We start from the raw sequence: 57,512 nt of genomic DNA, 5'->3' as shown, positions 1-57,512 counted from the left end.
AGCGCGTCCAGAGTGGACTCCAGGCTCATCACCTCGGGGTCCGGGCGGGTCCAGAACCCGGTCGCCTTGGTCTCCATCGACCGCAGCGCCTTGCCCAGCGCCTCGACGAAGTTGCGGCCGATCGACATGGCCTCGCCGACGCTCTTCATCGTCGTGGTGAGCGTCGGGTCGGCGCCGGGGAACTTCTCGAAGGCGAACCGGGGCACCTTGACGACCACGTAGTCCAGGGTCGGCTCGAACGAGGCCGGGGTCTCGCCGGTGATGTCGTTGCGGATCTCGTCCAGGGTGTAGCCGATGGCGAGCTTCGCGGCGATCTTGGCGATCGGGAACCCGGTGGCCTTCGACGCCAGCGCGCTGGACCGCGAGACCCGGGGGTTCATCTCGATGACGACCATGCGGCCGGTCTTCGGGTGGATCGCGAACTGGATGTTGCAGCCGCCGGTGTCGACGCCGACCGCGCGCAGCACGTCGATGCCGACGTCGCGCATGTGCTGGAACTCGCGGTCGGTCAGGGTCATCGCCGGGGCGACGGTCACCGAGTCGCCGGTGTGCACGCCCATCGGGTCGATGTTCTCGATGGAGCAGATGACCACCACGTTGTCGTGCCGGTCGCGCATCAGCTCAAGCTCGTACTCCTTCCAGCCGAGCACGCTCTCCTCGATGAGCACCTCGGTTACCGGGCTCTCGGTGAGCCCGGTGGAGGCCAGCCGCTCCAACTGCTCGTGGGTGTAGGCCAGGCCGGAGCCGAGGCCGCCCATGGTGAACGACGGCCGGATGACGACCGGCAGCCCCAACTCGGCGACGGTCTCGCGCACCTCAGCCATCGAGTGGCACACCCGGCTGCGCGGGGTCTCGGCGCCGATCTCGGCGACGATGTCCTTGAACTTCTGCCGGTCCTCGCCGCGCTGGATCGCCTCGATGTCCGCGCCGATCAGCTCGACCCCGTACTTCTCCAGCACCCCGCGCTCGTGCAGCGCCACGGCGGTGTTCAGCGCCGTCTGCCCGCCCAGCGTCGCCAGAATCGAGTCGATCGGATGCCCGGCGTCCCGCTCCGCGGCGATGACCTTCTCCACGAACTCGGCCGTGATCGGCTCGATGTAGGTGGCGTCGGCGAACTCCGGGTCGGTCATGATCGTCGCCGGGTTGGAGTTGACCAGGCTGACCCGCAGCCCCTCCTCCCGCAGCACCCGGCACGCCTGCGTGCCGGAATAGTCGAACTCGCAGGCCTGGCCGATCACGATCGGGCCGGACCCGATCACCAGCACGTGCTGGATGTCGTCGCGCTTGGGCATCAGCGACCGCCCTCCATCAGGGTCACGAACTGGTCGAACAGGTTTGCGGCGTCGTGCGGGCCCGCCGCGGCCTCGGGGTGGTACTGCACGGAGAAGGCGGGGACGTCGAGGGCGCGGACGCCTTCGACGGTGCCGTCGTTGGGGCAGTAGTGGCTGATCGTGGCGGCGCCGTACGGGGTGTCGAAGTCGGCGCCGGGCTCGCCTTCGATGACGAAGCCGTGGTTCTGGGAGGTGATCGCGACCGAGCCGGTGGCGACGTCGATCACCGGGATGTTGATGCCGCGGTGGCCGTAGCGCATCTTGTAGGTGCCCAGGCCCAGCGCGCGGCCGAGGATCTGGTTGCCGAAGCAGATGCCGAACAGCGGGATGCGCCGTTCCAGCACCGCCTTGGTCAGCTCGACCGGGTGGTCGGCGGTGGCCGGGTCGCCGGGGCCGTTGGACAGGAAGACGCCGTCGGCCTCGACGGCGAGCAGTTCGTCCAGGGTGGTGGTTGCGGGCAGCACGTGCGTCTCGATGCCGCGGGCCGCCATCATGCGCGGGGTGTTGGACTTGATGCCCAGGTCGAGCGCGGCGACCCGGAAGCGGCGCTCGCCCTGCGCGGGCACCACGTACGGCTGCGCCGCGGTGACCTCGCCCGCGAGGTCGGCGCCGAGCATCCTCGGGCTTTCCAGCACGCGGCCGACCATCGCCTCGGTGCCGGTCAGCGCGTCACCGGAGAACACCCCGGCGCGCATGGCGCCGCGCTCGCGCAGGTGGCGGGTCAGCGAACGGGTGTCGACCCCGCTGATCCCGACGACGCCCTGGGAGACCAGCGCGTCGTCCAGGGACCGGGTGGAGCGCCAGTTCGAGGCGATCCGGGCGGGGTCGCGGACCACGTAGCCGGAGACCCAGACGCGGCTGGACTCGTCGTCCTCGTCGTTCCAGCCGGTGTTGCCGATCTGCGGGGCCGTGGCCACCACGATCTGCCGGTGGTAAGAGGGGTCGGTCAGCGTTTCCTGGTAGCCGGTCATGGCGGTGCAGAACACCACCTCGCCGAAGGTCTCGCCGGTGGCGCCGAACGCCTCGCCGCGAAAGACCCGGCCGTCTTCGAGGACCAGCGCCGCGGCTGTCCGTGTGCTCGTCTTACTCACCGTCTCGTACCTCCGGCGTGAGAGCGCGCAGCGCGGGCACCCACGAGTCGTAGTCGTCCTTGTCGTCGGCGCGGAAGCCGGTGTCGAACTCGTGGCCGCCGACCGCCCAGCGCACCACCAGCAGCCCGTCGCGGCCCATCACCTTCCCGGCGATCCCGGCCTCGGTGCGCGCAGCGCGCACCGACTCCGCCGGAATCCACACCGGACTCGCTCCCGCGCGGTCGAACAGCAGCCCCTCGGGCAGCAGGTGCGCGGTCGCGTCCGCGCGGAAACCCATATCGCCCACCGCCACCCGGTCCTGCCAACTCGCGTCGGTGACCGTGCTGGCGTAGACGCCCGTGCTGGGCGGCAGCAGCGTTTCCGCGGTGCCCTCGCGAACCCCGGCGAGCACCGTCTCCGGCGCGGCGGGGAACGCGGGCAGCACCGCGGCCTGGCGGCGGGCGCGGTTGCGGTAGCCCCACCACATCAGCAGGACCAGCAGCACGAACACCGCCGCGAACAGCGCGGTAAGACCAAGCCGGTTCACGCGGTCACCTTCCCGTCCCGTGCCGTGACCGCGCCGCGCAGCAGCGTCGCCACGACCACCCCGGGCAGCTCCATGCCCTCGTACGGGGTGTTGGCCGCGATGCTGGCCAGGTCGGCGCCGCGCACCGTCCAGCGGCCCGCCGGGTCGACCAGGGTCAGGGTGGCGGGCTCGCCCACCGCGATGGGGCGGCCCTGGTCGGGCAGGCCCGCGATCTCGGCTGGCCGCTCGCTCATCACCCGCGCCACCCCGCGCCAGTCGAGCAGGCCGGGGTTGACCATGGTCTCGACCACGATCGGCAGCGCTGTCTGCAACCCGAGCATCCCAGGCCGGGCCGCGGACCACTCGCAGTCCTTGTCCTGGCTGGCGTGCGGGGCGTGGTCGGTGGCCACGCAGTCGACCGTTCCCTCCGCCAGCGCGGCGCGCAGCGCCTTGGCGTCGGTCGAGGTGCGCAGCGGCGGGTTGACCTTGTTGACCGGGTCGTAGGTGGTCAGGCGCTCGTCGTCGAGCAGCAGGTGGTGCGGGGTGACCTCGGCCGACACCCGGGTGCCCCGGCCCTTGGCCCAGCGCAGCACCTCAGCGGTGCCCTCGGTGGACACGTGGCACACGTGCAGCCGGGCGCCGACATGCAGCGCCAGCAGGCAGTCGCGGGCCACGATCGACTCCTCGGCCACCGCGGGCCAGCCCGCCAGCCCCAGCCGCGCGGCCAGTTCGCCCTCGTGGGCCTGAGCGCCGACGGTCAGCCGGGGCTCCTCCGCGTGCTGGGCGATCACCGCGTCCAGCGCCTTGGTGTACTCCAGCGCGCGGCGCATGATCAGCGGGTCGGCGACGCAGAGGCCGTCGTCGGAGAACACCCGGACCCGGGCCGCCGAGCGCGCCATCGTGCCAAGCTCGGCCAGCTTCTCGCCCTTGAGCCCGACGGTCACCGCGCCGACCGGGTGCACGTCGACCAGGCCGACCTCCCGGCCGCGCCGCCACACGTGCTCCACGATCACCGCGTTGTCGGCCACCGGGTCGGTGTTGGCCATGGCGAACACGGCGGTGTAGCCGCCCAGCGCAGCCGCCCGCGACCCGGACTCGATGGTCTCGGTGTCCTCCCGGCCCGGCTCGCGCAGGTGGGTGTGCAGGTCGACGAAACCGGGCAGCGCCACCAGTCCCCCGGCGTCGATCACCTCGGCCCCGTCGGCGTCGAGCCGGGCGCCGATCTCGGCGATCACACCGTCGCGGACCGCGATGTCGACCGGCTCGCCCTCCCCGTAGGGCTGCGCCCCGCGGATGACCAGCGAACTCATGAATTGTCCTCTTCTCCGGCCAACAGGTGGTACAGCACGGCCATCCGCACGTGGACCCCGTTCGCGACCTGGTCGGTGATCGCCGCCCTCGGCGAGTCGGCGACCGCGGCGGCGATCTCCATCCCGCGCAGCATCGGGCCGGGGTGCAGCACGACCGCGTGCTTGGGCAGCATCCGCGCGCGCGCCTCGCCGAGCCCGTAGGCGATCGCGTACTCCCGCGCGGACGGGAAGAACCCGCCGTGCATCCGCTCGGCCTGCACGCGCAGCATCATCACCGCGTCCAGCGTCGGCAACTCGGGGTCAAGCTCGTGCGAGACCCGCAGCGACCCGGCCGCGCCCACCGGCCAGTCCGCGACGCCCACCGGCAGCAGCGTGGGCGGCGCGACGAGCACCACCTCCGCGCCCAGCGAGGTGAGCAGGTGCACGTTGGAGCGGGCGACCCGGCTGTGCAGCACGTCGCCGACGATGGCCACGCGCCTGCCGTCGATCCGGCCGAGCCGGTCGCGCAGGGTCGCCGCGTCGAGCAGCGCCTGGGTGGGGTGCTCGTGGGTGCCGTCACCGGCGTTGACCACGCTGGTCCCCGCCGCGGCGAGCCAGCCCGCGATCCGGTGAGCGGCTCCGGAGGCCGGGTGCCGCACGATCACGCAGTCCGCGCCAGCGGCGGCCAGGGTCAGCGCGGTGTCGCGAAGGGACTCGCCCTTGCTCACCGACGACCCGCCCGCGGAGACGTTGACCACGTCGGCGCTCATCCACTTTCCGGCGATCTCGAAGGAGACCCGGGTGCGGGTGGAGTTCTCGTAGAACATCGTGATCACCGTGCGGCCGCGCAGGGTGGGCAGCTTGCGCACCTCGCGGCCGAGCAGTGTCCGCTTGAGACCGTCGGCGGTGTCCAGAATGGCCAGTGCGGTGGCCGGGTCGAGCCCGTCGGTGCTGAGCAGGTGTCTCATGCCCGCTCCCCCGCCCGGCGCAGCAGGACGGCGTCGCGGCCGTCGGTCTCCTCGAACAGGACGTTGACCTCCTCGGCGCGCGCGGTGGGCACGTTCTTGCCCACGTAGTCGGCGCGGATGGGCAGTTCGCGGTGGCCCCGGTCGACCAGCACCGCCAGCTGCACTGCCCGGGGGCGGCCAGCGTCGCGCAGGGCGTCGAGGGCGGCGCGGATGGTGCGGCCGGAGAACAGCACGTCGTCGACCAGGATGACCAGGGCGTCCTCGATGCCGCCGGGCGGCAGGGCGGTCGCGCCGAGCGGCCGGGTGGGCTTGCGGCGCAGGTCGTCGCGGTAAAGCGTCACATCGAGGGTCCCGACGGGAACACCGATGTCGCTGAACTCGGCGATCCTGGCCGCGAGGCGGGCCGCGAGCGGCGCCCCCCGGGTGGGGATGCCGAGCAACACGACCGGGCTCGCGCCGGACGCGCCGAGCGAAGTTTTCTCAATGACCTGATGGGCCATTCGGGCGATGGTGCGCGCGACGTCACCAGCCGAGAGCAGCTCCCGCTGCCCCGCCGGTTCCGGCGCGCCACGATCTCGGGGCGGCACGGCAGACTCCTTCCCCGCCTCACTGGACGGGCCTTAAAGGTGTCGATCGACCCTCTGACCTGGGGTCGACCCGACGTTATCAGGCCGGGGAGACCCACCGACCGGGTGGTCTGGCAGGTTTCCCCCGGGTGCCGCAGTCGAACCAGCTTGACCTGGTGACAACTCTGGGTAACCATTACTCTGCGTGTTGATTTGAAGCTACCCGCGGCAGTCCTTAGCGCCGTCGGGGCGAACGAACGGAGAACCGCCGCATGGGCGACTACGCCAAGGCGCTAGGGGCCAAGCTCCGCGCCATCCGCCAGCAGCAGGGGCTGTCGCTGCACGGCGTCGAGCAGAAGTCCGGTGGCCGCTGGAAGGCCGTCGTGGTCGGCTCTTACGAGCGCGGCGACCGCGCCGTCACGGTCCAGAAACTGGCCGAACTCGCGGACTTCTACGGCGTGCCGGTGGTGGAACTCCTGCCCGAGGGCCGTGTTCCATCCGGAGCAGAACCCGCCACGAAGATCGTGATCAATCTGGAGCGGCTGCAACAGCTGCCAGCGGAGAAGGTCGGTCCGCTGGCCCGCTACGCGGCCACCATCCAGAGCCAGCGCGGTGACTACAACGGCAAGGTCCTGTCGATCCGCACGGAGGACCTGCGCTCGCTGGCGATCATCTACGACATGACTCCGGGGGAGTTGACAGAGCAGCTCATCGACTGGGGTGTGCTGCCCCCGGAGGCGCGGCCGTCCAAGGAAGACTAGGTTGGCCAGCGAGACACCCGACCGCGCAGACGGGGATGCTGCGCAGTCGGGTGTTCGTGCTGTCCGGCTGCTTCTGGCTGTGTTGGCTTGCTCGATGGGGGGGTGGAGTGGTTTCTTCAGGGCCCCTACGAAGGAAGATCCCGTCGCGGGGAAAGACGGGTGGGGAGCCTTCGGCCCCACGACCACGGCGAGTTCAGGGATCTTCCTTCACCCCCGAAGAAACCACTCCACCCCATCGAGCACCTGGCAGGGTTGGCGCTGCCTGGCAGGAGGGTGGGTGTGCTGTCCCGCCTCGCCGAGCACCTGGCAGGGCTGAATGCGGTGACGGGAGGGCAGGTTTGCGAACAAGCCCTACAAGAGCACTCGACCCGCGCCGACCGAGTCCTCAACGACGCACTGCGGCTGTTTTCACCGCCCCAAACCCCCCACAACAAAGCCCCACCCACCCTGGGGGCTGACCCCGCTCCAGTCTATCGCCGCAGGTCAGCGCGGGGAAGAGAGCGGGCCGCGCCTGTGGATAACTTGCGATCATGGAACGCGTCGGGCCGGCGGTGGGGGCTCGCCTTTGCGGCCTTGTCCCCCGCAGGGGTGAAGTTCGGGAGGTCAGAGGGTCGCTCGTAGGCGGTCGGCGATGCCGCCGATGCGGCCAAGGACGCCGTTGACGAAGCGGGGGGAGTCGTCGGTGGAGAGGGACTTGGCTAGTTGGACTGCCTCGTCGATCGCGACGGCGTCGGGGACGTCTTGGGCCCACAGGAGCTCGTAGAGGCCCAAGCGGAGGACCGCCAAGTCCACGGCGGGCATCCGGGCCAGGGACCAGCCCTCGGCGTGTTCGGTTAGTAGCTCGTCTATCCGGTTCCGGTGCGCGGTCACGCCTTCCACCAGGGTGATGGTGTAGTCGTTGACCGGTGGGACGTCCGGGGACCCGACCCGGTCGGCCAGGAGGGTGACCGGGTCGGCGCCGCGGACGGCGGCCTCGAAGAGGAGGTCCACCGCGCGCTTGCGGGCCTTGCTGCGAGCGCCCACGTCAGCTGCTGACCCGGCCGAGGTAGCGCCCGTCGCGGGTGTCGACCTTGACCTTTTCGCCGGTGGTGACGAACAGGGGGACCTGGATCTCGGCGCCGGTCTCCAGCTCGGCGGGCTTGGTGCCGCCGGTGGAGCGGTCGCCCTGCAGGCCGGGGTCGGTGTGCTTGATGATCAGCTCGACCGAGGTGGGCAGTTCGATGAACAGGGGCACTCCCTCGTGCGAGGAGACGATCGCGGTGCCGTTCTCCAGCAGGAACCGGGACTGCTCGCCGACGACCTCGGCGGCGATCGAGATCTGCTCGAAGGTGTCGCCGTCCATGAAGACGTACTCGGAGCCGTCGTTGTAGAGGTAGGTCATCTCGCGGCGGTCCACGGTGGCCGTGTCGACCTTGACACCAGCGTTGAACGTCTTGTCGACGACCTTGCCCGTCAGCACGTGCTTGAGCTTGGTCCGCACGAAGGCCGGGCCCTTGCCGGGCTTGACGTGCTGGAACTCGGTGACGGTCCAGAGCTGGCCTTCGAGGTTGAGCACCAGGCCGTTCTTCAGGTCGTTGGTCGAGGCCACTGGCTGGATCTCCTGTTTTTCGCGCGCATGGGTGATCGTCGTCAGACGACCATGAGCTGCTTGGTGGTCAGCGTGAGGAGCTCGGGACCATCGTCCCGCACGACAAGCGTGTCCTCGATGCGGACCCCGCCCCTGCCGGACAGGTACACACCCGGCTCGACGGTGACCGCCATTCCGGCGGAAAGTGTACCTTCGCCGGTTTTCGCCAGGCTGGGTGCCTCGTGGATCTCCAGGCCGACGCCGTGGCCGAGGCCGTGGGTGAACTCGGCTCCCCGGCCAGCCCGCTCGATGACGTCGCGGGCCGCCGCGTCGACGTCGCGGACCGCCGCTCCCGGGCGCAGCGCGGCCCGGCCCGCGGCCTGCGCGGCGGCGACGAGGTCGTAGATCTCGCACTGCCAGTCGGCTGGCTCGCCGAGGACCACGGTGCGGGTCATGTCGGAGTGGTAGCCATCGACCAGGGCGCCGAAGTCGAGCTTCACGAAGTCACCGGCGGCCAGCACGGCGTCGGTGGGCCGGTGGTGCGGGATGGCCGAGTTGGCGCCAGCGGCGACGATCGACTCGAACGCGCGGCCCGTCGCGCCGTGGTCGAGCATCCGGCTCTCCAGCTCGCGGGCAACCTCGCGCTCGGTGCGGCCGGGGCGCAGGCCGCCGTGCTCGATGAGGTTCGCCAGCGCGCGGTCCGCCGCCGCGCACGCCATGCGCAGCGCCTCGATCTCGGTGTCGTCCTTGACCAGCCGAAGCCGCTCGACCAGGTTCGGCGCGCGGGTCAGCTCGACGCTCCCCGCGGCGTCGGCGAGCGCGTCGAGGCCGTCGACAGTGACGTGCTGGCTCTCGTACCCGACCCGGCGCAGCCCGTCCTTGGCGGCGCGGGCGGCGAGCGCGAGGGCGCTGGCCCGCTCGATGACCCGCTCCAGCTCGGGCACCTGGACCGCGGACTGCCGCAGGTAGCGGCCGTCAGTGCAGAAGACGCTGTGCTCGTCGCCGTCGGCGTGGACGAGCAGCGCGCCGTTGGAGCCGGTGAACCCGGTCAGGTAGCGCACGTTGAGCAGGTCGACGACGAGCAGCGCGTCGAGCCCCGCGTCCCGGAGGCTGGTGCGCAGCGCCGCACGGCGGCGCGGGTGCGAGTCGGACATGTCCGCGAGCTTACGACCGGCCGCGCTCGCCGCGCCGCACTCGCCAGAACTACGCTGCGGCAATGCGAACGTGGCTGCTGCGCGGCGCCGTCCTGGCTGTGGTGCACGCCGCGGTGGCCGTGGTGGTGGCGGCCCTCAAGGCGAGTGACCCGACCGGGCGAACCACGATCGAGGGACTGGCCCTGGGTGTGCTGGTCGGCGTGGCCGCGGTCTGGGCGGCGGTCGACGGCTGGCTCGGCGTGCCGGACCGGGGCCGGGCCTGGGTGCTGGCGGCGCTCGTCGCGGGCTGGGGCGCCGCGGTGCTCGGCGTGGTCGGGCAGGCGGCGCTGGTGGACCAGACCGGCGTGAGCGCGCTGGGGCAGGCATTGACCGGCGGCGCGGCGTTCACCGCGCTGCTGGTGCTGGTCCCCGCCGGGCTGGGTCTTGTGGTCGGTCCCCGGCTGGACGGCAACCGCGGCGCGGACGACAAAGACGAGACCGCGGACCGCTGAGCCACGCGAATTGAAGCTCAGTGCGGTGTATGGGAGCGACGTGTCCGGGTAGGACGGTCAGCGGGCGGCCAGGTCGGGGCCGCGGCGGTAGGAGTCGAACACGCTCGGGGAGACCGGGGTCATCGGGGACGAGTTGAGCGTGGCGACGGCCGGGTCGGTGATCGGCCACAGTCTGCCGTCGTCCAGGACGAAGCCCAGGCGGGAGTCGGCTCGGACCACGGCGGCCGACGCGGTCAGGCGGGCCGCGACCGGGACACTGTCCAGCGCGGGGACCCGGTGGTCCAGGACGCGGACCGCCAGCTTCTCGGCCACCGAGCGACGCTCGACGCGGACCAGGGCGCCGTCGCGGACCAGGTCGATGGTGCGCTGCGGCGACGGCATCGCGAAGCCCTCCAAGGCTTTGAGCGCGCGGGCGGGCTCGGCGCAGGCTCCGCTGCCGGTGACGTCGGCGCCGAACATCATCAGGTCGGTCGGGGCGGCGCCGATGCGAGTGGCGCGCACCAGGTCGATCGGCACCCGGTCGCAGGGGGCGTCCACCGACAGCGGGGCGTGGCCCTCGGGGCCGCGGACGAGGCCGGGGCCCTCCTCCCAGGGGCCGGGGATCAGCACCGGCTTGTACGGCGCGCGGCGGAAGTCGCGGTCCCAGAACGTGATCGTCGTGCCGTCCTGGGTCTCGTGGGCGATGGCGAACGCGTCGAGCGCGGCGACCCACATGAAGTCGACGCTGAACGCGTCGACGACCGAGCGGAGCCTGCCCGCGGTGCTGGACGCCTTGCGGAACCCGCCCGGGCTCAGGATCTCCACGCCGCTGGCGAAGGTGGGGTCCTTGGCGCGCAGCACGAACTGGCCCGCGCCGTTCCAGCCCGCGTCGCGGCCGGTGGTGTCGGTGAACATCAGGTGGAACCAGCCGTCGAGGTAGACCGCGGCGGGCTGGCCCGCGCCGTAGACGTTGTCGCGCGAGACGTCGTGGGCGGCGGTCACGACCGGCTTGCCGCCGTTGGCCCGGGTCCACGTCCGCCCGTCGCGGCTGGTGGCGAGCCCGATGGCGTTGCCGTGGGCGTGGTCGCCCGCCGCGCCGGTGTAGTACAGGTAGTAGGTGCCGCCCACGCGGATCACCGAGGGATCGCAGGTGTGCATGGCGTCGAACCCGCCGCCGCCGCTGAACACCGCCAGCGCGGGCGAGCCGTCCGGGCCGGTGTACGGGCCGCCGGGCGCGGGGGCCTCGGCGAGCAGGATGTCGTCGCCCGGCGGGACGGCCGCGCCGAGCTGGCTGCACCACCACATGCGGTACTTGCCGTCCTCGACCATGAGCGTCGGGCCGTAGTTGTAGACCGAGTCGGCGCCACCGGCGGCGACCACGCCCTGGCTCTGCCGGGGCCGGTCGGTGCCCAGGGTCACCTGGTCGGGGGTCGGCTCCTGGCTCGGCGCGGCGGCGGGCACGGGCGACGCCTGCGCCGGGCGCGGCATCTCGCCCTCGGCGACCGTGGTGCAAGCCGAGGCGACGAGCCCGACGAGGGTCGCGAACACCGCGGCGACGCGGTGGAATCGCCATGGCCGGGTGGACATGCTGGGTGGAGACCTCCGTGCCGGCAACGAGGGTGGTTCAGTGTAAAGATCACCCAACCGGGGGTACCCCGGGTCGACGCGGGTGAGGCATGGACCACACTCCGCGCCGACGTCACCAGCGATAACTCACCCGACCGGGGGGTATCGGCGGTTTTTCAGCGGGCGTTGGCGGCGAGCCAGCGCAGCGCGAGCGCGTAGCCGTCGACGCCGAGGCCGACGATCACGCCCGCCGCGATCTCGGAGATGTAGCTCTTGTGCCGGAACTCCTCGCGCTTGTGCACGTTCGAGATGTGCACCTCCACCAGCGGGGCGGTGAGCTGGGCGGCGGCGTCGCGGACGGCGATCGAGTAGTGGGTCCACGCGCCCGCGTTGAGGACGACCGGGGTGTCGGTGTCGGCGGCCTCGTGCAGCCAGCCGAGCATCTCGCCCTCGTGGTCGGTCTGCCGCACCTCGACGTCGAGCCCCAGCTCACGGCCGGTGTCCACGCACAGCCGCACGAGGTCGGCGTGGGTGGTGCTGCCGTAGATCACCGGTTCGCGGGCGCCGAGCCTGCCGAGGTTCGGGCCGTTGAGCACAAGCGTCCTCACAGCAGCATCCCGCCCTTGCCGGTGGATTCGGCCGCCACCGCCGAGTAAGCGGCGGCGAGCAGCGCCGGGTCCGGGCCCTCCAGCCGCGCGGGCTTGGCGAGGCCGTCGAGGACGACGAAGCGCAGCACCCCGGACTTGGTCTTCTTGTCGGCCAACATGCCCTCGATGAGCTGGGGCAGCGCGTCGGCGTCGTAGCTGACCGGCAGGCCGATCGAGGTGAGGATCGAGCGGTGGCGGTCGGCGGTGGCGTCGTCGAGCCTGCCCGCGAGCCGCGCGAGTTCCGCGGCGAAGACCAGGCCGACGCTCACCGCGGCGCCGTGGCGCCAGCGGTAGCGCTCGCGGCGCTCGATGGCGTGCGCGAGGGTGTGGCCGTAGTTCAGGATCTCGCGCAGGCTCGACTCGCGCAGGTCCGAGGCGACGACGTCGGCCTTCACCTGGATCTTGCGGCGGATCAGCTCGGCGATGACCTCGCCCTCGGGGTCGAGGGCGGCGGCCGGGTCGGCCTCGACCAGGTCGAGGATCACCGGGTCGGCGATGAACCCGCCCTTGATGACCTCGGCCATGCCCGAGATCAGCTCGTTGCGCGGCAGGGTGGTCAGGGTGGCCAGGTCGACCAGGACCGCGGAGGGCTCGTGGAAGACGCCGACGAGGTTCTTGCCCGCGTCGGTGTTGATGCCGGTCTTGCCGCCGACGGCGGCGTCGACCATGCCCAGCAGCGTGGTCGGCACGTTCACCAGCCGCACACCGCGCATCCAGGTGGCGGCGACGAACCCGGCGAGGTCGGTGACCGCGCCGCCACCGATCGCGACGACCGTGCCGTCCCGGTCGAGGCCGATGCGGCCGAGGACTTCCCAGCAGAACGCGGCCACTGAGAGCGCCTTGCCGTCCTCGGCGTCGGGGATCTCGACGCGGTGCGCGTCGATCCCGGCGGCGGCCAGCTCGTCGCGGGTGGCCTCGGCGGTCGCCGCGAGGGTCGGCTGGTGGATGATGGCGACCTTGGACGAGTCGCGGACGGCCTCGATCAGCTCGTCGAGCAGGCCCGTGCCGATGACGACGTCGTAGGGCTTGCCGGTGGCGACCCGGATGCGCGCGGGTTGCACGATCACACTCTCCTCAGCGGCCGCTCGGCGGCCTCTCGGTGGCGTCTCGATGGTCTGTCTCGATGGTCTCTGGGTGGCCGCTACGGGCGCAGCTCGCCGACCAGTCGGGTGACGATCTCCTCGGGCGACGAGGAGTCGGTGGACACCTCGACGGTGGCGACCTCCCGGTAGAGCGGGAGGCGCGCGTCGAGGAGTTCCTTGAACTTGGCCCGCGGGTTGATCCCGGCGAGCAGGGGCCGCGCGGTGGACAACCCGGTGCGGCGGACCCCTTCGGCGAGGCTGACGTTGAGGAAGACCACGGTGTGGCCCGCCAGCAACGCCCGGGTGGCCCGCGACAGGATCGCGCCGCCCCCGAGGGAGAGGACGCCGGGGTGCTCGGCCAGCGCGGTGGCCACGGCGCGTTCCTCGGCGGCGCGGAAAGCAGGCTCGCCGTCCTGGGTGAAGATGTCGCTGATCGGTTTGCCCGCCGCGGCGACGATGTCGTCGTCGGTGTCGCGGAACGCCACCCCGAGCGCGGCGGCCAGCGCCTCGCCGACGGTGGTCTTCCCCGCCCCCGGCGGCCCCACGACGACCGCGGCGGGCTTCACCAGCGGTTCCGCAGCGCGTCGAGGTACCCTTCGACGTTGCGCTTGGTCTCGGCCAGCGAGTCGCCGCCGAACTTCTCCAGCGCGGCCTCGGCCAGCACCAGCGCGACCACCGACTCCAGCACCACGCCCGCGCGCGGCACTGCGCACACGTCGGACCGCTGGTGGATCGCGACGGCGGGCTCGCCGGTGACGACGTCGACGGTGGACAGCGCGCGCGGCACGGTGGAGATCGGCTTCATCGCCACCCGGGCGCGCAGCGGCTCGCCGTTGGTGATGCCGCCTTCCAGGCCGCCCGCCCGGTTGGACCGCCTGCTGACCCCGGCGACGGAGTCCTGGTCGCGGTCGATCTCGTCGTGCGCCTGGCTGCCCCAGCGGCGCGCGGTCGTGAAGCCGTCGCCGATCTCGACGCCCTTCATGGCCTGCACGCCCATGAGCGCCCCCGCGAGCCGCGCGTCGAGGCGGCGGTCCCAGTGCACGTGGGACCCCAGGCCCGGCGGCAGACCGTAGGCGATGACCTCGATGACCCCGCCGACGGTGTCACCCGCCTTCTTGACGGCGTCGACCTCGGCGACCATGGCGTCGGTGGCCTCCTGGCTGAAGGCGCGCACCGGGCTCTCGTCAATGGCGGCGAGGTCACCGGGCCCCGGGGTGGGGCCGTCGGGGGCAACGGCGCCGCCGATGGACACGACGTGGCTGACGACCTCGACGCCGAGCAGTTGCCGCAGGAAGGCGCGGGCCACGGTCCCGAGCGCGGTGCGGCCCGCGGTTTCCCGGGCGCTGGCGCGTTCGAGGACGGGCCGGGCCTCGTCGAAGCCGTACTTCTGCATCCCGGGCAGGTCGGCGTGCCCCGGCCGGGGGCGGGTCAGCGGCTCGTTGCGGCTCAACTCGGCGAGTTCGGCCGGGTCCACCGGGTCGGCGGACATGACCTTCTCCCACTTGGGCCACTCGGCGTTGTCGATGTGCACCGCGATCGGCCCGCCCTGGGTCACCCCGTGCCGGACACCGCCGAGAAACTCCACCTTGTCGGTCTCGAAGCCCATCCGGGGACTGCGGCCGAACCCGAGCCTGCGGCGGGCCAACTGCTCGCCGAGATCGGTGGTGGTGACCTCGACACCGGCGACCATGCCCTCCAGCACGGCGACCAGCGCGGGTCCGTGTGACTCTCCAGCGGTAATCCAACGCAGCACAGCACAGATCCTGTCATGTCGCCCCCACTCCCCCGCGCCCGGCCGCTACCGCGAACCCGCAGGTGAGACGGGGCGCACTCGCCTTTGTCCGATCACCGGACGTGATTCGCCGGGTGGCGAACAGCTTTCAGGGTCGGCATCAAAGTCGGGGAGTTCAGTCGACTCCGACAGGTCAGACCTGAGTCCTGTCCACCTGGGAGGAACTGCGCTCGGGTGGAGGAAGGTCTACTCAGGCCTAGGGGTACCGATCGAGCAAAGGGGAACTGGCCAGACTGCGGAACAACCCCCTCTACGACAACCGTGGCCGAGTAGCCACCCGCCACGCCGCGAACAAAGCGTCCGGTTCTGAAACTTCAACCCGCTATGCGACACCTTGACAGGCTAGAGCAAGACATAAAGTCGCATACCTCTACTTACACCGCGTTGGAGCGCCCAGCGCGTTGACCTCTGCCGATCAGCCCAATCCGCCGGTTGCTTTCTTGATATCGCCGATAAGTTGCCGAAGTCGGAACTGTACGGATACCGCGAAGCTGAGAGGCGGTTTCGACTTCGCCTGCACGCTTCACCGTGATCACAGTCGAGCACTAGTCGGCCAAACACTGACCCGTCATGCCGAAGGTATCAAGAAGGACCTCAATTGGCTTATTTTCTCAGACGACGCGGAACTTCCCATCTATCTATTCGCAAGTTCGACACGGAACGAAGCCCGCATTAACGAAGTCTTCATCGCGCGCAGCGCACACTTCCAAACCGCACTGCGCTTCTTCGACCGTTCAGATACCCAGCAGATTTCGACGCAGACAAAGATGACCGCAGGTCCGCAGTGGAGAACATTCTCCGCGGTCAGGTCGAGACTCCAGGGACTCGCCACTGCCCACATGCTCGAGATGATGGACGGCGCATCTCTCTACAGAGCTACGACACGCGCCCGAGCATTCCTCAAAGCCTGCAATATTCCTGCCACGCGGAAGTCGACGTGGCAACGATGGAGGAAATTATTCAACTTGACAGCGACCCAATGGGAGCACTTCGCCGCCTTGCATTCGAGGTCCACCATGCGCGAAGCCAGTTTGGAGCATCAATATCCGGCGGCCCGTACCACCCGAAAGAGTTGGACGGCCCTGGCGCGGCTCACAACCGCCAACCGGATACATCTTCATAGAAGCCGGGAGGATGAATCTTTTAGACACTAGAAATTGGCGGGGAACATCGCCAGGAGGCAGGTGGCGGCGAGTAAGCCCGGTCCGTGTGGGATGCCGGTGCGCCACTGGGGGCGGCGGCAGGACACGTGCAGCAGGAGGGTGGTCGCGGACGCGAGGAGTGGGGCCAGGATCAGAGCCTCGGGGCCCAGCGCGCCCAGGACGGCGCCGAGGCTTGGGGCGAGTTTGACGTCGCCTTGACCCAGTGCGGTGGGGCGGCACAGGTGGACGATGGCGTGGAAGGAGCCGAAGACCAGGCTGCCGATCAGCGCGGCGTGGACGAGGGCAGCGCCAGGGCCGGTGATGGCAGCGACGCCCAGGACCGCCAAGGCGATGGGGATCGCGGGGACGGTCAGGGCATCGGGTAGGCGCCGGTGGCGTAGGTCGACGACGGCGAGGGTGACGGCGAACCAGGTCAGCAGCGCGAGGGTCGGCAGCCACCACGCGGGCACAGCGCCTGCCTGCCACCGGGCGGCCGCGTACGCCCACAGGGCGGCAGTGGGTAGCTCGCAGGAGCCCGGCGGGGCGGTGGCGCCTCTGGCGAGTCGCTTGAGCAGGAAACGGGCGCCTGCTCCGGCCAGGAGCCCGCCGAGCGCGCCGATTCCGATGGTTGTGAGGCTATCGGGAAAAAGGAGAACGCCAGCGAGGGCCAGGGCTGTTCCCAAAGCCAGGGGAATGGCGTAAGAGGACGCCGCGTAAACGGGTATGGGGAGTCGGGCAACAGTTCTCAGCGGGGCCGAACCCCCCGGATGGCCTGCTGTCGCGGATGCGCGAACGCGAGTCCCGGAATGGCCGGGAGTGGGCTTACCAGCGAGCGGGTAAGGGGTTCGGTGAGAGGTGGGCTGGATGGTCTGCGGGGTGGTGAGGGTCATGGCTGCTCCTTTGTTCGCTTTCCACGTTAGCGAACTGGTGTTCGAGGGGCAGTCGCACGATTGGGTGGGGATGGTTGTTTGACGAGTGGGCGGAAATGTGCTTCAGAGGGGGAGCGGGAGGATTCCGCCGGTTTTCTCGTGGAGGGCTGCGCGCATGGCCTCGCGGGGGGCGGGGTGGCCGGTGAACTGCTCTACCTGGCCGAAGGCCTGGTGTAGGAGCATGTCCAGGCCGGTGGCCAGGTGGCCGCCTGCGGTGGCGACGGCTTCCGCGAGGAGGGTCGGCCAGGGGTGGTAGATCACGTCGAGGATGACGGGTGCCAGGGCCAGGGCTTGGGCTATGGGGGCGGTGGCGGTCGTGGGGGCCGTGTTGACCAGAACGTCGGTGGACTTGGCCAGGGTGGCGAAGTCGGTGTCCGACCAGCGTTCTACGCGTAGCGGGAGGGAGAGGCGGGCGGCGCACTCGATGGCTTCGGTGGCCCGGCTCGGGTCTCGGACTACGACTGTGGCGGAGTGCAGCCCTAGGTCCGCGAAGGCAGCCAGGGCCGCGCAGGCGGTGCCGCCCGCACCCAGGATCACCCCGGAGTCTCCAGAGGGGAAGCCGTTGGCTCGGAGAGCCCCGGTGACGCCGTCGATGTCTGTGCAGTCGGCGTGCCAGCCGTCTGGGCGGTGGACCAGGGTGTTCGCGGCCCCTACCGCGGTGGCTCTTGGGGTTACTACCGTTGCGATGGATAGCGCGGCCCGTTTGCCGGGCATGGTGACGGAGAGGCCTGCCCATTCTGGGCCTAGCTCGGCTACCAAGCCGGGGAGGCGCTTCTCGTCGCACTCGATGCGGTCGTAGGACCACGGCAGGCCCAACGCCTTGTAGGCGGCGCCGTGGAGGACGGGTGAGAGGGAGTGGGCTACCGGGGAGCCCAGGACACCCGCGCGGCGGATCTCAGTAGGCATCGTTGTCTTGGGCCAGCTTCACGTTGGCGTTGTGCTGGGGCAGGGTGTCGGCGAAGCACGACGTGCCGTCCTTCTGGCAGCGGACGAAGAACAGCCAGGTGCCGGGGGCGGGGTTGGCCGCTGCCTCCAAGGCCTCGCGGCTGACCGCGGCGATGGGCGTCGGGGGGAGGCCGGTGACCTTGTAGGTGTTGTAGGGGCCTACTTTTTCGCGGTCTTCGGACTTCGTGGTGATGGTGGGGCGGTCCAGGACGTAGTTGACCGTGGAGTCGTATTCCAACTGCATACCCTGGGCTAGGCGGTTGTACGTGACCCGTGCGACCTTGCCGAAGTCGGAGGCGATGGCCTCGCGTTGCACCAGCGAGCCCATGATCAGGACCTGGTACGGGGTGAAGCCGCTGTTGGCGGCCAGGTTGGGCATTCCGAAGCTCTGCAACCGGGCCGAGGAGTCCGCGATGATCTTCTTCCACAGCTCCTCGGCCGTGGAGCCGGGACGGACCTCGTAGACGTCCGGCATGATCAGGCCCTCAAGCCTGCGCTTGGCCTCGGGGGCCCGGGACGCGTCGGGAACGGCCCAGTCCGGGACGCCTAGAGCGGCAAGGTCGGCGGTCTCGGAGACCTTGCGCAGCTCTTCGACCGGCACGCAGGTGCTCTTGCCGTTCAACTGCGTGCAAGAGGCCTTGGAGAGCAGCGACAAGATACCCGGGGTGACGTTGTTGCCGTTGGTGATGTCATCGAACTGGGTGCCCGCGCGGATCTGCAGGTTCCCGACCCGCGACGCCGGGTTGATGATCTTGGCGACGGCGTCCTGGCCGGAGACCTTGGTGCGCATCACGTAGTAGCCGGGCTGCACCGAGCGGACCTTCGACTCGGACTCGGCCGCCGCGATGAACGCCTTGGCGCTGGCGACGACGCCGTCGTCCTTGAGCCGGTTGGCGATGGTGGCGGTGCTGTCGCCGCCCTTGACCTCGACCACGATGTCGGTCTCGCCCGGGCCGGAGAAGTCGTCGTAGTCGCCGATGCCCGCGAGCTGCCCGAGCCCGTACCAGACACCGCCCGCGATGAGCAGGACGAAGACCAGGCCGAACACGGCCAGCTTCACCCGCTTGCGGTCAGGCTTGCCCTCCTGCGACCCCTTGCCGCGGCGTTCCTGCTCTTCGAACAGGCCGAGATCGTCGCTCATGAGTCCGCCTCCGCAGATCGGGCGAGCGCCGCCGACCGGGCGTCGAGCCACGCTTGAAGGATCTCCACAGCGGCCGCCTGGTCCACGACGGCGCGCTGCCGCTTGCCGCGGACGCCGCGTTGGCTGAGCATCCGGGAGGCCGAGACCGTGGTCAGCCGCTCGTCGGCGAGCCGCACGGGGATCGGGGCCACCCGCTTGGCGAGTTCGGTGGCGTAGGCGTGCGCGCCCTGGGCTGCGACGCCGTGGCGCGCGGCGAGGGTCCTGGGCAATCCGACCACCACTTCGACCACCTCGTGCTCGGCGACGAGTTCGGCGAGCCGGTCGAGGTCGCGGCCGGACCGCTCGTCGCGATCCAGCGTAACGAGCGGAGTCGCCAGGATGGGAGCCGGATCGCTCAGGGCGACCCCGACCCGCACGGAGCCGACGTCCACGGCGAGCCTGCGGCCGCGCCCCGGGTCGTCGGCTCCTGGCCGGTCCAGCTTGGGGTTCACGAGCCGTCCAACGCCCTGCGCAGGGCGTTCACCGCCTCACCGATGCCGCCCGCGTTCGCACCGCCGCCCTGGGCCAGGTCGGGCTTACCACCGCCGCGGGCCTCGATGGCGGCGGCGAAGGACGGGACGAGCTTGCCCGCGGCGATGCCGTTGTCGCGGGCGGCCGAGGTGGTGGCCACGACGAAGGCGACCTTGTCGCCGTCGGCGGAGAACAGGGCGACCACGCCGGGGCGCGAGCCGAGGCGGTTGCGCACCTCGACGGCCAGGGAGCGCAGGTCGCCGCCGCCGACGCCGTCGGGCACCTGCAGCGCCACGAGCGAGGTGCCGTTGACGTCTTCCGCCTTGTCGGCGAGGGTGCCCGCGGACGAGAGCAGCTGTCCGGCGCGGAGCTTCTCCAGCTCCTTCTCCGCGGTGCGCAGCCGCTCGATCAGGGCCTCGACCCGGCCGGGCACCTCGACGTCGGGCACCTTGAGCATGGCGGCGAGGTTCTGCACGAGAGCGCGTTCCTTGGCCAGGTAGCGCATGGCGTCCATGCCTACGTAGGCCTCTAGGCGGCGGCTACCGGAGCCGACAGAGGACTCTCCGAGCAGGGTGATCGGGCCGATCTGCGAGGAGTGCTCGACGTGCGTGCCACCGCACAGCTCGCGCGACCAGGGGCCGCCGATCTCCACGACGCGGACCGTCTCGTCGTAGGTCTCGCCGAAGAGGGCGACCGCGCCGAGTTCCTGGGCGCCGCCCATGTCGGTGTAGACGACCCGGACGGGCAGGTCTTTGCGCACGGCGAGGTTGGAGACCTCTTCGATCTCGCTGCGGGTCTCCGGCGACAGGGCGCTGGACCAGGCGAAGTCGAGCCGCAGGTAGCCCGGCTTGTTGTAAGAGCCGCTTTGCAGCGCTGTCGGGCCGAGCACTTCGCGGAGGGCGGCGTGCACGACGTGGGTGCCGGAGTGGCCCTGGCGGGCGCCGACGCGCCACTCGGGGTCGACGTTGGCCTCGACGTGCTGGCCCTCGGTGATCTCGCCGCCGCGGACGCGCACCTGGTGCACCCACAGCTTGCGGGCGACCTTCTGCACGTCGAGGACTTCGAGTTCGACGCCGAGGCCGGTGATGGTGCCCGCGTCGCTTTCCTGGCCGCCGGACTCGGCGTAGAGGGGTGTGCGGTCGAGGACGACCTCCACGATGTCGCCCTCGGCGGCCCCGGAGATCCGCTGTCCGTCGCGGATGAGGCCGCGCACGGTGGCCTCGGCGGACAGCGACTCGTAGCCGACGAACTCTGTCGGCCCCTGGGCAAGAAGCTCGCGGTAGACCGACTGGTCGCCGTGACCGGTCTTGCGGGAAGCGGCGTCGGCCTTGGCGCGGGCGCGCTGCTCGGCCATGAGGGCGCGGAAGCCGTCCTCGTCCACCGAGAGGCCCTTCTCGGCGGCCATCTCCAGCGTCAGGTCGATCGGGAAGCCGTAGGTGTCGTGCAGCTGGAAAGCCTTGTCGCCGGGCAGGAGAGCGCGGCCGTCGGCCTTGATCTGCTCCGCGGCGAGGTCGAAGATCTTGGACCCGCTGGCCAGGGTGGCGAGGAAGGTCTCTTCCTCCTTGCGCATCACGGACTCGATGCGCGGGAAGTCGGTGGCCAGTTCTGGGTAAGAGGGCGACATGGTGTCGCGGACGACAGCGGCGAACTCGCCCAAGACCGGCTCGGTGACGCCAAGAAGGCGGACAGAGCGGACGATGCGGCGCAAGAGGCGGCGCAGCACGTAGCCACGAGCCTCGTTGCCGGGGGTGACGCCGTCGGCGATGAGCATCATGCCGCTGCGGGCGTGGTCGGCGATGACCCGGAAGCGGACGTCGTCCACCTGGTTGCCGCTGCCGTAGCGGCGGCCGGACATCTCCTCGGCCTTGCCGATGACCGGGCGGACCAGGTCGGTCTCGTAGACGTTGTCGACGCCCTGGAGCAGGGTGGCGACCCGCTCGATGCCCATGCCGGTGTCGATGCTCTTCGCGGGAAGCTCACCGAGGATCGGGAAGTCGGTCTTACCGTGGCCCTCACCGCGCAGGTGCTGCATGAAGACCAGGTTCCAGATCTCCAGGTACCGGCTCTCGTCGGCGACCGGGCCGCCTTCGGCGCCGTGCTCGGGCCCCCGGTCGAAGTAGATCTCCGAGCACGGGCCGGACGGGCCGGGCACGCCCATCGACCAGTAGTTGTCGACCATGTCGCGGCGCTGGATGCGCTCGGCGGGCAGCCCGGCGATCTCCTGCCACAGGGCCAGGGCCTCGTCGTCGTCCTCGTAGACGGTGGCCCACAGGCGGTCGGGGTCGAGGCCGTAGCCGCCGTCGGCCTGGCTGGAGGTGATCAGCGTCCAGGCGTGCTTGATGGCGTCGGCCTTGAAGTAGTCGCCGAAGGAGAAGTTGCCCGCCATCTGGAAGAACGTGTTGTGCCGGGTCGTCTTGCCGACCTCGTCGATGTCGCCGGTGCGCACGCACTTCTGCACGCTGGTGGCGCGCGGGTACGGCGGCGGGACGTCACCGAGGAAGTACGGCTTGAACTGCACCATGCCCGCGTTGACGAACAGCAGGTTGGGGTCTTCCAGGATGAGGGAAGCGCTGGCGACCTGGGTGTGGCCGGTGCTCTTGAAGTAATTCAGGAAGCGGTGGGAAATCTCGTGGGTCTGCACGGTCTCGGGTCCTCAACTGATCAGGGTTCGACGGGCTGCGGCGCGGCGAACGGCGAAGGCTGGCTCAGCCGTTCGCCCGGCGCGCTCGCGCGTCCGCGGAGCGGCGGGGCCGGTCCGCGCCGAGGGAGTGCCGCGCCCCGGGGGTGACGCCGGAGCGGCGCTCGACCGCGTCGGTGAGCTCTTCTTCCCGTTCCACCATGCCCGCGCGCACGTCGGCGCCGAACGCGCCGACGGCTCCGGCGAGTTCGCGCACGGCGTCGCCGAGGTTGCCCGCGATGCCCGCGGGCGTCACGGCGTGGGCGGTGTCGCGGGCCTTGCGGGACAGGGCGATGCCGGTGGCGACGCCGACCCCGAGCCAGAACATGCGCTTCACGACCGGGCTCCGCGTCGCTTGGCGCCCCGCTTGGCGGGCCGCGAGTGCTTGCCCTCGATCTCGCCCTTGGCCTTCTTGCGGCGGGCGCGCAGGGCCTTGCTCACGCCGTAAGACAGCGCGGCGGCCTTGACCAGCGGACCGCCAAGCGTGGCGGTGAACACCGAGGTAAGCGCGGAGACGTTGCCGGTGACGGTCTGGGCGTTGGAAGTGATGCCGTCGACCCGCTCAAGCTGGGTGTTGACGTGCGTCAGCGTGGTGTTGGCCCCGGTGAACAGCGGGTCGCTGTTCTGGTGGGCCTTGCGGATCGCGATGGTGGCCTCGTCGAGGGTGCGGCCGAGCTTGAACAGCATGATGCCCAGCAGCACGACCAGCAGGACGAACGCGCCCGCGGCCACCAGCGCGGCGATCTGGCCTGCTGTCACTAGCCCTCCTCATCGCTGACGCCGCCCGAGGGCGACGTGTGATCGGCGACAGGTTACCGCCTCGTATCCGGGCGGGCTTTCCGGACCTTGCGTTCAGAGTGTGCGCCTCGGCCGCGCGAGCGCGCGACCGGTTTGCCGTGCGCGCGGTCACCCGCCGCGGATGAGCCTGCGGAGCTTGGGGACGCGTTCGGCGAGGTGGCGTTCCGCGCCGCGCTGGGTGGGTTCGTAGTAGTCGCGGCCGCGCAGCTCGTCGGGCGGGTACTGCTGGGCGAGGACGCCTTCTGGGACGTCGTGCGGGTAGCGGTAGCCGGTGGCGTTGCCGAGTTTCTTCGCGCCCGCGTAGTGGCCGTCGCGCAGGTGGGCGGGGACCAGGCCCGCCGCGCCCGCCCGGACGTCGGCCATGGCGCTGTCGATGGCGGTGATGACGGCGTTGGACTTGGGCGCGGTGGCCAGGTGGACGGTCGCCTGGGCCAGGGCGAGCCTGCCCTCGGGCATCCCGATGAGCTGCACGGCCTGGGCGGCGGCGACGGCGGTCTGCAGCGCGGTGGGGTCGGCCATGCCGATGTCCTCGCTGGCGTGCACGACGAGCCGCCGCGCGATGAAGCGCGGGTCCTCCCCCGCCTCGATCATGCGGGCCAGGTAGTGCAGCGCCGCGTCGACGTCGGAGCCGCGGATGGACTTGATGAACGCGCTGATCACGTCGTAGTGCTGGTCGCCGGAGCGGTCGTAGCGGACGGCGGCCTTGTCCACGGTGGCCTCGACGGTGGCCAGGTCGATCTCGCCGCCACGGGTGGCCAGGGCGGAGTCGGCGGCGGCCTCCAGGGCGGTGAGGGCGCGGCGGGCGTCGCCGCCCGCGAGCCGGACGATGTGCGCCTCGGCGTCGGCGTCGAGGGTGACCGAGCCCGCGAGGCCGCGTTCGTCGGCGACGGCGCGGCGGACGAGGGCCTGGATGTCGGTGTCGGTCAGCGGGTGCAGCTGGAGCACCAGCGAGCGGGACAGCAGCGGGGAGACCACGGAGAAGAACGGGTTTTCCGTGGTCGCGGCGACGAGCAGGACTATGCGGTCTTCGACAGCGCCGAGCAGGGCGTCTTGCTGGGTGCGGGAGAAGCGGTGGACCTCGTCGATGAACAGGACCGTGGACTCGCCGGAGTGGGTGCGGCGCTTGCGGGCCTCTTCGATGACAGCGCGGACCTCTTTCACGCCTGCCGAGAGGGCGGAAAGCGCGACAAACCGCCTGCCGATAGCGGAAGAGACCAGGGTGGCGAGAGTCGTCTTACCGGTTCCCGGTGGGCCGTAGAGCAGAATCGACGCGGGGGCGGCGCCCTCGACCAGGCGGCGCAGGGGCGCGCCGGGGCCGAGAAGGTGGTCCTGGCCGAGGACTTCGTCCAGGGTGGCGGGGCGCATCCGGACGGGGAGCGGCGCGCTCGGGGCCACCCGGTCGCCGGTGGGCGTGTCGAAAAGGTCGAACTCCTGTTCCACAGGGTTCGACGCTACTCGCTCAGAACGACAGGTCGAACCGGCCGCTCTTGGCGCGCGGCACATCGAGGTCACCGGCGCGGGCGTGGCGCTGCACCCGGACGCGGACGGGCCGCTGCGGTCGGTGGTCGACACGTTCGCGGCCGTGCCGCACGGCCCGGCGGTCCGCTCACATGGCGCGGCGTAGCGCGGCGAGAATCAGCTCCACGCGGTCCGGGCGGGCGTTGTGGCCCATGAGGCCGATGCGCCACACGGAACTGGCGAACGCGCCGGCGCCCGCGCCGATCTCGATGCCGTACTCGGTCAGCAGGATCTGCCGGACCTTCGCCGAGTCGACGCCATCGGGGACGCGGACCGTGGTCAGCTCCGGCAGCCGGTGGCCCTCGGCTGCGAACAGCTCCAGGCCGAGATCGGCCAACCCGGCCCGCAGCCGCTCCCCCGCCGCCCGGTGGCGCTCGTGGACGGCGTCGAGCCCTTCTTCCAAGATCCGGCCGAGAGCGGCGTGCAGGGACGCGATCAGGGCGACCGGCGCGGTGTGGTGGTAGGTGCGCCCACCGGTGCCGTCCACGTAGGCGCCGATGAGGTTGAGGTCCAGGTACCACGTCGGCGGGCGCTTGACGCGGCGGTCCCAGGCGCGCTCGGAGACGGTGAACGGGGACAGTCCCGGCGAGACGCCCAGGCACTTCTGGGTGCCCGAGTACGCGATGTCGACACCCCAGGCGTCGATCTCGACCGGGATGCCCGCCAGCGACGTCACGCAGTCGGCCAGCACCAGCGCCCGCTGGTCGCGCTGGTGGACGGCCGCGGCGAGCGCCTTGATGTCGCTGCGCACCCCGGTGGAGGTCTCCGCGTGGACGGCTGCGACCAGGGACGGCTCCGGGTGCGCGGCCAGCATCCGCTCGACGTCGACCGGCTGCCCCCAGTCGTGGTCGACGCGCACGACGTCGGCCCCGTATCGGCCAGCGACGTCGACCATGCGCTCGCCGAAGAGCCCGTTGACGCCGACGACGACCACGTCCCCTGGCCGGGCGAAGTTCGCGAACGCGGCCTCCATGCCGATCGACCCGGTGCCGGAAAGCGGCAGCGTGCGGGCGTTCTCGGTGCCCCACACCCGGCGCAGGCGCGCGCAGGTCTCGTCCAGCACGCGCAGGAACTCCGGGTCGAGGTGCCCCAGCAGCGGCGCGCAGAGCGCCGCGGTGGCCTCCGGATACGGGTTGGACGGCCCGGGTCCGAGCAGCACTCGTTCGATCGTCGCCATGCCCCGAACTCTACGGACGCGGCGCGGGCTCCGCGGACAGCGTGCCGCTGGGCGGGGTCGAGCGCAGCATGATGCCGATGGCGTAGGGCACCAGGTCGCGGCCGCGCCGCCACAGCCACGGGATGCCCTTCACGATCAGCCAGGCGACGTGCGCGAGCGGGCCCGCGCGCAGGCCGCCCTCGCAGACCAGGCTGACCGGGCGCGGGATCTCGCAGCCCGCGTCGGCCAGCAGTCCGGCCAGGCCGTCGGCCAAGATCCGGTGGCCGTACTCGGACGGGTGCAGCCGGTCGACGCTCCACGTGGGCGGCTCGTACGCGCCGGGGAGGCGGTCCAGGTCCAGGCAGGGCGCGCCGGTCGCGGCGACCACCGCGTCGATCACCTCGTTGAGCCGGTCGATCCGGAACCGCAGCGCGCGGCGCAGCGAACCGGGCAGCCGGAAAACCCGGCCGTGGTCGTGGTAGCGGACCAGCACGACGACCGAGCCCGCCTGGTTCAGCGCGGTGACCACATGGGTCAGGTCCGCGCACATCTTGTCCGGGTCGAAGTCCGAACGCAGCGTGTCGTTCATGCCCGCGATCACGATCGCCGCGTCCGGGCGGGCACGCAGCGCCTCGGGCAGTTGCCGTTCCCGGACACAGGCCAACCGCGCGCCGGTGAACGAGACGTTGTGGACTCGCGCGCCGAGCGCGGCGCCGAGGAACGGGCCGACGCCGCGCCACCCGCCGCCGGGCAGCGGGTCGCCGACGCCCACTGTGGTCGAGTCCCCGAGAACGGCCAGCGTGCGCGCCGACCAAGCCGGAGACGTGGATGTGGTGCGTTGTATCCCCACCGCTGTCACGGCACAACCATGGCGGGCGCGGACTCATGGGCGGTGAGTTCGCGGTGTCCGGACAGAGTCAGACCGGAGAAAATCCGGTGCTACCACATGTGCTAGTCGAACGCAGGGTAGAGCGAGAGCGAACGACTACCGAAGCGGGCGGTGAGCGCGGCGACGACCGTGTCGGCGTGGTCGGCGACCGCGGCCGCGCCCGCGCGCCGCGCGGACTTGGCCAGGCCCGCCCACCGCTCCACGAGCACGTCGGCCTGGTGCGGCCGGGCCACCGAGCCACCCGAGCCCAACTGCTCGACGTCGGGGACGGTGAGGAACTGCCACGTGGTCAGCCACACCCAGAAGATCTGCGCGTCGAGCAGCTTGGGCAGCAGCACCGCGTCGTCGGCGAGGTCGGGCCACATGGTCCGCACCTCGGCGCGCCACGCGGCGAGCATCGCGTCGGTCATCCCCGGGGGCAGCGCGTAGGCGCACCAGCAGGACGGGAACGGCACGGTCAGGTAGGCGGCGTCGAACATCATGTTGCGCACGCAGCCGCCCTCGAAGTCGAGGAACCGCACGCCCCGGTTGGTGATGAGGTTGTTGTCCGGGCAGGAGTCGGACGGGCTGAACGCGCGGTGGCGGACGGCGTCGAGCAGTTTCAGCGTCGCCTGGGCCGAGTCGACCACGTCGTCCGGGGTCTCGACGTCGTAGACGGCGCGCAGCAAGCCGGGCAGCGCCGCCATGGCTGCGGGGCCGTCGACGGTCAGCGGGTCCTTGGAGGTGGGCGGGCTGAGCCTGCGCAGCAGCGCGTCGAAGTCGGCCTCGCGGCCCGCGGTGCTCGCGTGCAGCTTGCCCAGCGAACGCGCCCAGGACAGCAGCGCGCCCTCCGCGGCGCGCGCGTCGGAGCCGTGCAGCTTCTCGGCCAGCGTGGGGGCGCGGCCGAGGTCTTCCATGACGAGCAGGTTGGTCCCGCTGTCGTGGGCGAACAGCTCCGGGCACATCCGGTCTTCCGCCGCGAGCGCGGTGAAGAGTTGGTAGCTGACGGCCTCGCGGACCCAGCTGTCGCGCGGGCTCGTGCCTGGCGGCTGCACGTAGCGCTTCACCGCGAGGGTGCGCGGGAGCGAGAAGGGACTGGCGGCGACCTTGACTCTGAGCACGATCGATCGCTCACTGCCGCCGAGGTCTTCCGGCTCGGCGAGGCTGATGCGCGCCCCGAAGCGCTTGCTGAGCACGGACTCCGCGGCCACGACCGTCGCCAGCACCTCTGCCCGCGCGGCGTGGTCGGCGTCGCCGGTGCCGTCCGGATCGCCGGTTTCCGGCGGATCGGCGGCGATCTCCACACTCATCTCCTCTGACCCTACTCCCGATCGTAGGTGGCCCAACCGGGCCCGGTCAGCACTTCGCCCATATGACCGTAGTGCTGTCAGTCGAAACGACGCGACACACCTGGCAAAAACTCACGAGGTCAATCCTGTTTCAGGTGTGACCCACCGGAGAGCTCCACTTGGCAGGGCGGAGTCATCCCTGGCGGCAATCACCCCTCCGACAACGGTTTTCTCGTGTCGCCGGAGACCATTCCGCGACGGCGCAGCAGCAGCACGACGGCCGCGGCCAGCACGATACCCGTCAAGTTGACCGCCAACTGCCCCGCTGAGCCAAGCACTTTCGCCCATTCGCCCAAGATGGCCGCCACGCCGATGTACCCGGCCGCGGGCACGGTGGTGACCGAGATGAACACCCCGACCAGCGCCGCGGACTTCGCCGAGGTCATCGACAGCATCCCCGCCGCGCCCGCCAGCACCGCGACGATCAGCGACCAGGGGCCGACCTCGTAGACGAAATCGACCTGGTGGCCGACGGCGAGCGCGGCGAGCGGGCCGAACTCCGGGCCGACGACCATGGCGCCGACGATCGTGACCGGCGAGTCGGTGATCACGCCGACCGCGGCGAGCAGGCAGGCGACGGTCAGGAACGACAGATAGGTGACGTTGAGCCGGGACTCCTCGCCGGTACGCGCGAGCAGGTCCTCCCACACCACCGCGTCGGCCGCCTCGCCGGGCGCGGCTTCCTCGGCGCGGTCGGCGGCGTCGGACAGGGCGGTGTCGATCTGCTCCAGGGTGATGCCGCCCGCGTGGTCGATTCCCAGCCCGCAGAGCTTGCCCAGGATCTCGTCGGCCGCCTCGCGGGCGAGGTCGGCCTCGAGCACGTCGCCCGCCGGGTCGACGGCCGCGCCGGGGAACGCCACCAGGTGCGTCGCGCCCGCGTGGCCGCGCAGCACGGCTAACGCGTCCTCGGTGAGCGGGGTCGGGCAGACGACTCTGAGGTGCAGCACCTATCGCTCCCGGGTCAGGACACTGTGCGCCGGTCAGGCTAGTCACCCGTGCAAGAGGGGATTGGTCAGACCTGTCCGCGACGCCGGTAGGCCCGCACCGTCCGAACACCCTTTCGGCCGTCTCTCCTGGATCAAAAGGGGGTATAGCACTGCGCCTGATCGGGTTATCTTGTGACTGCAAGCAGTGAAGTGGTTACCCTTGAATTAACACTATGGCTACCCAGCGGCGTTCTCAGGACGTAATGTGCACGTCAGGGCGTATGGGGTTAGCCAGGGAGTGAACATGGGTAGCGGTATCACCCGCGAGCCAGTTCGTGAACTTCACCAGAACGGGAGTGTTCGCCAGGCGATGACGGCCGCCGGGTCGGAGTCGGCGGCGGCCGACGCGTTCCCCGCCGCGCTGCGGTCCGCGATCCAGGCCAGCGGCCTGAGCCTGGACCGCATCCAGTACCGGCTGCGGGCCCGCGGGGTCTCGATCAGCGTGACGGCGCTGAGCTACTGGCAGTCCGGCAGGCGCAGGCCAGAGCGCGCCGAGTCCCTCGCCGCGCTCGGCCACCTCGAAGACGTCCTCGGCGTGGCCACCGGGTCGCTGATAGCCCTGCTCGGGCCGCCGCGCCCCCGCGGCAGGGTCAACCGGGAGTCGTCCCGGCTGACCGTCGAGGCGCTGTGGGGCAACAGCGAGCCGGTCTCGCACCTGCTGCGCCGCATCGACTACACCACCGACACCGCGCTGGCCAAGCTCAGCCAGCACGACAAGATCGAGATCGCGGGCAACCGGGGCGAGAAGGCCATCTCCATCCGGCAGGTCTTCCGCGCCGAGCGCGACGGGGCCGACCGGACGCTGATGGTCTACGACCTCGAACTGCCGGGCAGGCCGTTCCCCGAGATCACCGCTGGCGACACCTGCCGAATCGGCCGAGTGGCCCAAGACCCCAGCGCGGGCCTGATGGCCGCGGAGATCCTGCTCGACCAGCCGCTCAACCGGGGCGAGACGACGATCGTCGACTACGTCCTGCGCCACCCCGGGCCGCCCTACTCCCGCGGCGACGACAGCTACTGCCGCAAGTTCACCAGCCCGGTCCGCGAGTTCGTGCTCGAACTGCGCTTCGACCCCGCCGCGCTGCCGGTCTACCTGGAGCAGTACACCGTCGACACCGACGAGCAGGTCACCAACCGGCGCAAGCTGGAGCCGCGGGCGGACGGGCGGGCGCACGCGATCGCCCTCGACTTCGGCCCCGGCATCCAGTGCGTGCGCTGGGAGTGGCCGGACTAGCCCGCCCGCGAGCAGTCCGGCCCAGCCCTCAGCCCAGTTCGGCCGCCAGCCCGGCGACCGGGCCGATGATCGTGACCGCGGGCGGGCGGATGCCCTCGGCGGCGACGTCCGCGGCGACCGAGGCCAGCGTGGAACGCAGGACGCGCTGGTTGCGGGTGGTGCCCTCCTGCACGACCGCGACCGGGGTCGCGGCGTCCCGGCCGCCCGCGACGAGGGCCGCGGCGAACTGGTCGAGCTTGTCCACGCCCATCATCAGCACGATCGTCCCGCTCAGTTTGGCCAGCGCCGACCAGTCGGTGAGCGAGGTCGGGTCGTCCGGGCCGACATGCCCGGACACGACGACCACCTCGTGCGCCACGCCCCGGTGCGTCACCGGCACGTCGGCGACCGCGGGCACGGCGAAGGCCGAGGTGATGCCCGGCACCACGGTGACCGGGATCCCGGCCTGGGCGCAGGCGATCAGCTCCTCGAAGCCGCGGCCGAACAGGTACGGGTCGCCGCCCTTGAGCCGCACCACGAACTTGCCCGCCTTGGCGTGCTCGATCAGGGCGTCGTTGATGGCGTCCTGGCTCGCCGAGCGGCCGTAGGGGATCTTCGCCGCGTCGATGACGGTCACGTTCGCGGGCAGCTCGTCGAGCAGTTCGCGCGGGCCGAGGCGGTCGGCGACCACGACGTCGGCGCGGGCCAGCAGCCGCCTGCCGCGCACGGTGATCAGCTCCGGGTCGCCGGGGCCGCCGCCCACCAGCGCCACACCGGGCAGCTCCGGGCCGCGCGCCTGGTCGGCGACCCGGCCCTCGCGCAGCGCGTCGAGCAGCCCGTCGCGGACCGCGGCCGAGCGCTGGTGGTGGCCGCCCGCCAGGACGCCGACCAGCAGGCCCTCGTACTCGCCGCTGGCCGGGGTCACGGCGCTGCCCGCGCTGCCCGCGTCGGCGCGCACGCAGAACACCCGCAGCCGCTCGGCCTCTTCCGCGACGGCGGCGTTGACCTCGGTGACCGAGGTGCAGCACAGCACGTACCAGGCGTCGGCGAGGTCGCCGGACCGGTAGGGCCGCCGGTGCCAGGTGATCTCGCCCGCCTCGGCCATGGCCTGCACGGACGGGGTGACCTCGGGCGAGACGACCTCGATCGACGCGCCGGAGCTGACCAGTCGGGGCAGGCGCCGCTGCGCCACGGTTCCGCCGCCGACCACGACGACGCGGCGGCCCGCGAGATCGAGGCCGACCAGGTAATGCTGCTCTGCTGCCATGGGAGACAGCATGCCGGGTCACCGCCGCCGATCAAGTCAGCGGCGCTCGTCAGTGTGACGGAAGTGGCACCTCGCCGACGGTCAGGCGGTAGCCGACCCCGCGCACCGATTCCACCCGCACCTCGGACGCGACCTCCCGCAACTGGCGGCGCAACCGCTTCACCGCCGACCCGACCGCCTGGGTGTCGCCCACGTACGGCCGCCCCCAGACGTGCGTGGTCAGCTCGGCGAACGACCACACCCGCCCCGGATCGGCGGCGAGGGCGAACAACAGGTCGAACTCGCGGGAGGACAGCGGGACCGCGCCGCCGCGCCAGGTGGCCTCGCGCAGGTCCGCGTCCAGCCGCAGCTTGCCGTGCTCGACCACGCGGTGCGCGGCGGCCCGCGGCGACGGCATCGCGGCCAGAGCGGTGCGCAGCGCACCGGTGTCGGGCAGGTAGAGCACCGCGGCGCGGCCGCCGGTCGCGGCGGCGACGGCGGCCAGTTCGTCCGCGCTGGTCCCGACGCAGAGGATCAGTGGCGGGTCGAACCGCCCGAACACGTCCACGGCATCCACCGAACGCCCACCCCCACCAGATCCGGCGATCGTCATCACTATCCGGAACGTCCGAGATCAGGGTTGGGGCGTTACAAGAACCGGGGCCGACGCAGCGCGAAATCTGTGCCTTGCCCGCCAAAAGCCCCGATACCGCCCGGTGGAACTCCTTCACGCGGCACGCGTGATCCGGCAGCGTCAATGGGAACCGGGAGTCATCGATCGACTACCGAAGGTCACCCGTGCGACACCCTGCCGCGCGAGATCGGAGCAATAGCCTTGCGTCCCCACCTGCCACATCCCCATCGGCGTGCCGCCCGGCAGACCTGGCTCGCCCTGGTCGCCGCCGTGCTCGGCCTGCTGACCACGCTCACCGTTCCGGCCGCGGCAGCACCCCCGGCCGGGGACCCGAACGCCAAGATCGACGTCTCGGTCGCGCGGACCCTCGACACCAAGGGCAGCGGTGACTTCTGGGTCTTGTTCGGCGAACAGGCAGACCTGTCCGGCCCCTCCCGGCTTACCGACTGGGCGGCAAGGGGCCAAGCCGTGCTCGACGCGCTTCGCGCGACCGCCGACCGCAGCCAGGCGGCGGTGCGCGCCGACCTGGACGCGGCGAAGGTTGACTACGAGCCGTACTTCATCGCCAACGCGCTGCGCGTGCACAACGGGACAGAAGAGCTCGCCCAGGCGCTGGCCGCGCGCGGCGAGGTCGCCGCGCTCTTGGCCCCGCAGACCTACCAGCTGCCCACGCCCGCCCCCGGCAAGGAGGAAGCCGAGGTCGACGCGGTGGAGTGGGGGCTCGCGGCGATCGACGCCGACGACGTCTGGTCGGGCTTCGGCGTGCGCGGCGAGGGCGTCGTCGTCGGCAACATCGACTCCGGCGTGCAGTTCGACCACCCGGCGCTGGTCGGCAAGTACCGCGGCAACGCGGGCGGCGGGACGTTCGACCACGCCTACAACTGGTTCGACCCGTCGCGGGTGTGCCCGACCGCGGCGCCCTGCGACAACAACGGCCACGGCACCCACACGATGGGCACGATGGTCGGCGACGACGGCGCGGCCAACCAGATCGGCGTCGCGCCCGGCGCCAGGTGGATCGCGGCCAAGGGCTGCGAGTCCAACAGCTGCTCGGACACCGCGCTGATGGCCGCGGGGCAGTGGATGCTGGCCCCGACCGACGCCGCGGGCGCGAACCCGCGCCCGGACCTGCGCCCGCACGTGGTCAACAACTCCTGGGGCTCGTCCAACGGCTCCGTGGTCGACCCGTGGTACCGGGCGACGGTGACCGCGTGGCGCGCGGCGGGCATGTTCCCGTCCTTCTCCACCGGCAACTCCGGGCCGGGCTGCAACAGCGCGGGCTCGCCGGGCGACAACGCCGAGGCCTACGCCACCGGCGCGTTCGACGTCAACGGCGCCATCGCGTCGTTCTCCAGCCGGGGCCCCGGCGAGAACGGCGACGTGAAGCCGAACCTGGCCGCGCCCGGGGTGAACATCCGCTCGTCGGTCCCCGGGGGCGCGTACGCGCCGAACAACGGCACGTCCATGGCCACACCGCACACCTCGGGCACGGTCGCGCTGATGTGGTCGGCAGCGCCGTCGCTGGTCGGCGACGTGGCGCGTACCGCGGAACTGTTAGACCTGTCCGCGGTCGACGTGGACAACCTGACGTGCGGTGGGACAGTGGCGGACAACCACGTCTTCGGTGAGGGAAAGCTCAACGCGTTGGCCGCCGTGGAGCAGTCCCCGCGCGGCCCGGTGGGCACGCTCAACGGCACCGTCACCGACGTGGTCCTCGGAGTGCCGCTGGCGGGAGCGCGGGTCACGATCACCGGCCCGAACAACCGGACCACCACGACGGGCCTGGAGGGCACGTTCGCCACGACGCTGCCGGTGGGGGACTACAGCGTGGCGGTGGCGGCGTTCGGGTACGGCGGCGCGACGACGTCGGCGACGGTCACCGAGAACACGACCGTCACCAGGGACCTCGCGCTGCGGGCGGTCCCCCGGCACACGGTGACCGGCGTGGTCCGCGATTCGGGGGGCGCGGCGATCCCGAACGCGACCGTGCAGGTGGTGGGGACGCCGGTTCCGCCCGCGCGCACCGGGGCGGACGGGGCGTACACGATCCCGGGCGTGCCTTTGGGCGCTTACCGGATCACCGCGTCGGCGGGCGGGTGCACTGACCCGCAGACGGTAGACCTCACCGTTGACGCGGATAAGACTCTCGGTTTCACCTTGCCCACCCGCCGGGATTCCTTCGGGCACCACTGCGCGGTGGAGACTTCGTCCTATGTGGAGGGTGACACCCCGGTCACGCTGACCGGGGACGACGCGGCGACCGGCATCACCCTGCCGTTCGGGTTCTTCTTCTACGGCCGCACTTACCACTCCGCGTTCGTCACCACCAACGGGCACATCAACTTCCTGGCGCGCAGCACGGCGTTCACCAACGTCGCGCTACCGGCGTTGAACGCCCCGAACGCGGCGATCTACCCGTTCTGGGACGACCTGTTCCTGGACGCGAACAGCCGGGTCTACACCAAGACCACCGGTGTCGCGCCGAACCGGGAGTTCGTCGTGGAGTGGCGCGACGCGACCTTCTACCAGGCCACGTCGACCCGCGTGGACTTCGAGGCAGTGCTGTCGGAGAACGGTGAGATCTCGCTGCGGTATCGCGGACTGGACCCGGCGGTCCCCCGCGAGACCGGCGTCTCGGCGACGGTCGGCATCGAGAACCACACCGGCACGGTGGGGTTGCAGTACTCGCTGAACTCGCCGGTGCTGTCCGACGCCGACTCGGTCCGGTTCAAGCTGCCGCCGAGCGGGCTCGTCGCGGGCGTGGTCACCGACGCCAACGACGGCCTCCCCGTCGAGGACGCCACCGTGCGGGCGCTGCGCGGCGACACCGAGATCGCCCAGGCCACCACGGGCCCGGACGGCGCATACCGGCTGCGACTGCTCGCGGGCGACTACACAATCGAGGTGGCGAAGGAAAACTACGTCGACGCCAGCAAGACAGTGACCGTCACGCAAGACCTGTCCGAGAACGTGGCGCTCAAGACGCCACGGGCGGAGTTGAACACGACAACGCTGACGTTCCTCGGACAGCCCGGCCAACTGAGGACCTCTACTGTCGCGTTGGCGAGCACGAGCGACCTCGCATTGACTTACCAGCTAACGGATAACGCGCCCTGGTTGTGGGCGGTTCCAGGGTCGTCGACGCTGAAACCGGGGCAGCGCCAGAACATCACCGTCCGCGTCGACCCGGTCGGACTGCTGCCGGGCGTGCACGAGGCGGCGGTGACGCTGACGACCAACGCGGGCCGCACACCGACGCTGACAATCCCCGTGCGGCTGGTCGTTCCGGCTTACCGCACCGGCGTTAACGCGGGCGGCGGCGGATTCACCGACCGCGACGCCGACGGATGGTCGACCGACCAGGCTTGGGCTCCGGGCGGATTCGGCTATCTCAGCGGCGGTCCGGTAGTCACTGCCAAGAAGGAGATAACGGGCACTGACGACGACGTCTTGTACCAGTCCCAACGGGAAAGCGCGGGCGGCTACCGGTTCGACGCGTTGCCTGGCGGCACTTACCAGGTCGAGTTGAGCTTCGCGGAGTTGAGGGCGGGTCTTGTTCCCGGCAGGCGCGTCTTCGACGTCTCGCTGAACGGGGCGAAGGTGCTCCCGAACCACGACATCGCCGCCCGCGTCGGCACGATGGCGGCCGACCGGCGCGAGTTCTGGGTGACGGTCCCGGAAGGCGGCTCGATCGCGGTGGAACTGGCCGCGCTGCGCGGCAAACTGCCACCGGTGCTGAACGCGGTGCGCGTCACCCACCGGCCGGACAGAACCGAGTAGCCCCAGAGAACCCGGATGCCCCCTGCGCCTGGCGCGGGGGGCATCCGGCTGTAACAGGTCGTTCCCGGCGCGCGGTACTTCCGGTGTCGCCGTCCGCCTCGACCTCGGGAACCAGATGCGCCGCTTCGACCCCGACCGCTCCCGAGCCGTGCTGATCGGCATCGGCGACTACGCCCGGTTCCCCGCGCTGCCCGCGGTGGCGAACAACCTGGCGGGCATGACCGAGGCGCTGACCTCCCCCGACCTCGGCGGGATGCCGCGCGAGCACTGCGCCGTGCTCGATTCGACCGCTGACGTCCCGGCGATCGGGCGGGCACTCGCCGCGGCGGCGGACGCGGCCGAGGACATGCTGCTGGTCTACTTCGCGGGGCACGGGACGCGCGGAATGAAGCGCGGGGAACTGTTCCTCACCCTCGCAGACACCGACCCGGCGATTCCGGCGTTCACCGCGCTCGACTTCGACTCGGTGCGCGATCTCGTCGTCAAGTCCGCGACGGTGACCGTGGTCATCCTCGACTGCTGCTTCTCCGGCCGTGCGACAGCGCCGTTCATGTCCGGCGAAGAGAGTCTGTTGAGCGAATTGGAAATCGACGGGACGTGCGTGCTTACCGCGTCCCCGGCTAACAAGGTCGCGCTCTCCGGCCCGAAGTACAGCGAGTTCACCGGCGAACTCCTTGCCATCCTGCGGGATGGCATTCCCGGTGGGGACCCGCTGCTGAGCCTGGAGGCGATCTACACGAGCCTGGCCAGGCGCATGGCGGCCCGCGGTTTGCCTACGCCGCAATGGCTGCGCACCGCCACCGCGGACCTGCTGGCGCTCGCGCCCAACCGCGCCCACGCGCCGCTGCCTCCCGAGCGCTGGAACCCGCGACCGCTGCCGAAGACCGCGCGGATCATCGCCCTCGGCTCGGTCGCCGGGGCGCGGCCGGGGCCGGTCACGCCGCATTTCACCCACATGCAGCCCGAGGGCACGCTGGCGGCGATCAAAGAAGCCGAAACCCCCGCCGCACGGGCGCTCTTGGAACAACGGGCCGAAGAGGACGTGCGGAAAGCGGGCGCGGCGCGCTTCGCCGACTTCGTCACCCAGGTCGCGCGCCACTGCCTGGGCGAGAACGTTCCGAAACCGGCGAGATCCGCCGCGCTGATCGCCCAGCACGGCGGATGGGCAGCGCTGACCGAACGCATAGAGTCCGCCAGGGAGATCGCGGATTTCCGCTCGGTCAGCGCTGACATCACATCGTTTGTCGACAAGCACTACCGGGGGTTCCCACAGAAGCCCAAGCTGCGCAACCGGCCGCCGGTGCTGTCGGTGAACCGGTTGTCGTACTGGTGGGGCGGGTTTGACACGTACCTGACCCGAATCGCGGCGTTCTGCGAACCACCGCACCCTGACAGCGAAGACCTCGCCACTCGGCTGCCACTGCTCGCGGAGCCGCTGGCGGCGGCGGACGCGTTGCGCGCGCGAGTCACAGAGCTGTTCCGCCTGCGCAGGCAGGACCCCGAGTTCCGCGACAAAGTCACCTTCGAGATGGCCGCGCTCCACCCGATCGTCGACGAGATCGACGTGACCCTGCGCCGCATGGTGACGGCGGGCCAACTCTGACCCGACGCCGGGGACCTCGGCGCGGAGGTCCCCGGGCAGGAGGTCAGCGGCGCCTGCGGCCCGCGCTGGAGCCCGCGGAGAAGGCGGCTGCGCCGCGCGTGGGCTCGGCCGCGGAAGCAGCGGCGGCGCGCGGAGCGGACGCCGCGGAACCCCGCGGGGCAGCCGCGGCCGTGCGGGACGCGGAGGTGTGCGACGCCGAGGACGTGCGCTTGCCCTCGGCCTTGGCGCCCGCCCGGCCGGTGGACTTGCCGCGGCCCTGGCCGCGCGCCGGGCGCGGCTCGGTGGCCGGGCGGACCGGTGGCGTGACCAGGACGCGCTCGCCCGGGGCCAGTTCGGTCAGCACGGGGTGGCCGGGGCGGGCCTTGGTGGTGATCGGGGTGATGCCCGCCTTGCGGGTCAGGTCGCGCACGTCGGCGACCTGCTCGTCGGTCATCAGGGTGACCACGGTGCCGGACGCGCCCGCGCGGGCCGTGCGGCCGGAGCGGTGCAGGTAGGCCTTGTGCTCGACCGGCGGATCGGCGTGGATGACCAGCGCCACGTCGTCGACGTGGATGCCGCGGGCGGCGATGTCGGTGGCCACCAGGGTCGGGGCGCTGCCGTCGGAGAAGGCGAGCAGGTTGCGGGTGCGAGCCTGTTGCCCGAGGTCGCCGTGCAGTTCCACCGCGCGCACGCCCGCGGCGACCAGCTGCCGGGTGAGCCGGGTGGCGCCGCGGCGGGTGCGGGTGAACACCATGCAGCGGCCAGGGGCCGAGGTCAGGTCGACCAGGACCGGGAGGCGGGCGTCGCCGCCGACGTGCAGGACGTGGTGGGTCATCGCCGCGACCGGCGACTGGGCCGAGTCGACGCTGTGCGTGACCGGGTCGACCAGGTAGCGGCGGACCAGCACATCGATGCCGCCGTCGAGGGTCGCGGAGAACAGCAGGCGCTGGCCGGTGCGCGGGGTCTGGTCGAGCAGGCGGCGGACGACCGGCAGGAAGCCGAGGTCGGCCATGTGGTCGGCCTCGTCCAGGACGGTGGTCTCCACCGCGTCCAGGCGGACGTGGCCGGACTTCATGTGGTCCTCCAGCCTGCCCGGGCAGGCCACGAGCAGGTCGACGCCCGCCTGGAGCGCGGTGACCTGCGGGCCGGGGCGGACACCGCCGAACACCGTGGTGGCGCGCAGGCCCAGGGCCTTGGCCAGCGGCGCTGCCGCGTCGTGGATCTGGGTCGCGAGCTCCCGGGTCGGGGCCAGGATCAGCGCGCGGGGGCGGCCAGGAGCCCGGCGGCCAGCGCCCTGGACCAGCCGGGCGAGCAGCGGGATGAGGAACGCGTAGGTCTTGCCGGAGCCGGTGCGGCCCCGGCCGAGGACGTCGCGCCCGGCGAGCGAGTCGGGCAGGGTCGCGGCCTGGATGGGGAACGGCGCGGTGACCCCGGCCTCGGCGAGCGCGGCGACCAGCGACGCGGGCACCCCGAGTTCGTCGAACGACCTGGCCACGGGCCGCGCGGCCTCGGGCGGTGCGATCGGCGGGGTTTCCCGCCGCTCCGCGGCGCGGCGCGGGGCCTGGCGCTGATCGGTCGTGGACTGCGGGGCCGCGCGTCGCGAAGTCTGGCGCTGCGCGGTCTCGCGCTGCGCGGTCTCGCGCTCCGAGGTCTGGCGCTGTCCGGCGGCGCGCCGCCCGGTCCCGGACCGCGGGGCCTCGCGCCGCGCCGTCTCACGCCGCGCCATCTCACGCTGCGCGGTCTCGCCCCGCGGGGTCGCCGACCGGGTGGTCTCGCGCTGAGCGGTCGATGAGTGCGGGGTCTCGCGCTGGGAAGGCTCGCGGCGCGGGGTGTCCGACCGCGGGGCTACGAACTGGGGGGTGTCGGGCAGGGTCGTGCTGGGGCGGCCAACCGCCATGGGGTGTCTCCGAACGTCACAGGGTCGTCCTGCCCGGCGCGGTACCAGCCGCGGCGCGTGGGTGGTCGACGAGAAACGGGTCCGAGGCAGAACTGAGCGGACCCTCGCGCCACTGATCCTACCCGGTCCGGTCGACCGCGTCCGCGTCCGCGCCCGGTGAGGTACTGTCGTGTGGTCGAGCACACGCAGACGACCGGCAGAGGAGCCGGTCCAGCCCCTCGGCCGAGCCGGGCCCCGCGAGACCGACACGGATGCGCTCCGCCTCCCCAACCACCGTGTCAGCCCGGCCATCCTCCCCCGGTGACGCCTGCCCGAGATGACCCCGGGCGGCCGCCGAACACGCTCTACCCCGAAGGAGTTCCTGACGATGTCGAGCGGAATCCGGCCCCTGTCCGGCGCGGCCAACGAGTTCACCCAGGCCCGCTTGGACGCTCTGGACAACCTGACAACGCAGCGCACCCGTGCCGCCCGCACGGTCGCCGGGCACTCGGTCGACGCCGACGACTGCCGCAACCTGCTCACGATGCTCGGTTTGGACGCCACCGCCGAGGCGTCCGACGCGCGCCCGGTCTACGTCGCCCCGGTGATGTAGACCCCGGTGATGTAGACCCGGGGCTCAGGCGTAGCGGCTGAGCCGCTTGGCGAGCGCCCAGCGGTCGCCCGCGGACTTGACGACGGGCCGGTTCTCTTCGGGGGACCGGCCCGCTCGCGTCCTGGCGACGAACTCGGCGACGGCGTCGGGCGGGGGCACCTGGTCGGGGCCGAAGCGGCCGAGGATCTCCGGCTCGGCCGACGGCGCGTGCTCCACGGCCAGGGTCCAGCCGGTTCGCTCGTCCCAGATCAGCATCAGGTCGTCGCCGCCGTGGCCGGGCAGCGCGACGTAGGCGGTGGCGGTGTCGCTGATCTCACAGGAGACGCCTTCACCGGGCAGCCGCAGCGCGACGGCGACCGCGCGCAGGTACCCCTCCAGACCGCGACGCAGTGCGTGTGTGCTGTCCGATCCGCTGTTCACCCCGCAGACCGTACGCCACGGCGAGCGCCCCGCGTCGTCAACCGCGCGCGGGTGCGGGACAATCCACTGATTAGTCCAGAGTGGACAGTCAGCCTGCCTTGCGCCACAACCCTTCGATGCCCTCGACGCGGGACCGGTGGTCCACGTACAGCAGCGACTGGAGCACCAGCGTCGCGGGTGAGATCAGCGTCCCGGACAGCACAGCGGCCAATGCCTCGGCCAGGGCGCCGCCGCCGCTGATCCGGCCGAAGACGGCGCTGACGATCATGCCGAGCAGGCCGAACACGACCCCGGCCAGCAGCAGGATGCCCAGCACCCGCCACCAGCCGACCGCGGCCACCAGCCTGCGGGAGCGCTCCAGCGCGGCCACCGGGTTGCCGCCCTCGACCACGACGATCGACTGCGCGAAGGTGAACGCGATCACCAGGTAGAACATCGCCGCCACCGCGGGCAGGGCCAGCAGCAGACCGGCCGAGCCACCGGCGAACACCGCGAACACCGCCACCGCGGCGATCGCGCCGAAGACCACGGCCGTGAGCAGGGCGAGCAGGAGCAGGCGCGGCAGCGCGGGCAGCGCGGCGCCCAGCGCGGCCCGCGCCCCGGTGGTGTGGCCGAACACCGCGCGCGGCACCACGACATTGACCACCGCGACCAGCAGCAGGCCCAGCAGGGCCGCGATGACCGCGTGCAGCGCCGCGTCCGCCAGCAGCGGGCGGACCTCGGCCCAGTCCAGGCGCGGGCGGTCGGTGATGGCGCGCGCGTCGGGCACGTCGCCGAAGACCAGCGTGGACACGAACCAGCGCAGCAGCTCCGTCGCGGTGATCACCGCGAAGCCGACGCCGATCAGCGCGGCCGCGTTGCGCCGCAATCCCTGCGCCATGCCCGCGACCAGGTCCGGCAGCGCCAGCGGGCGCAGCGGGACGATGCCGAGCTGCAACGCCTCCGGGGCGTCCAGCGGGGTCATGGGCGTGGTGTCGGGACGCTCTGGCTGCTCGCTCATGTGAATCCCCAGTTCGTCGCGACGGCCGGTCCGCGCGCCGGAGCGTGAGGTTACAGGTAGCCGCCGACGAACTGGAGCGCGTCCGGCAGCGCCCGCCGGAAGTACTGGTCGTTGTGGCCGCCGCGCTCGAACGAGGTCCGGGCGGCTTTCACCCGCTGCGCCAGCGTCTTCGCGTTGCCCAGGTACGCGCGGTCCTCGGTCCCGCACCACACTCCGACTGGCAGATAAGCGAACTCGTTGATGTGGCGCAGCGGATCGAGGCGCTCCCAGTGGGCCCGGTCGGTGAACATCTTGGCCGCGGCTGCGTCCGCCCAGCTGTCGAACAGGATGGGGCTGATCACCGCGACCGCGGTGAACCCGGGCGTCCTGGCCAGGTTGAGCGCGCCCGTGCCGCCCGCGCCGATGCCCACAGTGGAAAACGGGGTCGTGGCGAGCTGGTGGTGGTCGAGCCATTCGGGGAGGTCTTCGTTGAGCATCCGCTGCGGGTCGTCGTTGCGGCCGCCGACCCAGTTGCCGCCCTCTACCGCGACGACGGCGAACGGCGGCACGCCGTCGCGGACGAGCCCGGTGAGGATGTCGGGCACGCCCAGGTCGAGGAAGCTCTTCGCCCCGCCGATGCCGCCGTGCAGCGCGACGCAGACCGGGATCGGCTTCACCGGGACGCCCGCGGGCCGGATGATCACCGCCTCGACCTCGCGGTAGCGCCCGGTCGAGAGATAGAGCTCGGTGGTGACCGGCTGAACCTGCGAGGTGGGAGCCTTGGACTGCAGCAGGTTCTCCGGCCCGCCGCCGGGTGCCGCCGTGGTCTTGCACCCCGCGGCGACACCCGCCCCGAGTCCCAGTCCGCCCAACAGCACCGCCCGACGCGACAGGCGAACAGTTTTCGCAGTATTCACAAGTTCTCCGCTCGTCACGGACCCTGGCGGCGATCTTATGGGGATATAAGAGTCCGTGGGGCGGTCAGCACGAAACCATGCCGCGGTGGACGAACTGTTTCGGTGAAGCTAGATCAACAGCGAACATCGGGTGAACACGACTTGGCGGTTTCTGACCATAAGAAATATGAAATTCGCGGGAAAGTGAGCGAACACATGATCGAGATCGGCTACCGGACCGGCGGCACGGGCTCCTGGCCGACCAGTTGGGCGTCGAGGTCGGCGCTGAACGCGTTCAGCCGGGTGTAGACGCCGGGCTTGCCTGGCCGCGCGCAGCCCTCGCCCCAGGACACCACGCCGATGAGCTTCCCGCCCGCGACGAGCGGGCCGCCGGAGTCGCCCTGGCAGGTGTCGACGCCGCCCTCGGGCAGGCCTGCGCACACCATCGACGCCGGGACGAAGTCCGGCCCGTAGGCGGTGGCGCAGGTGGCGTCGGAGGTCAGCGGGACCGCGGCCTTGCGGAGCGTGTCGGAGGCCGGGCCGCCTTCACTGGTCCGCCCCCAGCCCGCGATCGTGGTGGGGGTTCCCTCGGCGTAGAGGGCTGTGTCGGCGGCGGCCGCCACCGGGATCGGGGTCGCCGGGAGCGGCGTCGAGAGGGTCAGGACCGCCACGTCCGCCTTGACCGCGGGGTTGTCGTACTCGGGGTGGACCCAGATCGAGGCGACCTCGGCGGTGACGCCGCCCGCCGCGGTCAGGTCGGTGCGCCCGGACACGATGGCGAGTTCCCCCGGCTCGGAGCCCTGCACGCAGTGCGCGGCGGTCACGATCTTGGTCGGGGCCGCGATGGAGCCGCCGCAGAACGGGAAGCCGTCCGCTGTGGTCAGCGCGACGATGTAGGGGAAGTCGGCGATGTCGGCAGCCTCGCCGCCGACGACGAAGGGCTGGACCGCGGGCGGGGCCTGGTCCGCCTGGGCCGCGGACACCGTCGCCGCCCCGGCGGCGACGACCGCCGCGGCGATCCCGATCAGACGGGCGAGCCGCCGTGCCTGCGCCATGGGTCTGCTCCTTCGCGCTGGACCCGGGACCAGCCTCCCAGGCGTCGCCTCATGGCTACCCGCGAACCGCGATCGGCCACAACATCCGAAAGAAGTGAGCCGTTCGAGTGAACGACCCACCGAAAACGCCGCCCGACCTGGGGATACCGACCGAATACCGGCCCCCATACTTTCGGGTGGACTTTCCGGCGGGACCCGCGGTCGGGCTGTCCAGAGTGGACGATCCGCTACTTCCGGCTCCCCCACACCAGGAACGTCGAACTCGCCGGGACGACGCCCATGGTGTCCTCGGACAGTTCGACCAGGTTCGACGTGGTCAGGTGGCAGCCGTCGACGGCGTAACCGGCGTCCGCCAGGGTCTTGCGGGTCTGCCCGAGCCGGTCCAGTTCGGGCACCAGCACCACGACCCGCGCCGCGTCGACCTCGGCGCAGGCGCGCACGACGTCCGGGCGGGAGTCGCCGACGAACACCGAGTCCGGCCGAGGCAGGCTCGCCAGCACCGCGGGCGGGTCCCCGTCGGCGAGCCGCACGTCCACGCCGTGCGCGCCCGCGTTGGCCACGATCCGCACGCACAGCCCGGAATCCCGCTCGACGGCGATGACCGCCGCGCCCAGCCGGGCCGCCTCGATGCCCACCGCGCCCGACCCGGCGCACACGTCCCACACCAGCGCCCCCGGGCGCGGGGCGAGCCGGGCCAGCGCGAGCGCGCGCACCTCGGGCGGCACGCCGACGCCTGCCCGGGTGGCGAAAGCGCTTTCCGCCAGCGCCCAACCGTCCTCTGGCGGCACGACCTCGCCGCCCGCGATCCACTGGTCTCGCCCCACGGCGTCCAGGGAAACCAGGCACAGCACCAGATTCGGCTCGCGCCAGCTCCGCCGCTCGGCCTCTGTCACGTCCACAATGGACAGTTTCTCGGCCGGGCCGCCGAGGTCTTCCAGCACCGCGATGTTGCGCCGCCAGCCGTCCAGCTCCCTGGCCAGCTCGGCCGGGCCGGCGTCCGGGCCGGTGAGCACCGCGACCGCCTTGCGGGCCCGGCAGACGTTGACCGCGTGCCGGAAACCGCTGCCCCGCGCGCTGACCACGGTCAGGTCGTCCCACGGGCGCTTGATCATCGCGGCCATCCGCTGCACGTCGGTGACCGAGGGCCAGGTGACCGTCGGCACGCCGCGGGCGCGCAGCGCGCGCAGGCCGCCGAAGTAGCCGGGGTCGCCCTGGATCAGCACCACCGCGGACTCGCCCGCGGTCACCGCCTGGGCCAGGGTGTCCACAGTGGCCTCGCCGAACGCGCTGCCCGCCAGCTCCAGCCGCCGGGCCTCCCCCGCGTACGCGGCCAGCAGCGGGCGCAGCCCCACGACCAGACCCGCGCTGGCCAGGGCTGCCTCAGCGCCCGGGGGCAGCGACTGCCCATCGACACCGATCACGGTCACGCTTGCCGTCATGGGCGATATGAGATCACGACCGCTTCCCGCGCGGCGGATCAGGCCTTCTTGGTGGTCCTGCGGGCCGCAGCGCCGCGCGACGCGCGGGCCGGGTGCTTCTTCGCCGCCGGTTTCGCCGGGGCCCGCTTGGCGGGCTGCTTCGCCTCGGCGACCGGCTCGGCGGCGGGCCTGGCCTGCTCCCCGGTGTCGGCCGAGACAGCCTCGGCGGCTTCGGTCTCGGCGGCGTCTTCGATTCCGGCGGCGTCGGTGTCTTCTGAGTCGTCGGGCTCCGGCTCGGCCGCGCGCCTCGCCCAGGGCCGGCGGCCCTCCCCGCCGGACGAGCGCCAGCTGCGGGAGGTCCACCGCTGGGCCGCGGCCTGCTCCGGGTCGCGCGGGGCGTACCCGGCGCGCGGCTTGGCCTGGCGCAGCGCGTCGCCGACGAGGAACAGCGCGTGCCGCCACAGGTTCGCGCGCTTGACCTCGGCCACCAGCTCGCCGAGCGTGGTGCGCAGCACGGTCTCGTCCGGCCAGGTCACCTTGTGGGCGACCACGACCGGGACCTCCGGGTCGAGTCCGGCCGCGGTCAGCGCCTCGACCAGCTCGGCGGCCCGCGCGGCCGGGGCCTGCACCGCGATGGTGCGGCTCTCCGCGGCCACCTCGCGGACCCGCTCGAAGTCCGCGTCCGTGCCGGTGACCACCAGCGTGTCCGGGCCGCCCGCCTCGACCAGGCCGTTGCCGGTGGCCGCGGCGGCCGCCGACACCGGGGACACCCCGGGAACCACCTCGACGTCGAGGCCGAGCCGGGCGCAGGTCTCGCGCTGCTCGCGCAGCTCCGGGCTCAGCGCGGGGTCGCCCGCGACCAGCCGCACCGCCTTGTGGCGCCTGCTCGCCAGCCTGCGGTAGAGCTCCAGCAGCTCGTCCGGCTCGACCCGGCCCAGGTCGACCAGCTCGGCGTCGGCTCTGGTGTGCTCGCGCAGCCAGGTGGCGTCGGTGATGCTCGGCGCGTACAGCACGAGGTCGGCTTCGGCGATCCGGCTCGCCCCGCGCAGGGTGATGAGGTCGGCCGCACCAGGTCCAGCTCCCACGAAACTCACGGCGCCACGCATACGACGACCGTATCGTCAGTCACGTTGGCGACCCGGACCTGGGCGGGTCGGGGCGGCGGTGTCAGACTCGCACGCGTGAACCCGGACGGACCCAGCCCCGCTGACCAGGTGTTCGACTGGCTCGACACGCACGCGGAAGACCGTCGGCGCGCCGGTCTGAGCAGGCAGCTGCGCCCCCGCAGGCCAGACTCGGACCTGCTCGACCTCGCGGGCAACGACTACCTGGGACTGGCGAAGGACAAGCGGGTCAGCGGCGCCGCCGCGGCCGCGACGCTGCGCTGGGGCGCGGGGTCCACCGGGTCGCGGCTGGTCACCGGCAGCACGGAGCTGCACAGCGAACTCGAGTACGAGCTGGCCCGGTTCTGCGGGACGCAGTCGGCGCTGGTCTTCTCCTCCGGGTTCGCCGCGAACCTCGGTGCGGTCACCGCGCTGTCCGGCAAGAACTGCTCGATCGTGACCGACGCCTACATCCACGCCTCCCTGATCGACGGGTGCAGGCTCTCGCGCGCCGAGGTGGCGGTGACCGCGCACGCCGACCCGGCCGCGGCGGGCCGCGCGCTGGCGACCCGGCGGACCGAGCGGGCGGTGTTCGTCACCGACACGGTGTTCAGCGTGGACGGCGACCTCGCGCCGCTGGGCGAACTCGCCGCCGTCTGCCGGGCGAACGGGGCGGCATTGATCGCCGACGACGCGCACGGCTTCGGGGTGCTCGGCGACGGCGGCCGCGGGGCCGTGCACGCCGCCGGTCTCGCTGGCGCGCCGGACGTGGTGACCACCCTGACGCTGTCGAAGTCGCTGGGCTCCCAGGGCGGCGCTGTGCTCGGGCCGCGCCGGGTCATCCGGCACCTGGTCGAGAACGCGCGCAGCTTCATCTTCGACACCGGACTCGCCCCGGGCAGCGCCGCCGCCGCCCTGACAGCGCTGACCGTGCTCAAGGAAGAGCCGGAGCGCGCCGGGCGGGTGCTGGAGATCGCCCGGACGCTCGCGGAGCGGCTGCGCGCGGCGGGACTGGCCGCCAGCGAGCCGGACGCCGCGGTGGTGTCGGTGCGCGCGCCCTCCCCGGACGCCGCCCTGGCCTGGTCGCAGGACTGCCGGGCCGCCGGGGTGTGGGTCGGGTGCTTCCGGCCGCCGTCGGTGCCCGACTCGGTCTCCCGGCTGCGGCTGACCGCGCGGGCGGACCTGACCGAGGGCGAAATCGACCGCGCGGTCGAGGTCATCACCCGCTGCGCCCCGCGCTGAAACTCGGTCGACCCCGGACAGCCCGCGCCCCATGATGGGGGCGGGGGGTGGTCGGCATGGCCGATGACATGGCCGATGACATGGCCGATTACGTGGCGGTCAACAAGGCGAACTGGGACGAGCGGGCGCCCGCGCACGCGGCGTCGCCGGACTACGGCGTGCGGCGGTTCCTGGACGACCCGGACCACATCAGCGACGTCGTGCGGTTCGACCGCCCCCGGCTGGGCGACCTGACCGGCGTGCGCGGCGCGCACCTGCAGTGCCACATCGGGACGGACACGCTTTCGCTGGCGCGGCTGGGCGCGCGGATGAGCGGCCTGGACTTCTCCCCCACCGCGCTGCGGCAGGCGCGTGACCTGGCCGGGGACCTGGTCGACTACCACGAGGCCGAGGTCTACGACGCGGTCGACGTGCTCGGGGCGCGGTCCTACGACCTGGTCTACACCGGGATCGGCGCGCTGTGCTGGCTGCCGTCGGTCGAGCGGTGGGCGCGTGTGGTCGCCGACCTGCTGCGCCCCGGCGGCCGGGTGTTCCTGCGCGAGGGCCACCCGATGCTGTGGGCGCTGGACGAGCACGCCGACCCGCCTGCGCCGAGGTACTCCTACTTCGAGCAGGCGGAGCCGCTGGCGATGGACGGCGGCGAGACCTACGTCGCGACCGACGCGGTGTTCACCCACACCCGCTCCTACAGCTGGAACCACGGGGTGGGCGAGGTGGCCACCGCGCTGCTGGCCGCGGGACTGCGGCTGACCCGGCTCGAAGAGCACGACAGCGTGCCGTGGAACGCCCTGCCCGGGCACATGGTCGAGGACGCGGCGGGGCAGTGGCGGCTGCGGGAGACGCCGGAGCGGCTGGCGGCCACCTACACCGTCGAGGCGGTCAAGGGGTAGCGGGCCGCCGCATCCGGATGTGGTCGACGCCGTGGTCGTCGAACACCTCGCCCTCGGGCAGGTAGCCGAAGCGGGTGTACATGTCCCGCACGTGCACTTGGGCGTCGAGCACGCTTTCGTCCGAGCCGATGTGGGCCAGGGCCGCGGCCATGAGCCTGCCGCCGAGACCCGTGCCGCGGGCCTGCCGCGCGACGCACACCCGGCCGACGCGGCGCTCGCCGCCGGGCGCGCCGAGGACGCGCAGGTACGCCAGCGGCTCGTCGTCGGGCTGCCACCACAGGTGCACGGTGTCGGGCAGCCGGTCGCGGCCGTCGAGTTCCTGGTAGAGGCAGTCCTGCTCCAGCATGAACACCTCGACCCGGAGCCTGAGCAGGCGGTAGAGCGTGTCCGCGGTCAGGTCTGGGCCGCAAGCCGAGTGCAGTGCGCTCACACCAACCTGGATATCACAGGTGTTGGGCGATCAGGTCGGCGTAAGCGGCTACCCGGGTGTAGACGCCCGGGTTGCCCGGCTGCGCGCAGCCCTCGCCCCACGACGCGATGCCGACGAGCCTGCCCTCGACCACCAGCGGGCCGCCCGAGTCGCCCTGGCAGGTGTCGACCCCGCCCTGGGCCAGGCCCGCGCACACCATCGACTTCGCCGCGAAGCTGCCGTACACGCGGGCGCAGTCGGTGTCGGAGGTCAGCGGGACCTGGGCGCCGAGCAGGAAGCGCGACGGGGAGCCGCCCTCGGAGACCCGCCCCCAGCCCAGGATCGTGGCCGGGGCGCCCGCGGCGTAGAGATCCGCGCCGTCCGCCGGGGTGGCGATCGGCAGCGGCTGGTAGGGCACGGCCCGGTCGAGGGTCAGCACCGCGACGTCGTCGCCGGTGGTGACCTCCTGGTAGCGCGGGTGCGTCCACACCTTGGTCACCCGGGCGTCGGCGCCCGCCTGCGACTGCTTGTCCTCCCGGCCCGCGACGACGCGCATACCCTGCGGGAACGCCTTGGCGCAGTGCGCGGCGGTGACCACCTTGGCCGGGGCGACGAGGGTGCCGCCGCAGAACTGGTGGCCCTGGCTCGTGGTCAGGTAGACGACGTAGGGGTGGTCGGCGATGGCGACCCTGCGGCCGCCGACGATCTGCCTGCCCTGCTGGCCCGCCCCCGCCTGTTGACCAGCCGCCGCCTGCTGGTTTGCCGCTGCCTGTTGGTTCGCCTCTGCGCCGCCGAAGTGGCCGAGCACAGCCGCGGCGATGGCGACGACCGCGACGGCGCCGAGAACCCGGCGCGCGTGTCCCCTCATGAAGAAGATCTCCCATCGGTGATGTCCGTGCTCGCCGTGGACACGCTAGGTCAAGCGGGCCCGCGCCGGTCCCCGGACGCTGTCACTCGAAGGGGTGCAGTTGGCCTGGGGCATGCTGGAGCCGTGCGTCGCCTGATTCCCGCCCTCGCTCTTGCCGCCGTCGTGACGGGCTGCGTCACGCCGGAGCAGCAGCGGGCCGCCCAGTCGAGCGCGCCACCGGCCGAGTCCGCCGTGACGTCGGCGACCGCTCAGTCCTCGGCGTCTGCGGCGTCCTCGGTGTCTTCCGGGCCCACATCCTCCCCGGCGCGGGTTCCGGCCTCGTCGCGGCTTCCGGACCCGCCCGCGCCCGCCTGGGTCGTCGGCGCGACGCCGCTGCCGCTGCGGCCGGACGGGTTCGGGAAGGTGCTGCCGACGCCCCCGGCGCTCGCCGAGCGGTCGCTGCCCACCAGGGACCTGCTGCCGCCGCCCGCCGACGGCCGCTACGCCGCGACGGTGAGCCCGGTGCCGGACGCGGTCCTGGCGCGCAGCACGTGGCAGCCGCGATGCCCGGTGGGGCGGGCCGACTTGCGGTACCTGACGATGTCGTTCTGGGGGTTCGACGGGCGCCCGCACACCGGCGAGATGATCGTCAACGCCCGCGTCGCCGATGAGGTCACCCGAGTGTTCGGCCAGCTGTTCGCGGCCCGGTTCCCGATCGAGGAGATGCGCGTCACCGCCCTGCCCGAACTGGATCTGCCGCCGACCGGCGACGGCAACAACACCACCGCGTTCGTCTGCCGCCCCGCGCGGAACCTGACGACCTGGTCGGCGCACGCGTCCGGGCTGGCCATCGACGTCAACCCGTTCTGCAACCCCTACGTCAAGGGAAACCTGGTGCTGCCCGAGCTGGCCTCGGCGTATGTGGACCGCGCGCGCCGCAGGCCGGGCATGGTGTTCGCGGGCGACGTGGTCGTGCGCGCGTTCGGCTCGATCGGCTGGGGCTGGGGCGGCGCGTGGACCTCCCCGGTGGACATCCAGCACTTCACCGCGACGGGCCGGTGACGACGATGACCGTCGCGAAGTCCGTGGCCCTGTTCGTGCTCGCGGCGCTGGCCGAGATCGGCGGGGCGTGGCTGGTCTGGCAGGGCGTCCGCGAGGACCGGGGCTGGCTGTGGGTGCTCGGCGGGGTGCTCGCGCTGGGCGCCTACGGCTTCGTCGCCACCCTGCAGCCGGACGCGCATTTCGGGCGCATCCTGGCCGCGTACGGCGGCGTGTTCGTCGCCGGGTCGCTGCTGTGGGCGATGGCCATGGACGGCTTCCGGCCGGACCGGTGGGACGTCGCGGGCGCGCTCGTCTGCCTGGCGGGGGTCGCCCTGATCATGTACGCCCCCCGCCCGTGACCGCTCCGCTCAGTTCTTGCCGGCTCCCGCGTCGTCCGGGCGCGGCGCGTCGCCACCACCGGCGCCACCACCGCCACCGCCGAACCGGCTGAACACCTTGCCCGCCGCCCCGGACAGCGCCTCGCCGACGTCGTTGAGGGCCCGGGCCAGCGGGTCGGTCGACGCGGCGAAGGACTCCTTGTACGACTTGGCCGCCGACCTCATGTCGTCGCTGAACGTGCTGCCGGGGGCCTCGTCGTCGCGGCGCCGGTAGTCGCCCGCCAGGATCGCCCGGTACTCCTCCGATGCCGCCCAGCGCTGCAACTGCGCCGCCCGCACGACCGCGAACGGGTGGCTCATCCCCTCGACGGTGCGCAGCTTGTGGATGCTGTCGCGGATGTCTTCGACGTCCTCGTACTCCTTGGCCTGCTGGAGGAAGGACGGGATGTCGATCTGGGTCAGGTCGGTGCCGCCCGCGAGGTAGACGTGGGTGCGCAGCGCCGCCGCCGGGTCCTGCCCGCACAGCAGGCCCGCGCGGTCGCAGGTGAGCTCCGCCTTGCGGAACCACTCGCGCAGGGCGGCGATGGCCGCCCGCATCGCGAGCGCGCCTGCCGGGAGGAACGCGATGGTCATCTGCAGGTGCACCAGCCGCAGCAGCAGCGTGCGCAGGACCGCGTGCCCGGAGAGCACATGGCCCATCTCGTGGCCGACGACGAACCGCAGGCTCTCGCTGTCCAGCGCCTCGACCAGCCCGGTGGTCAGCACGATGAACGGCTCATCGATGCCGACGGTCATCGCGTTCGCGTTCGGGTCGCGCTGGACGAAGACGTTCGGCACGGTGTCCAGGTCGAGGACCTCGGCGCACTCCAACCGGAGGCGGTCGATCTTCGGGTACTGCTTCTCGCCGACCCGGATGGCCGATGCCAGGGTCAGCAGCCGCTCGCCGCGCTCGGCGAACAGCCCGGAGACGGCCTTGAGCACCTCGGCGACCCCGGGCGCCGCGCGCAGCGTCGCCATCGCGCCCCGGTCGGCCGGGTGCTCGTAGGCGCGCGGGCTGATCCGCGGGAAGCGCACCCGCGTGGACGACTGCGAGACCTCACGGTCGGGGCGATCGGCGTTGTCGGTCACATTTCCTCCCAGAAGTGGTCCAGCCCCACAGTAGGCCGATTCACGGTCGGAAGTGGCCGGTTCACCCTCAGCCGCCGCCTCGGCGGGCCGCGCGCGGCGGTGGCGGCTAGGTTCACCGCCGGGGGCTAGATTCGCCCCCGGAAGATCACCGGCAAGTTCTGGAGGACCGTCCATGAGCCTGGAGCGCCCGGTCGCGCCCGACCCGTACGCCCTGCTGCCCAAGACCGGCGAGTTCACCGTCACCTCGACCGACGTGCGCGACGGGGAGAAGCTGGACCGCAGGCACGCGCACGACTCGGCGGGCGGCGACAACCTCTCGCCCCAGCTGTCGTGGAGCGGCGCGCCGGAGGACACCAAGAGCTACGTCGTGACCTGCTTCGACCCGGACGCGCCGATCCCCGGCGGCTTCTGGCACTGGGTCGCGGTGAACATCCCCGCGGACGTCACCGAGCTGCCCGCCGGCGCGGGCAAGGACGACGACAGCCTGCCCGGCGGCGCGTTCCACGTCCGCGCCGACTTCGGCAGCCGCGCCTACGGCGGCGCCGCGCCGCCGCGGAACGACCAAGACCACCGGTACTACTTCGTGGTGCACGCCGTCGACGTGGAGAAGCTGGACGTCGACGAGACCGCCAGCCCGGCCGTGGTGAGCTTCAACCTGGCGTTCCACACCCTGGCGCGGGCGATCATCACCCCGACCTACGCCCACTGAGCCCACGCGGCGGGCGGGAGGGCCGACCCCACCCGCGGCCCTCCCGCCCAAGTCCGCGTACGTAGTGCAAGAGCGGCCAAGCCGCCGCCGGATACAAGGAATGCCGGACGGGTGGGATGCGGTTGGATGTGATCGTGGCCCACTACGACCTGGTGATCATCGGAACCGGCTCCGGCAACTCCCTGCTCGACTCGCGGTTCGCGGGCTGGCGGGTGGCGGTGGTCGAGCGCGGCGTGTTCGGCGGGACCTGTCTGAACGTGGGCTGCATTCCCACCAAGATGTTCGTGCACGCCGCCGACCTGGCCTCCGTTCCCGCCGCGGCCGCCCGGCTCGGGGTGGACGAGACGCTGGACGGGGTGCGCTGGCCCGCGATCCGCGACCGGATCTTCGGGCGGATCGACCCGATCGCCGACAGCGGCCGCAAGTACCGGATGGCGCACCCGGACAACGCGAACGTCGACGTCTACCTCGGCGCTGCGCGGTTCGTCGGCGAGCGGCGGCTGGAGATCACCCCGAACGACGGCTCCCCGGCCGAGACGGTCACCGCCGACCGGATCGTCCTCGCCGCGGGCGGGCGCGCGGTCGTGCCCGAGATCGAGGGAATCCACGACGTCGGCTTCCACACCAGCGACACCGTGATGCGGCTCGACGAGCTGCCCCGGCGGCTGGTGATCCTGGGCAGCGGGTTCGTCGCCGCCGAGTTCGCGCACGTGTTCTCCGCCTTCGGGGTGGAGGTGACCGTGGTCGCCCGCTCCGGCGCGCTGCTGCGCGGGGAGGACCGCGACATCAGCCTGCGGTTCACCCAGCTCGCGCAACAGTGCTGGGACGTGCGGCTGGACCGCAAGGCGGTGCTGGCCGAGCGCGCGGGCGACGGGGTGCGGCTGCACCTGGAAGGCCCGGACGGCGCGGAGACCGTCGAGGGCGACCTGCTGCTCGTGGCGGTCGGCCGGACACCGAACGCCGACCTGCTCGCGGTGGAAGAAGGCGGGATCGCGGTCGCGCCGACCGGGCACGTGATGGTGGACGAGTTCCAGCGCACGAGCGCCGACGGCGTGTGGGCGCTGGGCGACATCAGCTCCCCCTGGGAGCTCAAGCACGTCGCCAACCACGAGGCGCGGATCGTGCAGCACAACCTGCTCAACCCCGGCCGGTTGCGGGCAGCCGACCACCGGTTCGTCCCGCACGCGGTGTTCACCGCGCCGCAGATCGCCTCGGTGGGGCTGACCGAGCAGGACGCCGAGCGCGGCGACGCCCGGTGGGTCGCCGCGACCGAGGCCTACAGCGGCGTCGCGTACGGCTGGGCGATGGAGGACACGACCGGGTTCGCCAAGATCCTCGCCGACCCGGCGACCGGCCAGATCCTGGGCGGGCACATCATCGGCCCGCAGGCGCCGACGCTGCTCCAGCCGATCATCCAGGCGATGAGCTTCGGCCTGGACGCCCGCTCGATGGCGCGCGGGCAGTACTGGATCCACCCCGGCCTGCCGGAGGTCGTGGAGAACGCCCTGCTCAACCTGCCGCTGGACCCGGTCGACTAGCCGATCACACGGTCCGGTCCCGGCCCGCCGCGTAGCCGACGGCCACCTGGACGGCGACAACGCAGAGCACGAACACCAGCGACGCTGTCCAACCGCCGGTAAGTCCGCGCAAGAGGCCGAAGGCAAACGGGCCTAGAGCGCCGATCAGGTAGCCGATGCTCTGCGCCATCGCCGACAGGGTGGCTGTATCGGCGGAATCGCGGGTGCGCAGGGTGATCACGGTGATGGCCAGCGGGAACACGCCCATGCCGAAGCCCGCCAGCACCGCCCACAGCAGCGGCGCGGCTGCGGGCGCGACGAGCAGCCCGACCAGCCCCGACCCGCCGATGACGGTCACCGCGACTATCCAGGCCGACTGCGTGCGGGCGCGGGCGGCCACCGGCGGCAGGACGAGACTCAGCGGAACGCCCAAGAGGGTGCTGACCGCCAGGTACACACCGGCGGTCGGGCGATCCACGCCCGCGTCGATGTAGACCTCGGGCAGCCAGCCCATGACGGTGTAGGCGACCAGCGCCTGGAGCCCGAAGAACGCCGTCACGGTCCAGGCGAGCGGACTGCGCCGCATCGGGCGGCCGCGCCCGGCCCGCTCGCCCGCCGCGGCCACCGGGTCGCCGTGCCGGGCGGTCGCGAGCCAGGTGAGCACCGCGGCCAGGCCCAGCAGCGCCCAGGCCGCGAGGGCCCCGCGCCACCCGCCGAGCCGCTCGGCGAGCCAGGGGGTGGCGGCGGCGCCGAGGCCGCCGCCCGCGGCGAGAGCCGCTGTGTAGACGGCGGTGACGGCGCCGATCCGGTGCGGGAAGGACTGCTTGATCACCACCGGGATCAGCACGTTGCCGACCGCGATGCCCGCGCAGGCCACCAGCGTGCCGCCGAGCACCACCGGCGGGCCGTCCAGCACGCGCAGCGCCAGGCCCGCGGTCAGCAGCGCCAAGGCCCAGCCGAGAGCGCGGGCGAGGCCGAACCGCCTGCTCAGGCGGGGCGCGAGCAGGCCTGCCGCGCCGAAGCAGACCGCTGGGACGGCGGTCAGCGCGCTGGCCCACGCGTGGCCCGCGCCGACGGAGATTCGGACATCGTCCAGCACGGATGCGAGACTGGTGACCGCGGGACGCAGATTCGCGGCGGCAAGGGCGACGCCGAGGACCAGCGACGGCGCGCCCACCAGGGCAGCGGTCCGGACCGCGCGCGGGGACCTTGGCCTGCGCGGCAGCGTGGCCGTGGCACTCTTGGTCGCCGTGGTGATCGACGCCGTGGCAATCTTGGCGTCCCTGGCGGCGCAGGGGTTCGGCTTCGTTGTCGGGCTGCGGTGGACTGCCATGGACGCTAGTGTCCCAACGTAGGATGTTTGGATGAAAGGATGGCGCTGTGCCGTTGGCCACTACCCGGCGATCCGGCCTCGTCGACCAGGTGATCGAGCAGATGCGCTCGGCCATCACCAGCGGCGAGTGGAAGGTCGGCGAGCGCATCCCGACCGAACCCGAGCTCGTCACCGCCCTCGGCGTCGGGCGCAACACCGTCCGTGAGGCGGTCCGGGCCCTCGCGCACGCGGGGCTGCTGGAGGTACGCCAGGGCGACGGCACCTTCGTCCGCGCGACCAGCGAGTTCTCCGGCGCCGTGCGCAGGCTGGCGGGCACGGAGCTGCGCGACGTCCTGCAGGTGCGGCGGACGCTGGAGGTCGAGGGCGCGCGCCTGGCCGCGGCGAACCGCACCGAGACGGAGCTGGAAGAGCTGACCGCGCTGCTCGCCGAGCGCGACCGGTTCATGGAGGCCAAGGACTACGAGACAGGCGTCGACCGCGACGCCGCGTTCCACCTCGCGGTCGTCAAGTGCTCCCACAACCCGCTCCTGGCCGAGCTGTACCAGGGCCTGACCGAGGTGGTCCGTGCGTCTGTCGCCACCACGGTAAACGGCGACCCGAGCACAGCCAGGACCATCGACCACCAGGGCCTGGTCAACGCTATCCGCGAGCAGGACACCCAGCGGGCCGCCGCCGAGGCGGCCGGGTTCCTCGACGAGCTGATCGCCGACCTCGACATCAAGTAGCGCGGCGCCGGATCACCGCGACGGTCACAGCGCGGGCGCGCCCGGCGGCAGCGTCGGCAGCCCCGCCGGGGCGCCCTGGTCGATCAGCCGCCGCACCGCGTCGGTGTCGATGTGGTCGGCGACCAGGTCGCCCAGCAGGTCGAGCTGGGCGGCCCTGGCCGCGGCGAACGACACGTCCGCCGCGGTCCGGAACCCGGTTCGCCCGGACCGCTCGGCGGCCCAGCGCAGCAGCGCGCGGCGGACGCCGTCGTTCTCCAGCAGGCCGTGCCAGTGGGTGCCGAGCACCGCGCCCGCCGCGGCGCCCTCCACCGTGCCGTCCGGCAGCGTCACCAGGCCGGGCAGGTCGCCGCGCCGGACGACCCGGCCGTGGTGGATCTCATAGCCCGTCGCGGGCTCGCCGAACGCCGTCCCGCTCGGGCGGCTCAGCGTCTTCTCCTCGGCGAAGGCCACGCCCACGTCGAGCAGGCCCAGCCCGTCGACCACCCCGGCGCCGGACTCCACCCGGTCATCGATGCGAGTGCCGAGCATCTGGAAGCCGCCGCAGACCCCGAGCACCGGCAGGCCCCGGGCCGCGTGCGCGGCCACCGCGTCGGCCAGGCCGGTCGACCGCAGCCAGCCCAGGTCGGCCACGGTCGACTTCGAGCCGGGCAGCACCACCAGGTCCGCGTCCGCCAGCCGCGACGGCTCGGTGACGAACCGGACCGACACCCCCGGCTCGCACGCCAGCGCCTCAACGTCGGTCGCGTTGGAGATCCGCGGCAGCCGCACCACGGCCACCCGCAGCCACTGCTCACCGACCGGCGGTAAAGGCCGTCCGACCACGCCGTCGGCCGCGTAAGACAGCGAGTCTTCCGCGTCCAGCCACAGCTCTTCGCGCCACGGCAGGACCCCGAGGACGTCTCGGCCGGTGAGTCCGCGCAGTTGGCGCAGACCGGGTTCCAGCAGCGCCGGGTCGCCGCGGAACTTGTTGATCACGAACCCGGAGACCAGCGCCTGGTCCGCCGCGTCGAGCAGGGCGAGCGTGCCGAACAGGTGCGCGAAGACCCCGCCCCGGTCGATGTCGCCGACCACCAGCACCGGCAGCCCCGCCGCGCGGGCGAGACCCATGTTCGCGATGTCGTTCGCCCGCAGGTTGATCTCGGTCGGCGAGCCTGCGCCCTCGCACACCACGACCTCGAAGTCCGCGCGCAACCCGGCCAGGGTGGCCAGCACGGTCTCCATCAGCTCCGCCTTGCGCTCCCGGTACGACAGCGCGCTGGCCACCCCCACCGGGCGGCCCAGCACCACGACCTGCGAGCTGCGGTCGGAGCCCGGCTTGAGCAGCACCGGGTTGAACCGCACGCTCGGCGCCAGCCCGCACGCCGCGGCCTGCACCGCCTGCGCCCGGCCGATCTCGCCGCCGTCGGCGGTGACCATGGAGTTGTTGGACATGTTCTGCGCCTTGAACGGCGCCACCCGCACGCCCTCGCGGGCCAGCCAGCGGCACAGGCCCGCCACCACGACGCTCTTGCCAGCGTCCGATGTCGTGCCAGCGACCAGCAGCGCTCCCGACATTCGCCAGTCCCCTCCCCTGATCGCCGCGCGGGCTGTCATCATCCCGGTCATGCCCGCCGCACCCGTCACCGCCGTCCTGGTGCACAGCCCGTTCCTCGGTCCGGCCAGCCTGCGCCCGCTCGCCGACGAACTCGCCGCCCTCGGGCATCCCACGCT

The 57,512-nt window shown here is 72.1% G+C and carries 55 protein-coding genes (2 of these 55 running past the window's edge); 14 read left to right on the top strand and 41 right to left on the bottom strand.

Annotation, left to right across the window (positions count from 1 at the left end; genetic code table 11):
• The 6 genes in view from carB to pyrR are tightly spaced (each overlapping or abutting the next) and all read right to left on the bottom strand, a layout consistent with a single transcriptional unit that may run on beyond the window.
• Positions 1-1,292 carry the 5' end (the start) of a carbamoyl-phosphate synthase large subunit gene (gene carB, locus BLS56_RS09765; RefSeq protein ID WP_091449632.1) on the bottom strand. It extends 2,068 nt beyond the left edge of the window, so only the first 1,292 of its 3,360 coding nucleotides appear in the window; it begins with the start codon at positions 1,290-1,292; its stop codon lies beyond the left edge, outside the window.
• The gene (carA, locus tag BLS56_RS09760) at positions 1,292-2,422 is read right to left on the bottom strand and encodes a glutamine-hydrolyzing carbamoyl-phosphate synthase small subunit (protein WP_091449631.1); all 1,131 of its coding nucleotides are present in this window, start codon (positions 2,420-2,422) and stop codon (positions 1,292-1,294) included. The genes carB and carA overlap by 1 nt, the downstream gene beginning before the upstream one ends.
• Positions 2,415-2,948 (bottom strand): PH-like domain-containing protein, encoded by a 534-nt coding sequence (locus BLS56_RS09755; protein WP_091449630.1) that lies wholly within the window; start codon positions 2,946-2,948, stop codon positions 2,415-2,417. Before BLS56_RS09755 ends, carA begins: the two co-directional genes overlap by 8 nt.
• Complete coding sequence (locus BLS56_RS09750) at positions 2,945-4,237, bottom strand: dihydroorotase (protein WP_091449629.1); 1,293 nt, start codon at positions 4,235-4,237, stop codon at positions 2,945-2,947. Before BLS56_RS09750 ends, BLS56_RS09755 begins: the two co-directional genes overlap by 4 nt.
• Entirely contained in the window at positions 4,234-5,184 is a 951-nt protein-coding gene (locus BLS56_RS09745; protein ID WP_091449628.1) for an aspartate carbamoyltransferase catalytic subunit, read from the bottom strand. The genes BLS56_RS09750 and BLS56_RS09745 overlap by 4 nt, the downstream gene beginning before the upstream one ends.
• Positions 5,181-5,771, bottom strand: coding sequence for a bifunctional pyr operon transcriptional regulator/uracil phosphoribosyltransferase PyrR (pyrR, locus tag BLS56_RS09740; RefSeq protein WP_091449627.1), 591 nt, complete (start codon positions 5,769-5,771; stop codon positions 5,181-5,183). The genes BLS56_RS09745 and pyrR overlap by 4 nt, the downstream gene beginning before the upstream one ends.
• A gap of 251 nt (positions 5,772-6,022) precedes the next feature.
• Between pyrR and bldD the strand changes: the two genes are divergently transcribed.
• Positions 6,023-6,511, top strand: a complete 489-nt coding sequence (gene bldD, locus BLS56_RS09735) for a transcriptional regulator BldD (RefSeq protein ID WP_018686187.1) — start codon at positions 6,023-6,025, stop codon at positions 6,509-6,511.
• Between the two features lie 603 nt (positions 6,512-7,114).
• Here bldD and nusB read toward each other — a convergent pair.
• Genes nusB through BLS56_RS09720 form a run of 3 tightly spaced genes read right to left on the bottom strand, consistent with a single transcriptional unit; the run spans position 7,115 to position 9,232 of the window.
• Complete coding sequence (gene nusB, locus BLS56_RS09730) at positions 7,115-7,534, bottom strand: transcription antitermination factor NusB (RefSeq protein WP_091449626.1); 420 nt, start codon at positions 7,532-7,534, stop codon at positions 7,115-7,117.
• Between the two features lies 1 nt (position 7,535).
• Positions 7,536-8,099, bottom strand: coding sequence for an elongation factor P (gene efp, locus BLS56_RS09725; RefSeq protein WP_091449625.1), 564 nt, complete (start codon positions 8,097-8,099; stop codon positions 7,536-7,538).
• Between the two features lie 41 nt (positions 8,100-8,140).
• A complete protein-coding gene (locus BLS56_RS09720; RefSeq protein WP_091449624.1) occupies positions 8,141-9,232 on the bottom strand; it encodes a M24 family metallopeptidase in 1,092 nt (363 codons plus the stop codon).
• Positions 9,233-9,294: 62 nt separating this feature from the next.
• Between BLS56_RS09720 and BLS56_RS09715 the strand changes: the two genes are divergently transcribed.
• Complete coding sequence (locus tag BLS56_RS09715; protein WP_091449623.1) at positions 9,295-9,723, top strand: B-4DMT family transporter; 429 nt, start codon at positions 9,295-9,297, stop codon at positions 9,721-9,723.
• 57 nt (positions 9,724-9,780) lie between these two features.
• Here the strand turns inward: BLS56_RS09715 and BLS56_RS09710 are convergent, their stop codons facing one another.
• The 18 genes from BLS56_RS09710 to BLS56_RS09630 form a co-directional block, all read right to left on the bottom strand.
• On the bottom strand, positions 9,781-11,289 hold the full coding sequence (locus BLS56_RS09710) for a glycoside hydrolase family protein (protein ID WP_091449622.1): 1,509 nt from the start codon (positions 11,287-11,289) through the stop codon (positions 9,781-9,783).
• A 155-nt stretch (positions 11,290-11,444) separates the two neighbouring features.
• Complete coding sequence (gene aroQ / locus BLS56_RS09705) at positions 11,445-11,876, bottom strand: type II 3-dehydroquinate dehydratase (RefSeq protein ID WP_091449621.1); 432 nt, start codon at positions 11,874-11,876, stop codon at positions 11,445-11,447.
• On the bottom strand, positions 11,873-12,979 hold the full coding sequence (gene aroB, locus BLS56_RS09700) for a 3-dehydroquinate synthase (RefSeq protein WP_091449698.1): 1,107 nt from the start codon (positions 12,977-12,979) through the stop codon (positions 11,873-11,875). Before aroB ends, aroQ begins: the two co-directional genes overlap by 4 nt.
• 77 nt (positions 12,980-13,056) lie before the next feature.
• Positions 13,057-13,563: a shikimate kinase gene (locus BLS56_RS09695; protein ID WP_091449620.1), complete on the bottom strand. Its 507-nt coding sequence runs from the start codon at positions 13,561-13,563 to the stop codon at positions 13,057-13,059.
• The gene (gene aroC, locus BLS56_RS09690) at positions 13,560-14,750 is read right to left on the bottom strand and encodes a chorismate synthase (protein ID WP_091449619.1); all 1,191 of its coding nucleotides are present in this window, start codon (positions 14,748-14,750) and stop codon (positions 13,560-13,562) included. Before aroC ends, BLS56_RS09695 begins: the two co-directional genes overlap by 4 nt.
• Positions 14,751-15,939: 1,189 nt before the next feature.
• Positions 15,940-16,614 (bottom strand): prepilin peptidase, encoded by a 675-nt coding sequence (locus tag BLS56_RS09685; RefSeq protein ID WP_228771506.1) that lies wholly within the window; start codon positions 16,612-16,614, stop codon positions 15,940-15,942.
• A 309-nt stretch (positions 16,615-16,923) separates the two neighbouring features.
• A complete protein-coding gene (locus BLS56_RS09680; protein WP_091449617.1) occupies positions 16,924-17,766 on the bottom strand; it encodes a shikimate dehydrogenase in 843 nt (280 codons plus the stop codon).
• The gene (gene mltG, locus BLS56_RS09675) at positions 17,756-18,946 is read right to left on the bottom strand and encodes an endolytic transglycosylase MltG (RefSeq protein WP_091449616.1); all 1,191 of its coding nucleotides are present in this window, start codon (positions 18,944-18,946) and stop codon (positions 17,756-17,758) included. Before mltG ends, BLS56_RS09680 begins: the two co-directional genes overlap by 11 nt.
• A complete protein-coding gene (gene ruvX, locus BLS56_RS09670; RefSeq protein ID WP_091449615.1) occupies positions 18,943-19,437 on the bottom strand; it encodes a Holliday junction resolvase RuvX in 495 nt (164 codons plus the stop codon). Before ruvX ends, mltG begins: the two co-directional genes overlap by 4 nt.
• A complete protein-coding gene (gene alaS / locus BLS56_RS09665; protein WP_091449614.1) occupies positions 19,434-22,097 on the bottom strand; it encodes an alanine--tRNA ligase in 2,664 nt (887 codons plus the stop codon). Before alaS ends, ruvX begins: the two co-directional genes overlap by 4 nt.
• Before the next feature lie 64 nt (positions 22,098-22,161).
• A complete protein-coding gene (locus tag BLS56_RS09660) occupies positions 22,162-22,470 on the bottom strand; it encodes a hypothetical protein (RefSeq protein WP_091449613.1) in 309 nt (102 codons plus the stop codon).
• A complete protein-coding gene (locus BLS56_RS09655; RefSeq protein ID WP_091449612.1) occupies positions 22,467-22,892 on the bottom strand; it encodes a DUF948 domain-containing protein in 426 nt (141 codons plus the stop codon). Before BLS56_RS09655 ends, BLS56_RS09660 begins: the two co-directional genes overlap by 4 nt.
• 147 nt (positions 22,893-23,039) lie before the next feature.
• Positions 23,040-24,371 (bottom strand): replication-associated recombination protein A, encoded by a 1,332-nt coding sequence (locus tag BLS56_RS09650; protein ID WP_091449611.1) that lies wholly within the window; start codon positions 24,369-24,371, stop codon positions 23,040-23,042.
• A 19-nt stretch (positions 24,372-24,390) separates the two neighbouring features.
• On the bottom strand, positions 24,391-24,522 hold the full coding sequence (locus BLS56_RS32730; RefSeq protein WP_267463900.1) for a hypothetical protein: 132 nt from the start codon (positions 24,520-24,522) through the stop codon (positions 24,391-24,393).
• Between the two features lie 15 nt (positions 24,523-24,537).
• The gene (locus BLS56_RS09645; RefSeq protein WP_091449610.1) at positions 24,538-25,626 is read right to left on the bottom strand and encodes a pyridoxal-phosphate-dependent aminotransferase family protein; all 1,089 of its coding nucleotides are present in this window, start codon (positions 25,624-25,626) and stop codon (positions 24,538-24,540) included.
• A 10-nt stretch (positions 25,627-25,636) separates the two neighbouring features.
• Positions 25,637-26,464 carry an SGNH/GDSL hydrolase family protein gene (locus BLS56_RS09640; protein ID WP_091449609.1) on the bottom strand — a complete coding sequence of 276 codons (828 nt, stop codon included), beginning with the start codon at positions 26,462-26,464 and terminating at the stop codon, positions 25,637-25,639.
• A 92-nt stretch (positions 26,465-26,556) separates the two neighbouring features.
• Positions 26,557-27,783: a protein kinase family protein gene (locus tag BLS56_RS09635; RefSeq protein WP_091449608.1), complete on the bottom strand. Its 1,227-nt coding sequence runs from the start codon at positions 27,781-27,783 to the stop codon at positions 26,557-26,559.
• Positions 27,784-27,971: 188 nt separating this feature from the next.
• On the bottom strand, positions 27,972-28,769 hold the full coding sequence (locus BLS56_RS09630; protein WP_091449607.1) for a DUF389 domain-containing protein: 798 nt from the start codon (positions 28,767-28,769) through the stop codon (positions 27,972-27,974).
• A gap of 349 nt (positions 28,770-29,118) precedes the next feature.
• Between BLS56_RS09630 and BLS56_RS09625 the strand changes: the two genes are divergently transcribed.
• Positions 29,119-30,042: a hypothetical protein gene (locus tag BLS56_RS09625; RefSeq protein ID WP_091449606.1), complete on the top strand. Its 924-nt coding sequence runs from the start codon at positions 29,119-29,121 to the stop codon at positions 30,040-30,042.
• A gap of 28 nt (positions 30,043-30,070) precedes the next feature.
• Here the strand turns inward: BLS56_RS09625 and cobA are convergent, their stop codons facing one another.
• Positions 30,071-31,288, bottom strand: coding sequence for a uroporphyrinogen-III C-methyltransferase (gene cobA, locus BLS56_RS09620; protein WP_091449697.1), 1,218 nt, complete (start codon positions 31,286-31,288; stop codon positions 30,071-30,073).
• A gap of 49 nt (positions 31,289-31,337) precedes the next feature.
• The gene (locus BLS56_RS09615; RefSeq protein WP_175482749.1) at positions 31,338-31,844 is read right to left on the bottom strand and encodes a winged helix-turn-helix domain-containing protein; all 507 of its coding nucleotides are present in this window, start codon (positions 31,842-31,844) and stop codon (positions 31,338-31,340) included.
• A gap of 258 nt (positions 31,845-32,102) precedes the next feature.
• Here BLS56_RS09615 and BLS56_RS09610 point away from each other — a divergent pair, with 258 nt between their 5' ends.
• Both BLS56_RS09610 and BLS56_RS09605 read left to right on the top strand, forming a co-directional pair.
• Complete coding sequence (locus BLS56_RS09610; RefSeq protein WP_175482748.1) at positions 32,103-35,681, top strand: carboxypeptidase regulatory-like domain-containing protein; 3,579 nt, start codon at positions 32,103-32,105, stop codon at positions 35,679-35,681.
• A gap of 115 nt (positions 35,682-35,796) precedes the next feature.
• Positions 35,797-37,284, top strand: a complete 1,488-nt coding sequence (locus tag BLS56_RS09605) for a caspase family protein (protein ID WP_091449603.1) — start codon at positions 35,797-35,799, stop codon at positions 37,282-37,284.
• 43 nt (positions 37,285-37,327) lie between these two features.
• Here BLS56_RS09605 and BLS56_RS09600 read toward each other — a convergent pair whose 3' ends face one another.
• The gene (locus tag BLS56_RS09600; RefSeq protein ID WP_091449696.1) at positions 37,328-38,758 is read right to left on the bottom strand and encodes a DEAD/DEAH box helicase; all 1,431 of its coding nucleotides are present in this window, start codon (positions 38,756-38,758) and stop codon (positions 37,328-37,330) included.
• A 769-nt stretch (positions 38,759-39,527) separates the two neighbouring features.
• Between BLS56_RS09600 and BLS56_RS09595 the strand changes: the two genes are divergently transcribed.
• Complete coding sequence (locus BLS56_RS09595; RefSeq protein WP_091449602.1) at positions 39,528-39,752, top strand: hypothetical protein; 225 nt, start codon at positions 39,528-39,530, stop codon at positions 39,750-39,752.
• A gap of 24 nt (positions 39,753-39,776) precedes the next feature.
• Here the strand turns inward: BLS56_RS09595 and BLS56_RS09590 are convergent, their stop codons facing one another.
• The 6 genes from BLS56_RS09590 to BLS56_RS09565 form a co-directional block, all read right to left on the bottom strand.
• Positions 39,777-40,172: a DUF6292 family protein gene (locus tag BLS56_RS09590; protein WP_091449601.1), complete on the bottom strand. Its 396-nt coding sequence runs from the start codon at positions 40,170-40,172 to the stop codon at positions 39,777-39,779.
• 88 nt (positions 40,173-40,260) lie between these two features.
• Positions 40,261-41,172, bottom strand: coding sequence for a hypothetical protein (locus BLS56_RS09585; RefSeq protein WP_139190581.1), 912 nt, complete (start codon positions 41,170-41,172; stop codon positions 40,261-40,263).
• A gap of 50 nt (positions 41,173-41,222) precedes the next feature.
• Positions 41,223-42,029, bottom strand: coding sequence for an alpha/beta hydrolase (locus BLS56_RS09580; protein ID WP_175482747.1), 807 nt, complete (start codon positions 42,027-42,029; stop codon positions 41,223-41,225).
• A gap of 248 nt (positions 42,030-42,277) precedes the next feature.
• A complete protein-coding gene (locus tag BLS56_RS09575) occupies positions 42,278-43,102 on the bottom strand; it encodes a serine protease (protein WP_091449598.1) in 825 nt (274 codons plus the stop codon).
• Positions 43,103-43,329: 227 nt separating this feature from the next.
• Entirely contained in the window at positions 43,330-44,541 is a 1,212-nt protein-coding gene (locus tag BLS56_RS09570; RefSeq protein ID WP_091449597.1) for a bifunctional cobalt-precorrin-7 (C(5))-methyltransferase/cobalt-precorrin-6B (C(15))-methyltransferase, read from the bottom strand.
• Positions 44,542-44,579: 38 nt separating this feature from the next.
• On the bottom strand, positions 44,580-45,614 hold the full coding sequence (locus tag BLS56_RS09565) for a cobalt-precorrin-4/precorrin-4 C(11)-methyltransferase (protein ID WP_175482746.1): 1,035 nt from the start codon (positions 45,612-45,614) through the stop codon (positions 44,580-44,582).
• Positions 45,615-45,701: 87 nt separating this feature from the next.
• On the opposite strand from BLS56_RS09565, the gene BLS56_RS09560 reads away from it, so the two are divergent.
• Together BLS56_RS09560 and BLS56_RS09555 are read left to right on the top strand one after the other, a co-directional pair.
• A complete protein-coding gene (locus BLS56_RS09560) occupies positions 45,702-46,865 on the top strand; it encodes an 8-amino-7-oxononanoate synthase (protein WP_091449595.1) in 1,164 nt (387 codons plus the stop codon).
• Between the two features lie 56 nt (positions 46,866-46,921).
• Entirely contained in the window at positions 46,922-47,755 is an 834-nt protein-coding gene (locus BLS56_RS09555; protein WP_228771505.1) for a class I SAM-dependent methyltransferase, read from the top strand.
• On the opposite strand, the gene BLS56_RS09550 is transcribed toward BLS56_RS09555, so the two are convergent.
• Together BLS56_RS09550 and BLS56_RS09545 are read right to left on the bottom strand one after the other, a co-directional pair.
• Positions 47,745-48,185: a GNAT family N-acetyltransferase gene (locus BLS56_RS09550; RefSeq protein ID WP_228771504.1), complete on the bottom strand. Its 441-nt coding sequence runs from the start codon at positions 48,183-48,185 to the stop codon at positions 47,745-47,747. The genes BLS56_RS09555 and BLS56_RS09550 overlap by 11 nt on opposite strands.
• 13 nt (positions 48,186-48,198) lie before the next feature.
• Positions 48,199-49,032 carry a S1 family peptidase gene (locus BLS56_RS09545; protein ID WP_091449594.1) on the bottom strand — a complete coding sequence of 278 codons (834 nt, stop codon included), beginning with the start codon at positions 49,030-49,032 and terminating at the stop codon, positions 48,199-48,201.
• 276 nt (positions 49,033-49,308) lie between these two features.
• Here BLS56_RS09545 and BLS56_RS09540 point away from each other — a divergent pair, with 276 nt between their 5' ends.
• Positions 49,309-50,073 (top strand): M15 family metallopeptidase, encoded by a 765-nt coding sequence (locus BLS56_RS09540; RefSeq protein WP_407640502.1) that lies wholly within the window; start codon positions 49,309-49,311, stop codon positions 50,071-50,073.
• Positions 50,074-50,078: 5 nt separating this feature from the next.
• Positions 50,079-50,411, top strand: a complete 333-nt coding sequence (locus BLS56_RS09535; RefSeq protein ID WP_091449693.1) for a YnfA family protein — start codon at positions 50,079-50,081, stop codon at positions 50,409-50,411.
• Positions 50,412-50,420: 9 nt separating this feature from the next.
• On the opposite strand, the gene BLS56_RS09530 is transcribed toward BLS56_RS09535, so the two are convergent.
• Positions 50,421-51,518, bottom strand: a complete 1,098-nt coding sequence (locus BLS56_RS09530) for a M48 family metallopeptidase (RefSeq protein ID WP_091449592.1) — start codon at positions 51,516-51,518, stop codon at positions 50,421-50,423.
• Positions 51,519-51,690: 172 nt separating this feature from the next.
• Between BLS56_RS09530 and BLS56_RS09525 the strand changes: the two genes are divergently transcribed.
• Positions 51,691-52,227, top strand: a complete 537-nt coding sequence (locus tag BLS56_RS09525) for a YbhB/YbcL family Raf kinase inhibitor-like protein (protein ID WP_091449591.1) — start codon at positions 51,691-51,693, stop codon at positions 52,225-52,227.
• Between the two features lie 134 nt (positions 52,228-52,361).
• Complete coding sequence (locus BLS56_RS09520) at positions 52,362-53,765, top strand: mycothione reductase (protein WP_091449692.1); 1,404 nt, start codon at positions 52,362-52,364, stop codon at positions 53,763-53,765.
• Positions 53,766-53,769: 4 nt separating this feature from the next.
• On the opposite strand, the gene BLS56_RS09515 is transcribed toward BLS56_RS09520, so the two are convergent.
• Positions 53,770-55,077 carry an MFS transporter gene (locus BLS56_RS09515; protein WP_091449590.1) on the bottom strand — a complete coding sequence of 436 codons (1,308 nt, stop codon included), beginning with the start codon at positions 55,075-55,077 and terminating at the stop codon, positions 53,770-53,772.
• A gap of 47 nt (positions 55,078-55,124) precedes the next feature.
• Between BLS56_RS09515 and BLS56_RS09510 the strand changes: the two genes are divergently transcribed.
• A complete protein-coding gene (locus BLS56_RS09510) occupies positions 55,125-55,802 on the top strand; it encodes a FadR/GntR family transcriptional regulator (protein WP_175482745.1) in 678 nt (225 codons plus the stop codon).
• Between the two features lie 24 nt (positions 55,803-55,826).
• Here the strand turns inward: BLS56_RS09510 and BLS56_RS09505 are convergent, their stop codons facing one another.
• Positions 55,827-57,356, bottom strand: a complete 1,530-nt coding sequence (locus BLS56_RS09505; RefSeq protein WP_091449589.1) for a cobyric acid synthase — start codon at positions 57,354-57,356, stop codon at positions 55,827-55,829.
• Positions 57,357-57,405: 49 nt separating this feature from the next.
• On the opposite strand from BLS56_RS09505, the gene BLS56_RS09500 reads away from it, so the two are divergent.
• Positions 57,406-57,512 carry the 5' end (the start) of a hypothetical protein gene (locus tag BLS56_RS09500; RefSeq protein ID WP_091449690.1) on the top strand. Its footprint extends 592 nt past the window's final position, so the window shows 107 of its 699 coding nt (coding positions 1-107); the start codon lies at positions 57,406-57,408; its stop codon lies off the right edge, out of view.

It is taken from the genome of Actinokineospora iranica (genome assembly GCF_900101685.1).
Lineage (GTDB): Bacteria > Actinomycetota > Actinomycetes > Mycobacteriales > Pseudonocardiaceae > Actinokineospora > Actinokineospora iranica.
The sequence above is the reverse complement of the archived record's forward strand: the minus strand, read 5'-3'. Positions and strand labels throughout refer to the sequence as shown.

Bases quoted from the DNA above. Each gene is read 5' to 3' on its own strand.
- BLS56_RS09710 (WP_091449622.1), bottom strand. From the start codon at position 11,289: ATGTCCACCCGGCCATGGCGATTCCACCGCGTCGCCGCGGTGTTCGCG.
- BLS56_RS09570 (WP_091449597.1), bottom strand. From the start codon at position 44,541: ATGACGGCAAGCGTGACCGTGATCGGTGTCGATGGGCAGTCGCTGCCC.
- BLS56_RS09555 (WP_228771505.1), top strand. From the start codon at position 46,922: ATGGCCGATGACATGGCCGATGACATGGCCGATTACGTGGCGGTCAAC.
- BLS56_RS09595 (WP_091449602.1), top strand. From the start codon at position 39,528: ATGTCGAGCGGAATCCGGCCCCTGTCCGGCGCGGCCAACGAGTTCACC.
- BLS56_RS09515 (WP_091449590.1), bottom strand. From the start codon at position 55,077: ATGGCAGTCCACCGCAGCCCGACAACGAAGCCGAACCCCTGCGCCGCC.
- BLS56_RS09720 (WP_091449624.1), bottom strand. From the start codon at position 9,232: ATGTCCGACTCGCACCCGCGCCGCCGTGCGGCGCTGCGCACCAGCCTC.
- BLS56_RS09680 (WP_091449617.1), bottom strand. From the start codon at position 17,766: ATGCCTACTGAGATCCGCCGCGCGGGTGTCCTGGGCTCCCCGGTAGCC.
- BLS56_RS09715 (WP_091449623.1), top strand. From the start codon at position 9,295: ATGCGAACGTGGCTGCTGCGCGGCGCCGTCCTGGCTGTGGTGCACGCC.
- BLS56_RS09745 (WP_091449628.1), bottom strand. From the start codon at position 5,184: ATGAGACACCTGCTCAGCACCGACGGGCTCGACCCGGCCACCGCACTG.
- BLS56_RS09505 (WP_091449589.1), bottom strand. From the start codon at position 57,356: ATGTCGGGAGCGCTGCTGGTCGCTGGCACGACATCGGACGCTGGCAAG.
- BLS56_RS09545 (WP_091449594.1), bottom strand. From the start codon at position 49,032: ATGAGGGGACACGCGCGCCGGGTTCTCGGCGCCGTCGCGGTCGTCGCC.
- bldD (WP_018686187.1), top strand. From the start codon at position 6,023: ATGGGCGACTACGCCAAGGCGCTAGGGGCCAAGCTCCGCGCCATCCGC.
- BLS56_RS09645 (WP_091449610.1), bottom strand. From the start codon at position 25,626: ATGGCGACGATCGAACGAGTGCTGCTCGGACCCGGGCCGTCCAACCCG.
- BLS56_RS09575 (WP_091449598.1), bottom strand. From the start codon at position 43,102: ATGGCGCAGGCACGGCGGCTCGCCCGTCTGATCGGGATCGCCGCGGCG.
- BLS56_RS09525 (WP_091449591.1), top strand. From the start codon at position 51,691: ATGAGCCTGGAGCGCCCGGTCGCGCCCGACCCGTACGCCCTGCTGCCC.
- BLS56_RS09535 (WP_091449693.1), top strand. From the start codon at position 50,079: ATGACCGTCGCGAAGTCCGTGGCCCTGTTCGTGCTCGCGGCGCTGGCC.
- BLS56_RS09750 (WP_091449629.1), bottom strand. From the start codon at position 4,237: ATGAGTTCGCTGGTCATCCGCGGGGCGCAGCCCTACGGGGAGGGCGAG.
- BLS56_RS09635 (WP_091449608.1), bottom strand. From the start codon at position 27,783: ATGAGTGTGGAGATCGCCGCCGATCCGCCGGAAACCGGCGATCCGGAC.
- mltG (WP_091449616.1), bottom strand. From the start codon at position 18,946: ATGAGCGACGATCTCGGCCTGTTCGAAGAGCAGGAACGCCGCGGCAAG.
- BLS56_RS09585 (WP_139190581.1), bottom strand. From the start codon at position 41,172: ATGAGCGAGCAGCCAGAGCGTCCCGACACCACGCCCATGACCCCGCTG.
- cobA (WP_091449697.1), bottom strand. From the start codon at position 31,288: ATGGCAGCAGAGCAGCATTACCTGGTCGGCCTCGATCTCGCGGGCCGC.
- BLS56_RS09605 (WP_091449603.1), top strand. From the start codon at position 35,797: ATGCGCCGCTTCGACCCCGACCGCTCCCGAGCCGTGCTGATCGGCATC.
- BLS56_RS09625 (WP_091449606.1), top strand. From the start codon at position 29,119: ATGACGGCCGCCGGGTCGGAGTCGGCGGCGGCCGACGCGTTCCCCGCC.